This is a genomic window from Micromonospora sp. CNZ297 (genome assembly GCF_007827625.1).
Window position 1 is genome coordinate 1 of sequence record NZ_VISU01000033.1, and the last position, 49,093, is coordinate 49,093.

Sequence of the window (49,093 nt, forward strand, 5' to 3'; positions counted from 1 at the left end):
GCCCCCTTCACCTCGCGAGGCGTTAACAGGGGGCCCTTCCTTCCACTCGGGGAGGATGGGGGCGTGGGCAGGGGTGAACTGCGGATCTATCTCGGTGCCGCTCCGGGCGTCGGGAAGACGTACGCCGTGCTCGAAGAGGCCCAGCGCCGGGCCGAGCGCGGCACCGACGTGGTGATCGGCCTGGTCGAGACGCACGGCCGCCGGCACACCGCCGAGATGATCAGCGACCTGGAGGTGGTGCCGCGCCGGTCGATGACGTACCGGGGTGTCGAGTTCACCGAGATGGACCTGGACGCGGTGCTGGCCCGGCGGCCCGAGGTCGTCGTGGTGGACGAGCTGGCTCACACGAACGTGCCCGGCTCCCGCCACGAGAAGCGCTGGCAGGACGTGCAGGAGCTGCTCGACGCCGGGATCAGCGTGCTCTCCACTGTCAACGTGCAGCACCTGGAGTCACTGAACGACGTGGTCGCGCAGATCACCGGCACCACCCAGCGGGAGACCGTGCCGGACCAGGTGGTCCGGGCCGCCGAGCAGGTCGAGCTGGTGGACATGACGCCGGAGGCGCTGCGCCGCCGGATGGCGCACGGCAACATCTACCGGCCCGACAAGATCGACGCCGCGCTCGGCAACTACTTCCGGGTCGGCAACCTCACCGCGCTGCGCGAACTGGCGCTGCTCTGGCTGGCCGACAAGGTCGACGAGCAGCTCGACGCGTACCGCGCCCAGCAGGGCATCTCCGACACCTGGGAGGCGCGGGAACGGGTGGTGGTCGCGCTGACCGGCGGCCCCGAGGGCGAGACGCTGATCCGCCGGGCAGCCCGGATCGCCGCCCGCAGCAAGGGCGCCGACCTGCTCGCCGTGCACGTGGCCCGCAGCGACGGGCTCGCCGGCGCCGACCCGGCCCAGCTCGCCCGGCAGCGAGTGCTGGTGGAGAGCCTCGGCGGCACGTACCACCAGGTGCTCGGCACCGACATCCCGGCGGCGCTGCTGGACTTCGCCCGGGGCGTCAACGCCACCCAGCTCGTGCTCGGCGCGAGCCGCCGGGGCCGGTTCGCGCAGGTGTTCTCCCGGGGCGTCGGGGTGACCACCACCGCGCTGTCCGGCCCGATCGACGTGCACCTGGTCACCCACCCGGAGGCGGGGCGCGGGCGCCGGGGCACGTCGGTGCCCGCCGCGCTGTCCCGACGCCGGCGACTGATCGGGTACGCGCTCGCGGTGCTCGGCATGCCGATGCTCACGCTCGTGCTGCGGACGCTGCCCGACCTCACCCTGACGAACGACATCCTGCTGTTCCTCGCCGGTGTGGTGGGCGTGGCGCTGGTCGGCGGGCTGTGGCCCGCGCTGGTCGCCGCGCTCGGCGGTTCGCTGCTGCTCAACTGGTTCTTCACCCCGCCGTACCGGACGCTCACCATCGCCGAGGCGGACAACCTGCTCGCCCTGGGCGTGTTCGTCGGCGTCGCCATCGCGGTGAGCTGGGTGGTCGACGTGGCGGCCCGGCGTACCCGGGAGGCGGCCCGGGCCTCCGCCGACGCGCAGACCCTGGCCACCGTGGCGGGCAGCGTGCTGCGCGGTGAGCGGCCGCTGCCCGCGCTGCTGGACCGGCTGCGGGAGACGTTCGGGCTGCGCGCGGTGAGCGTGCTGGAGCTGACCGACGAGGCCGGCGGACGCCCGGCGCGCGCCCGGGGGGCGGACGCCTGGCGGGTGGTGGCGAGCGTCGGCGAGCGGCCGCCCGGTAGCCCGGGCGCGGGCGAGACCGTGGTGCCGGTCGACGACCGGCTCAGCGTGGTGCTCGCCGGCCGGCGGCTGGAGGCGGCCGACCGGCGGGTGGTCGAGGCGTTCGCCGCGCAGGCCGCCGTCGCGCTGCGCCAGGAACGGCTGGCCGAGGAGGCCGCCACCGCCCGTCCGCTCGCCGCCGCCGACCGGATGCGGACCGCGCTGCTCGCGGCGGTCAGCCACGATCTGCGTACGCCGCTGGCGTCGGCCAAGGCGGCGGTGAGCAGCCTGCGCAGCCACGACGTCGAGTTCGACGCGGACGACCGGGAGGAACTGCTCGCCACCGCCGACGAGTCGCTGGACCGGCTGGGCCGGCTGGTGGCGAACCTGCTCGACATGAGCCGGTTGCAGGCCGGCGCGCTGGGCGTGAGCGCCACAGCGATCGGGCTGGAGGACGCCGTACCCCTGGCGCTTGACGAGCTGGGCCCGGCGGCGGCCGAGGTGACCACCGACATCCCGGCCGACCTGCCGGCGGCGCTGGCCGACCCGGGCCTGCTGGAGCGGGTGCTGGTCAACATCGTGGCGAACGCGCTGCGGCACAGCCCGCCCGGCCGGCCGCCGGCGATCACCGGCAGCGCGCACGCCGGGCAGGTCGAGCTGCGGGTGATCGACACCGGCCCGGGCATCCCGGAGGACCAGTGGGAGCACGTCTTCCTGCCGTTCCAGCGCCTCGGCGACCGGGACAACCAGACCGGGGTGGGCCTGGGGCTGGCGCTGTCCCGGGGACTGGCCGAGGCGATGGGTGGCAGCATCACCCCGGAGACCACGCCCGGTGGCGGTCTCACCATGGTGCTGCGGCTGCCGGCCGCCACCCAGCCGGAGGGGCCGCAGGAATGACCCGGATCCTGGTCGTCGACGACGAGCCGCAGATCCTGCGCGCGCTGCGGATCAACCTGCGCGCCCGGGGCTACGACGTCGAGGTCGCAGGCAGCGGCGCCGCCGCGCTCAAGGCCGCCGCCGGGCACCCGCCGGACCTGGTGGTGCTCGACCTCGGCCTGCCCGACCTGGACGGCACCGACGTCATCCGGGGTCTGCGCGGCTGGACCGCCGTGCCGATCATCGTGCTGTCCGGACGGGCCGGCAGCGAGGACAAGGTGGCCGCGCTCGACGCGGGCGCCGACGACTACGTGACCAAGCCGTTCGGGGTGGACGAGCTGCTGGCCCGCATCCGCGCGGTGACCCGGCGGCTCGCCCCGGCCACGCCCGCCGTGCCCGCGCTGCGGATCGGCCACAACACCGTCGACCTGGCCGACCGGACGGTCACACGGGACGACGGCGTCGAGGTCAAGCTCACCCCCACCCAGTGGGCCATGCTGGAGAAGCTGCTGCGCAACCCGGGCAAGCTGGTCAGCCAGCGCCAGTTGCTGCACGACGTGTGGGGGCCGGAGTACCACCACGAGACGAACTACCTGCGGCAGTACATGGCCCAGTTGCGCCGCAAGCTGGAGGACGACCCGGCCCGGCCCCGCCACCTGATCACCGAACCGGGCATGGGCTACCGCTACCGCCCCTGACGTTTGCGCGAGCGCGGGCGGGGGACTCGGCGACCCGGCCGAGCAGCGGGGGAGGGGCATGGCGGACAACCGGTCCTCGGAGGGGTTCGGCCGCCGCCTCGACGAGCACGCCATCGACGCGGGCGCGGCCGAGCCGGAGCGACCCGACGGGCTGGTCGACAGCGGCGTCTACGTCGGCGGCGTACGCCGGGCGTCGCCTGTCACCCTCGCCGACACGTTCCGCTGCCTGCAACACCTCGACGACGCGATGGCCTGGATCGGGCTGCGCCGGCCGGGCCGGGAGGAGGTCGCCTCGCTCGCGGCCGAGTTCCAGCTCCCCGACCTGGCCGTCGAGGACGCGATCAACGCCCACCAGCGCCCCAAGCTGGAACGCTACGGCGACACCCTGTTCGTGGTGCTGCGCGCCGCCCGCTACCTGGACGCCCGGGAGGCGGTCGAGTTCGCCGAGCTGCACCTGTTCCTCGGCCCCGGTTTCGTGATCACCGTGCGGCACGGCGGCACGCCGGACCTGGCCGGGGTACGGCGGCGGCTGGAGGCCGAACCCGAGGTGCTCGCGCTCGGCCCGGAGGCGGTGCTCTACGCCGTGCTGGACCGGGTGGTGGACGGCTATGCCCCGGTGGTGGCCGGGCTGGAGAACGACATCGACGAGATCGAGACCGAGGTGTTCGGCGGCGACCCGAACGCCAGCCGCCGCATCTACGAGCTGAGCCGCGAGGTGATTCAGTTCCAGCGGGCCGCCCGGCCGCTGCTGAAGGTGGTCGACGCGCTCACGCACGGCTTCGACAGGTACGGCACGGACGAGGAGCTGCGCCGCCGGCTGCGCGACGTGGCCGACCACCTGACCCATGTGGTGGAGCGGGTGGACGGGTTCCGGCACCTGCTCCAGAACATCCTCACAGTCAACGCCACACTGGTGTCGCAGGCGCAGAACGAGGAGATGCGCAGCCTGACCGCTGCCAGCTTCGAGCAGAACGAGGAGATCAAACGGGTCTCCGCGTGGGCGGCCATCCTGTTCGCGCCCACCCTGATCGGCACCGTCTACGGGATGAACTTCACCCACATGCCGGAGCTGGACTGGCGGTTCGGCTACCTGTTCGCGGTGGCCCTGATGCTCGCCGTCTGCGGCGCGCTCTACCTGCTGTTCAAGCGGCGCGGCTGGCTGTGAGCCGGCCCGGGCGCCGGAGCAGTTCGCCGTCGGTGATCCACTAAAGTGTCCGGGTGGCTACCCCCTGTCGTCCGTGCGTCGTCCGGCTCTCGTGTGCCGGAGGGGAACGCTGATCGGGGACACGGTTCCGGCACCGCGCGGCGGGCGCCGGACCAGTGACGGAAAGCGCGGGCTGGCCGGCCACTGTGCACGGATCGTCGCGTCCCGGCCGTTCGAGGTGGCCATCGTGGTGCTCATCATGGCCAACGGCGTGGTGCTGGGCATCGAGACGTACCCGAACCTCGGGGCCGCCGGGCCGGTGCTGCGGTGGACGGAGTGGATGTTCCGGGCGGTATTCGTCGTGGAGATCACCATCCGGGTGCTCGCGTACGGCCGCCGCCCGCAGGACTTCTTCCGGCACGGCTGGAACGTCTTCGACCTGCTGGTGACAGCAGCCATATTCGTCCCGGGCCTGCACGGCGACTCGGCTGTGCTGCGGTTCATCCGGGTCGCCCGGGTGCTGCGCCTCGTGCGCTTCTCACCCGGCCTGCGGACCATCGTCGCGGCGCTGTGGCGCAGCCTCCCAGGCGTCGCGGGTTTCCTCGCGCTCGCCGCCGTCACGCTCTACGTGTACGGCATGGCGGGCTGGCTGATCTTCGGCGACCGCTATCCCGAGCAGTACGGCGACATCGGCCGCTCGCTCGTCACGCTGTTCGTGCTGCTGTCCCTGGAGACGCTGCCGGACCTGCTGGAACAGGGTCTGGAGGTGTCGCCGTGGACGCTGCTCTACTACGTCAGCTTCGTGATGATCGCGGTCAACCTCCTGCTGAACATCCTCATCGCCGTCATCGTCAACTCGATGGAGGAGGCGCGCCGGCTGGAGATGACCGAAGGGCTGGCCTCCGACTACGACTCCGACGGGGACGGGATACCGGACGAGGTGGACCGGATCGCGATCAGCCAGCGACTGGACGACCTGCGGATGGTGATCGCCGAGTTGGAGCGGGAACTGCGCATCGACCGGGAGGAGCCGCCCGGCGCGCCGCGCCGCCGCCAGCCCTCGGACCACTGATCAGGGACGGTCATGACAGTTCCGTGACGAACGCGGCTCCCGGGTTTGGCCGGCTGGTTGATCGGGGCAACCAGCCAGACGCCAACACATCTGAGGGAAGGGACGCCTCTCGTGGAGATCACGGGCTTCTTCACCGCGCTCATCATCGGTCTCGTCATCGGTGCGCTCGGGCGCCTGGTGGTGCCGGGCAAGCAGAACATCCCGATCTGGCTGACCCTGCTCATCGGTGTGGTCGCCGCGTTCGTCGGCACGCTGGTGGCCGGCGCGTTCGGCGTCGACGACACCCCCGGCATCGACTGGATCGAGCTGTTGCTCCAGGTCGGCTTCGCCGCCATCGGCGTCGCCGTCTTCGCCGGCCTCTACGGCCGCCGCCGCATCTGAGGACCGAAGGAAGGGCCCCTTCTTAACGCATCGCGCATAAGAAGGGGCCCTTCTTAACGTGTGCGCCGGCTACTCCCGCCAGCCGGTCAGCTCGACGCCCTTGGCCAGCTCCACCCGGAAGCCGAGGGCGATCTCGCCGCTCTCACCAGGTGCCAGTGACAGCCGCCAGGTCAGCTCACCCAGCTCCGTACGCTCGGCCGGTGGCGGCGTCAGCGCGGTCTCGCGTACCACCACCGCCTCGTCCCGGGACACCGGCAGCTGATCCTGGACCTCCACAGTGGCCGGCCGGGGCGTGTGGTTCGCCACAGTGATCCGGTACTCCACCTCCCGCCGCCGCGTCGACCCGAGCGTGGCCTTGCTCTCGGTGCGCCGGGACAGCTTCCGCTCCACCCGCAGCCGGTCGTCCACCCCGAGCGCCAGCTCGGTCTCCTCGCCCGGCGCCCACGTCTTCAGCCGCGTCGCCGCCACGAAATCGGCGCCGTGGAAGACCGACGCCGGGCCGGGCAGCAGCGTGTGGTCCGACGTGTTGCGGACCGTGGCCCGCAGGTGCGCCTCGGCGGCACGCACCGGCACGCTCACGTGGTCCAGCCGGGCCGGCAGCTCCAGCACCGCGATCGTCACCCGGTGCGCGCTGCCGTCCGCGGGCACCGCCACCGGCCGCGCGGGACGGTAGGTAGCCGCCGTCACGCCCTGCTCCACCTCGGCGACGCTCTCCCGCACCGCCGGCGCCGCGGCGCGTGCCGCGCGGGGACGGCCCGCGGGTGCCGCGCCGGGCGCCGGGGGCGGCACCACGCCGCCGAACGACGCGGCCGACACGGCCATCGGCGGCTCCGGCCGGAGCCGGTCGAGATACCAGGGCGACAATTCGGGTACGCCGCTCGCCGCCGCCGGCCGGGCCGTGGAGAGCTGGAGTTCGCACTCCGGCCAGTCCTCCCCGGTGCCCTGGCTGACCAGCCCGAACCAGGTGACAGTCATGGTGTCCTCGACCAGCCGCAGGTCGTAGGAGGGCGTCCAGCGGGCGCCGTCCACCAGATATGTCAGCTCCAGCTCCACCTCGGTGTCGTCGGCGTCCACCGAGACGGACACCTCGGCGGCCAGCCGGTCCGGCTCCCGTTTGCCGCGCGCCGCGTCCAGTTCCCGGTCGACGGCGGCCAGTTCCTCGGTTAGCTCGGTGCGCCGCCGGGCCAGCCCGCGCCGCCGGGCCCGCGACTCGGTGAGCTGACCGGACACCGAGTCGGTGAAGGCCGCGACGTCGGCCGGGGCCGCGTCGCCCGCGGCCAGCGCCCGGGCGTACGTGCCACCGGCCCGCTCGGCGAGCCGGGTGAGGAACTCGCCGCGCTGTTCCTCGACCGCGTCGGTGTCACCGACCTCGGCCAGCTCGTCCGCCAGTTCCCGCCGCCGCCGTTCCAGCTCGACCACCTGGGCGTCGGTGCTGCGGGGTTGCCGCCACGCGGTCACGTCCACCCCGAGTACGGTCACCGCGCCCCGGCCACCCACCCGGATCGAGTCCCGGCGCAGGCCCAGCGGGAGCGGGGCGACGCGTACCCGGTGGTCGCCCGCGGCCAGCCGGACGCCGCCGCGGCGGGTGACCCGGGCGCGGTCCGGGTAGACGGTCACGCCGACGACGGGCGCATCGATCTCCACAGTGTCCACGGCGGCGAGGGTAGTTCAGGCGCGCCCGCGGCGGGGCTGCCGTAGAGCGGATACGCGGTGGCGCGCACTGAGGTGTCCTCCACCACTTCGCGGGTAGGCCGCTGAACCGCCGCGCACCTACGGGAGGCGATCAGGGCGGATTTCTGGCACGGTGTCGGGTAGCGACGGGTGTGCGGTGGAGGGGGAGTGGTGGAGTTCTCGGTGACGACCAGACAGGGGCGTGTCGGCCCGGTGATCGAGGTCGCCGGCGACCTGGACATGGCCAGCGCACCGACGTTGCGTGACCGGTTGCTCGAGGTGGTGGAGACCGGCGCCCGGACGGTGGTCGTCGACCTGACCCAGGTCGGATTCGTGGACTCCAGCGGCCTTGGCGCGCTCGTGCTCGTCTACAAGAACCTGCGGGAGCGCGACGGCTGGCTCGGTCTGGCCGTCGTCCGCCAGTCGATCCGCAACGTCTTCTCGATCACCTCGGTGGACCGCGTCATCCCGCTCTTCGGCACGGTGCGTGACGCCGAGGACGGTTCACCGGCGGCGGTGCGCTGAGCGCTCCTCGTCCGGGCTGACGCGGGCGGTGTCGGCACCGGCGGTGCTGCGCCGCGGCCCGTGGTCGCCGTACCAGTCGACGACGAGCAGCGTGGCGTCGTCGGTCAGAGCCGGCCCGGCGATCTCCAGCACCGCGTCGGACAGCGCCCGGACCGCCTCACGGGGATGCAGGTGGGAGAGGCGGAGCAGGGCGGCGGGCAGGTCGAGGTCGGCGGCGTTGCGGTCGCGCATGCCGTCGGTGACCACCACCAGCCGGTCGCCGGGTAGCAGTGGCAGCTCCCCGCTGCGGTAGCTCTCGCCGGGGAACATCCCGAACGGGAAGTTGCCCGGCAGGTCCACCGGTACGACCCGGCCGTCCCGGACCAGCATCGGTGGGACGTGCCCGGCGTTCACCAGTTCGCAGCGTCCCGTGGTCAGGTCGATGCGGCCCAGCACGGCGGTGACGTACGCGCCGCGTACGTTCGCGTTCTCCGCGACGGCCCGGTTGGCCTCCTCGGCCTGGGCGACCAGGCCGGCGCCGCGGCGGCGGCTGTTGCGCAGGCTGCCCACGCCGAGGGTGGCGGTGAGCGCGCTCGCCACGCCGTGGCCCATCGCGTCGGTGACGCTGAGGTGCAGCAGGTCCCGGGCCAGGCTGTAGTCGAAGGTGTCGCCGCCGACGCTCGCGGCGGGTTCCAGCCAGCCGGAGAGGGCGAAGGCGCCGGCCTCGCAGGTGAACGAGGCGGGCAGCAGGCGACGCTGGATCTCGGCGGAGAGGCTGAACGGGGTGGTGCGCTGTCCCCACTCGAACAGGTCGGTGTGCCTGCGGTTGGCGATGACCACGAACGCCAGCGCGTGCGCGGTACGGGCGACCCAGTTCACCACGTCGCCGTCCGGCTCGTCGGGCAGCTCGATCTCCAGCAGGCCGATCGCCTCACCGCGGTCGGTGACCGGCGCCAGCACGGTCCACGTGCCGTCGCGGCGGATGACCTCGGGCGCCTGCTGGCGGAGTGCGCGTTCGTAGGGCCCGCCGTCGAAGGGGAGGACCTCGGCGTCCTCCTCGCCGTGACGCCGGCCGGTACCGCCGCCGGCCGGCTGGTGCGTCAGCCGGACCAGCGCACGGCCGCTGAGGTCGGCGATCAGCAGCGAGACGCCGCGCGCGTTCAGCGCCGTGGCGATGACGCCGGTGACGGCCTCGACCGCCTGCACCGGGGCGGCGTCCTCGGCCGACTGCAACATCCCGGCCAGCACCGCCTGCTCGCTGTCCTTCACCCCCCGAGCATATTCAGCGCGCCGGACGTCCGCCTGGCGAGCGACACCGGGGGGCGGCGGGTCGCCGTCATCGACCAGAGGTTATTGCATATAGTTGGCAACTACCGAATAGTGGCGGTAGCGGGCGCTCCGGCACGCGATGATCGATCCTCGCCGGAGCGCCCGCCCGCTGCCACCCGCAGACGAGTGTTCGAGGGGTTGCCGTGGCGATCAGACCCAAGCCCGTACGCGTGGCCGCGGTGCTCGCCGCCGCCCTGCTCGCCGCCGCCGGTTGCTCGTCGCCCACGGCGTCGACAGGCGGCCCGAAGGGCGCGGACACGCTCGTGGTCGCCACCGCGGGCGAGCCGGACACGCTCAACCCGGTGCTCAACTACGGCGTCGACGGCGCATCGCTGATCTTCGACGGGCTGGTCGCCCGGGACGCCCGCAACGAGCTGGTGCCCGCACTGGCCCGTGAACTGCCTGCCGTCTCGGCGGACGGGAAGACAGTCACCGCGAAGCTGCGCGAGGGTGTGCTGTTCCACGACGGCAGCCCGCTGACCGCCCAGGACGTGGTGTTCACCTACCAGGCGGTGCTCGACCCGGGAGTCGACTCCACGCTGCGGTCCGATCTGGACATGCTCGCCTCCGTCACCGCGCCCGACCCGGCGACGGTCGTGTTCACCCTGAAGTACGCGTACGCGCCGTTCCTGCAACGGCTGGCGCTGGGGATCGTCCCGGCGAAGGCGTTCGCCGGGCAGGACGTCAACAAGGCCGCGTTCAACCGCAAGCCGGTCGGCACCGGCCCGTACCGGTTCACCTCGTGGACACCCGGTGACCCGCTCGTGCTCGCGGCCAACGAGACGTACTGGGGTGGCAAGCCGGCGAACTCCGGCGTTGTGGTGGCGTTCGTCGCCGACGACAACGTCCGGGCCCAGCGGATGCGGGCCGGCGAGTTCGACGCGGCGGAGCTGGCACCGAAGCTCGCGTCCGGGTTCGAGGGCCGGGACGGCTACCGGGTGCAGAAGGTGCCGACCGCCGACTACCGGGGCGTCATGCTGCCGATGGGCAACCCGGTCACCGGCGACCTCGCGATCCGGAAGGCGCTGAACGTCGCGGTGGACCGGCAGGCCATGGTGACAGGCGTGCTCGGCGGCGCGGGCGAACCCGCGTTCGGCCCGGTGCCGCCCACGTCGGAATACGCCGAGCCGTCGATCGCCGGCAGGCCCGCCGCCGACACCGCCGCGGCGACCGCCGCGCTGGACGCCGCCGGGTGGAAGCCCGGCCCGGACGGCATCCGGGTGAAGGACGGGCGGCCGGCCGCGTTCGCGCTCATGTACCCGGCCACCGACAGCCTGCGCAAGGAACTGGCCCTGGCCGTCACCGCCGACGCGAAGAAGGTCGGCATCAAAGTCACGCCGGAGGGCCTGACCTGGGACGCGATCACCCCGCGGATGGGTGACGACGCGCTGATGATGGGCTACGGCACGCCGTACGACCCGGACTTCGTCTCGTACAAGCTGTTCAGCTCGGCCTTCGCCGGGCAGGGCTTCTTCAACCCCGGTTCGTACCGCTCGGCTGTCACCGACGCCGCGTTGCAGGAGGGCCGGGACAACGCCGACCCGGCCGCCCGTAAGGCCGCGTACGCCACGTTCCAGAAGCAGCTCGCCACCGACGTGCCGTGGGTGTTCCTCACCTATCTCCGGCACACCTACGTGCTGAAGGACGCCGTGACCGGGGTGACGCCGCGGGTCGAGCCGCACGAGCACGACGTCGCCAACAGCATCTGGTGGAACGTGCACACCTGGACGAAGAAGCCGTGACGGCAGCCGTGACCGGTCGGCGGCGGCCGGCCGGGGCCGGCACCGTGGTCCGGCGCCGGCTGCTGGTGGCGCTACCGGTGCTGGCCGCCACCAGCATGGGCATGTTCGCCCTCGGCGCCGCCTCCCCGATCGACCCGGCCCAGCAGTACGCGGGCGCGGCGGCGTTCACCACCAGCGAGGAGAACCTCGCGCAGATCCGCGCCAACTGGGGCGTCGACGATCCGCTGCCGGTGCAGTACGCCCGCTGGATCGGCAACCTGCTACGCGGCGACCTGGGCTGGTCGACGAGCCGGCACGAGCCGGTCACCTCGGTGCTCGCGGCCCGGGCCGGCTGGACGCTGCTGCTCGTCGGCACCGCGCTGGCCCTGGTGCTGGTGGCGAGCGTGCTGCTGGGCACGCTGGCCGCGTACCGGCGCGGCGGCTGGTTCGACAGGGCGCTGCGCGCCGTCGCGTACGCCGTGCAGTCCATGCCGGTGTTCTGGATCGGCCTCGCGGCGATCGCCGTGTTCGCCCTCAGCCTCGGGTGGCTGCCCGCCGGCGGGCTCACCGACATCACCGCCACCGGCACCGACCCGGCCGACGTGGCCCGGCACCTGGTGCTCCCGGTGACGGTGCTGGCGATCTCCCAGGCGCCGTGGTTCGTGCTGTTCGTCCGCGACGCGGTCGCCGAGAGCCTGCGCGACGACCACGTCCTGGCCGCCCGCGCCCGAGGGCTCCCCGGCCGGGTCGTCCTGTTCGGACACGCGCTGCGGACCGCGCTGCTGCCGTTCCTCACCCTGGTCGGCACGCACCTGCCCGAACTCGTCGGCGGCGCGGTCCTGGTGGAGACCGTGTTCTCCCTGCCCGGCCTCGGCGCGGTCACCGTCGAGGCCGCGCTGGGCGCCGACTTCCCGCTGCTCGCGGCCACGACGCTGGCCACCACCGTCGTGGTGCTGACCGCGAACCTGGTCACCGACCTCGCCTACGCCGCCGCCGACCCCCGGGTACGCCTCGATGACTGACCTCGCCCTCCCTGCGCGCGTCCGGCGCCTGCGCCTCCCCGGCGGCGTCGGCACGACTGTCGCCGTCGTCGTGCTCGCCGGTGTCGTCGCCGCCGCGCTTCTCGCCCCGGTCCTGTGGCCGCTCGACCAGAGCGCCGTCGACCTCTCCCGTACCCGGCTCGCGCCCTCGCCGGAGAACCTGGCCGGCACCGACGACCTCGGCCGCGACGTGGCTCTGCGCAGCCTCTACGGCCTGCGCGTCTCGCTGCTCGTCGGCGCGGTCGCCGCGCTCGTCGCGGCGGTCATCGGCGGCCTGGTCGGCGCCGTCGCCGGCAGCGTCGGCGGCTGGGTCGACCGGGCGCTCATGCGCGTCGTGGACACCGTCGCCGCGCTGCCGCACCTGCTGCTGGGCATCTTCATCGTGGCGATGCTGCGCCCCAGCCTGGGCGCGGTGATCGCGTCCATCGCGCTGACGCACTGGCTGTCCACCGCCCGGATCGTCCGCTCCGAGCTGCTCAGCCTGCGCAACCGGCCGTTCGTGGACGCCGCGATCTCCGGCGGCGCGGGGCGCGTCCGGGTGCTCACCCGGCACCTGCTGCCGCACGTGCTGCCGCGCCTGGCGCTGGCGACCACGCTCATGGTGCCGCACGCCGTCTGGCACGAGACCGCGCTGTCGTTCCTCGGCCTCGGCCTGCCGCCGCACCTGGCCTCGATCGGCAACATGATCAACGACGGGCAGCGGTCACTGCTCACCGGCGCCTGGTGGGCCAGCATCGTCCCCGGCCTCCTGCTGGTGGCGGCCACGCTGGCGCTCGCCGTGCTCACCGGCCGCTGGCGCGACCGTCTCGACCCGCGCGTACGAGCGGAGCTGCACCTGTGACCGCCCCGGCGCTGCTGACCGTCGACGGGCTGACCGTCCGTTTCCGGCTGCGCGACGCGGTCGTGCACGCCGTCACCGACCTGAGCCTCACGCTGCGGCCCGGCGAGCTGCTCGCAGTGGTCGGTGAGTCCGGGTGCGGCAAGTCCGTCCTCGCGCACGCCCTGCTCGGCCTGCTGCCGCGCAACGCCACCGTCACCGGGCAGGCCCGCCTGCACGCGCCGGGACGCGAGGAGGCCGACCTGATCGGCGCGGGGGAGCGGCACCTCGCCCGGCACGTACGCGGCCGGGGCGTGGGCCTCGTCCCGCAGAGCCCCGCCACCGCGCTCACCCCGGTGCGTACCGGGCGGAAGCTGCTGGAGGAGACGCTGCGCGCCCACGGACACAGCCGCCGCGACGCGCCGGCCGCCGCCGCCCGGATCGCCGCCGACGTGGGTCTCGACCCGGCTGACCTGAACCGGTACCCGCACGAGCTGTCCGGCGGCATGGCCCAGCGGCTCGCCACCGCGCTCGCCCTCGCGCCCGACCCGCCGGTGCTGCTCGCCGACGAACCCACCACCGGCCTGGACCGGCCGCTCGTCGACCACACGCTGGATCTGCTGCGCCGCCGCTGCGACACCGGCGCCGCCGTCCTGCTCATCACGCACGACCTGACCGCCGCGCGCCGCGTCGCGGACACCGTCGCCGTGATGTACGCCAGCCGCATCGTCGAACACCACCCCACCGAGGCGCTGTTCGACGGCCCGGCCCACCCGTACACCGCCGGTCTGCTCGATGCGCTGCCCGACCGCGCCTTCGTTCCGGTACCCGGCCACCCGCCTGCGCTCACCGACCTGCCCGGCGGCTGCGCCTTCGCCCCGCGCTGCGCCCGCGCCACCGGCACCTGCGACGCCCTGCCCCGCCTCGCCGCCGACGGCGAGGGCCGGGTCGCCTGCCACCACCCGCTGCGCGAGGAGGTACCGGCATGACGCTCACGGTTCCCGGCGCCACCGACGCCGCCGCCCCGGGCGCCGCGCCGGCCGCCGGGCTCGCCGCGCACCAGGTCTCCGTCGCGTACGGGGGGCAGCGCGTCCTCGACCGGGTCGACCTGCACGTCGCCCCGGGCGAGACGGTCGGACTGCGCGGCCCCTCGGGCAGCGGCAAGTCCACTCTGGCCCGCGTCCTCGCCCTGCTGCACGCCCCGGACGGCGGTCACGTCACGATCGACGGTCAACCGCTCGGCGGCGTCCGCCACCGCCTGCCGGCGCACCTGCGCACCCGCGTCGCGATCCTGTTCCAGAGCCCGCGCGCCGCCACCGACCCGCGGCTCAGCCTCGCCGACATCATCGCCGAGCCGCTACGCGCCACCGGCACATCACGCGAGCAGGCGGCCGCCCGTACGGCGGAACTGGCCGACCTGGTCGGCCTCACCGCCGACCTGCTGACCCGCCGGCCGCACGCGGTGAGCGACGGGCAACTGCAACGCGCCTGCCTGGCCCGCGCCCTGGTGCATCGGCCGGACTACCTGCTCTGCGACGAGGCCACCGCGATGCTCGACGCCTCCACCCAGGCGCACGTCGCCGCCGTCATCACCGACTACCAGCGCGGGCAGGGAGCCGGGGTCCTGGTCATCACCCACGACCCGGCGCTGATGGCCCGCTGGGCCACCCGGGTGGTGGACCTGCCGGCGGCGTGACGTCGCGTCACTCCTGCACCGGGCGGCGTACGACGCCCAGCGCCCCGGCGACGACGGCCCCGAATCCGACGGCCATGAGCGGCATTCCCATCCCGAAGGGCAGCTCACCGACCCAGTTGATGCTGTCGCGCTCCGGCAGCGCGCCCAGGCTCACCGCGACCACCGCACCGGCGAGGAACATCCCGGCCACCGCTGCGCCGACCGCGAGCTTGGCGCACGCCACGCTCCGCCCGGCCCAGAGACCGGCGAGGAGGGCGACCACCAGGGACACCACGACCAGCCAGGTCCAACCGCCCTCGGCCTCCAGGTAGGCCCAGCCCGAGTACGACCACTGATGGAGGCGGCTGGCGCGGAACCACGGGATCAGGTAGCCGAACAGCGCGGCGGCGCTGCCGGCTAGGAGCAGCGCGTCGGGGGCGGGGCGGTACCAGCGAGGGGAGTCGTCCATGCGTCCGGAAGGTAGCAGTCACCCTCATCCACGTGCACAGGCGACGGTGCCGCGGACCGGCCGTACGGACGTGGCGGTGACCCGGCCGCTGCGCCGCGACCGGGCCACCGCGCCCCGCGCTGTCAGCCGCCCAGACTCGCGGCGGCGGACTGGATCGCCGAGGCGAACGTGCTGACCTGGGTGTAGACGCCGGGGTAGTTGGGGCGGGCGCAGCCGTTGCCCCAGCTCACGATGCCCACCTGAATCCAGGCGTTGGCGGCGTCCCGGCGGAACATCGGGCCACCCGAGTCACCCTGGCAGGTGTCGACACCGCCGCTGGCGTACCCGGCGCAGATCTCCTCGCCCGGAATGACGTCACCGCCGTAGTAGCGGTTGCAGGTGGTGTCGTCGACGAACGGCACGCTGGCCTTGAGCAGGTAGCGCTGCTGTGCGCCGCCCTCCCGCGCGGCGCCCCAGCCGGCCACCGTGAAGGTGCCGTTGTCGTACGCCGTGCTGGTCGCGATCTTGAGCGTGGCGAGCGAGGTGACCGGGGAGGCGAGCCGGATCAGCGCCCAGTCGTCGCCGTTGCCGTTGTAACCGGGGGCGCGGTAGACGTAGTTGGAGCGGACCTGGATCCGGCTGGAGGACTGGAGGTCCACCACGCCCAGGGTGGCGGTGATGCTGGTGTTGGCGCCGGTGCGGCCGACGCAGTGCGCGGCGGTGAGGACCAGTCGCGGGCTGTAGAGCGCACCGCCGCAGCCCATCGAGAGCCGGACCATGAACGGGAACTCGCCCTGCGCGGCCCGGGTGCCGCCGACGACGTACGGCGTCATGTCCCCGGCCGGGGCCGCCGTGGCCGGCGCGGTCACGGCGACCGCTCCCGCGGTGACCACTGCCAACACGGCCGCCATCCGGCCGAGGAATCTACGCCAACGGACCATGGTCCCTCCCGACATCGACTGTGTGCCGCCCGGCCAGGCCGCACTCGAGGTGGCAGGAGCTTATGGACGTTCATCGATGAACTGCAATGGATGTGGGCATCCCGTCTGTGTCATACGCCGCGCGCGCCGGCGCCGTGCTCGGCACCGGCGCGCGCCGGACGACGGGAGTCCGGGGTCAGCACCAGCCGTTGATCGGCCCGTTGACACCGGTGGACAGGTAGGCGTCGGACACCCAGCTGCCGTCGCTGAGCCGGTCCCACAACGCGGTGGTGCCGTACCGGCCGGTGTGCGAGGTGCCGTTGGCGGAGCAGGAGACGGTGACCGTGGCGCCGTCCGCGAGCGATCCGAGGACGCCGTACCCCGTTCCGGGACCGGAGCGCCGGGTCAGCGTGCCGCCGCCGTTCGCGTCGACGACTCCCTGGTTGAAGCCGAGCGCGCCGTAGTTGTAGACGGCGCCGCCCACGCCCGCGAAGGCGGATCCGTGCCGGGCGCCACCCTGGTACTCGCCGGCGCCGTTGACGAAGTCCCACTTGCCGATGCCGTGCCCGGCGATCGGGACGTAGACCGAGTTCTGCCGCAGCCCGAAGTGCACGTGCCGGCCGGTGGCGGAGCCGCCGCAGGTGACGTCGGTGCCGGTGTAGCCGAGGTACGCGCCCTGCCCGACGGCGGCGCCGTTCACCGAGATGCTGCTCCACAGGTGGTAGTAGTCGGTCGAGTAGCCCCGGTCGTGGATGACCCGGATCCACCCGGTGCACATCGTGTACGCGGTTCCGGCCCGCGCGGCCCGGACCACCTGGTCGCCACCGGCGAGGTCGACGGAACTCCACGGCGCGCCGCCGCCCCAGCCGTGCGGCCCGCCGGTGAGCGTCCACGTCTGCCCGACCGCGAACGGCAGCGCCATGCCGGTCCGGAAGTCGCTCCCCGCGTACATCGGTGCGACTGGCGTGGTGAACACCGCCTTCTCGTCCGTGTTCACCAGCGGTGACGCGGCGGCCAGGTCACCGAACGACGCCTCGCCGTCGAAGGCGACGGTCCAGCCCTTGCCGTCGGTCCGCGCGAGGAAGACCGACCCGGTGGGGTGCGCGTCCCGGGACCGGTCCGCCAGCAGCACCGCGGTGCCGAAGGCCCATCCGCCGCTCGCCCGGGTGACGGTGACCCGGGTCCGCTGCGGCCCGGCGGTCCGGGTCGCGGCGTCGGCCTGGCCGAGGAGTTTCGCGGTCACCGCGTCGGTGACGGGCGCGGGTGCCGGGCGGGGCGCGGCCGAGGCTGGGGCCGGCACCACGGCCCAGGCGCCGATCGCCGCCAGCGTGAAGGAGAGCACGAGCCGTCGCATGGGGCCTCCTATCGACAAGCATCACTGAATGGCGAGGCTATCGAAGGGCATGAAAGTTGTCTACGAGTTCCGCATGCTCCGGTGAAGGATCTGTGCGTCGGGTTGATTCGCGGCTGGCCGGGTAGCTGAGCGGTATGCGAGTACCGACCCTGGTCAAGACCGCGGCAGCAGTCACCGCGACCGCCGCCGCGGGCGCCGCCGCCACCTCCACCGGCACCTCGTCGCGCTGGTACCGCCGTCTGCGAAAGCCCGCCTGGCAGCCGCCGTCGGCCGCGTTCCCCCTCGTCTGGACCCCGCTGTACGGGCTGATCGCGGTCGCCGGTGCGCGGGCGCTGGACCGCTCCGAGGGGCCCGAGCGCGCCGCGTTCGCCCGCGGCTACGCGCTCAACCTGGCGCTCAACGCCGGCTGGACCGCCCTGTTCTTCGGCGCCCGCAGGCCCGGCGCCGCGCTGGCCGAGATCGCCGCGCTCAACGCGTCCAACCTGGTGCTGCTGCGCCGCGCGGCGCGCACCGACCGTCCCGCCGGGGCGGCGCTCGCCCCGTACGTCGCGTGGACCCTCTTCGCCACCGCGCTCAACGGCGCGATCGTCGGCCTCAACCGGGGACGGTGACCGGCGTTCCGCTGATCAAGGTCGGCCGTCGGCGGACGCCGGGCGGGTCGCGCGCCACGACGCCAGGAGCCGCAGCCGATCCGCGTCCGGGCTGCCCGGCTCGGCGGTGAAGACGAGCATGACCGGGCCGGGACTGCCCGGCAGCGGATAGGTGTCCCAGTCCAGGACGATGTCGCCCAGTCCTGGTACCCGGAACGTCTTCGTGCCGCTCACCGAGGCGCGGACGTCGTGCCGTGCCCACAGCCGCCGGAACTCCGCGCTGCGGATGCTCAGCTCGCCGACGATCGCGGTGGCGCGGGGATGGGTCGGGTCGTCGGCGACGGCGGCGCGGAGCATGCCGATGTAGTCGAGCGCCTGCCGCTCCCAGTCCGGGCAGCTCCGTCCCCCGGTCAGCGCGTCGTCGAACAGCAGCAGGAGCATGTTGAGCCGGCCGGGCGGGTGGTTCGCCGGGTCGCCGAGCAGCGCCTGCGCCATCGGGTTCCAGTCGAGCAGGTCCAGATGCCGGCCGAGGACGACAGCCGGCGTGTCCATCACCCGCAGCAGCCGCCGGGTGCCGTCCGGCACCCGCTCCGGCTCCCGGTCGACGCGGGCGGGCACCGGCCGCCGGGCGGCCCGGGCCAGCGTGAACAGGTGCCGGCGTTCGGTGTCGTCCAAGCCGAGGGCGCCTGCGAGCGCGTCCAGGACGTCGTCCGAGGGGCGTACCTCCCGGCCCTGCTCCATCCGCTGGTAGTAGTCGGTGCTCAGCCCGGCCAGCAGGGCCAGTTCCTCCCGCCGCAGGCCGGTCACCTTGCGCCGGCCGCCCGGCTCCAGGCCGACGTCGCGCGGGCGCAGCCGGCCGCGCCGGGCGCGCAGGAAGGCGCCCAGCTCGCGTGCGTACGGATGCGGGCTGCTCATGCCGCCAGTCTGCCGCGACGCCGCCCGCCCAGGGTAGGTCCCGCGGACCTAGGCAACCGCGAACGACCGAGCCGGGCCGGAACGCTCCTAGCGTCATCGCTCGACACGAACCGCCGTACCCGAGGAGCAGCAGATGACCGGATGGACCGCCGACCGCATCCCCGACCAGCGCGGCCGGGTCGCCGTCGTGACCGGAGCGAACTCGGGCCTCGGCCTGGTCACCGCCACCGAACTGGCCCGCCGTGGCGCCCACGTCGTGCTGGCCGTGCGGAACACCGCCGCCGGCCGGCAGGCCGCCGGCCGCATCGGCGGCGACACCGAGGTACGCGAGCTGGACCTGGCCCGCCTCGAATCGGTACGCGCGTTCGCCGCGAAGCTGACCGCCGACCACCCGACGATCGACCTGCTGGTGAACAACGCCGGTGTGGTGCTGCTCGGCCCGCGCCGTACCTCCGCCGACGGCTTCGAGCTCCAGTTCGCCACCAACATGCTGGGCCCGTATGCGCTGACCGGCCTGCTGCTGGACGCCCTCGCCGGGGCGCGGGCGGCGCGGGTGGTGAGCCTCAGCTCGCTCACCCACCGCAACGCGCGGCTCGACTTCGGCGACCTGATGTCCGAGCGCGACTACCGGGCCTCCGCCGCGTACGGCCGCTCGAAGCTCGCCACCACCGTCTTCGGCGTCGAGCTGGACCGTCGCGTGCGCGCGGCCGGATTGCCGATCGTCAGCGCGCTGGCGCATCCCGGTCTCACCCGCAGCAACCTCACGCCGCGGGCCTGGGAACACCGGGGCCGGCTGGGACGAATGATCGGGCGGCTGGGCCTGCTCGCCACCCAGCCGGTCGAGCAGGGCGCCCTGCCGCAGTTGCGGGCGGCGACCGACCCGGAGGTACGCGGCGGCCAGTTCTTCGGCCCGTCCCGGCTCTTCGAGACCTGGGGTCCGGTGGCCGAGGCGCGGCTGAACCGGCAGGCCGCCGACCCGGCCGTCGGTCAGCGCCTCTGGGCTGCGGCGGCGGAGCTGACGGGTGTTCGTTACCTCTGAACCGGCGGTGCGCAACGATGCGTCGAGTGGGATTTTGCACTCCCAGTGCACTTGTCTCCGGTTTCGCGGCTGCCTAGCGTCAGGCCATGGCTGACTCGTGGACGTTCGCTGTGGCCCGTGACGACCTCGCTCGCACCACACTCGTCGACGGCGCTGTGTCCGACCCCGCCGACGGGGAGGCGCTGCTGCGCGTGGACCGCGTCGGCCTGACCGCCAACAACGTGACGTATGCGGTGCTCGGTGAGGCGATGCGCTACTGGGAGTTCTTCCCGCCGCAGCCCCGAGGACTCGACGACCGGTGGGGCCTCCCGCCGCTGTGGGGCTTCGCCGAGGTGGTCGCGTCCACAGTGTCCGGCGTCGAGCCGGGACACCGGGTCTACGGCTACCTGCCGCCCGCGGGCCACCTGGTGGTACGCCCGGACCGGGTGGACGGGCCCGGGTTTCGCGACGCGAGCGCGCACCGGGCCGAACTGCCCTCGCCGTACAACTCCTACCGGTCGACCACTGGCGACCCCGCCTATCGGGCGGAGCAGGAGGACCTGCTGATCCTGTTCCGGCCGCTGTTCTTCACCTCGTTCATGCTCGCCGACCAGGTGATCGACGAGGACGCCTACGGCGCGCGGTCGCTGGTGCTGTCGTCCGCGTCGAGCAAGACGGCGTACGCGACCGCGTTCGACCTGCACGGCCGCGGCCCGCGCCTGATCGGGCTCACCTCGCGGGGCAACCTCGCCTTCACCAGGTCGCTGGGCTGCTACGACGATGTCCTCTCCTACGACGAGATCGGCGCGCTCGACGCCGTACCGACCGTCTATCTCGACCTGTCCGGTTCACCCGCCACCCGCGCCGCCCTGCGCGCGCACCTCGGCGACCTGCTGGTCCGGGACATCGCCGTCGGACTCACCCAGCAGACGCCCAACGCGGGTGCCGCCGGGGAGGTCTTCTTCGCGCCGGTGCGCATCCGCAAGCGGAGCCAGGACTGGGGTCGCGACGGGCTCGACGAGCGGTTCGCCGACGCCTGGCAGCGGTTCTCCCGGGTGGTGAGCGGATGGCTCGACGTGCGGGTCGGCGCCGGCCCGGAGGCGCTGCGGGACGCGTGGCTCGACGTCCTCGCGGGCCGCACACCGCCCCGGGTGGGGCACGTCGTCCAGCTCTGAGCCCGTCGCCGATTCCGGCCGTGGCGCGCCCGCCCGGCCGATGCGCGCTAGGCTGACGACGCGGGGTACCGATGACTGATCGCCACCCCCTGCTTCTCCCACGGTTTCCCAGCCGCGACGACTGAGTCGAGCGCTGCCGTGCAGATTCCCTTGGAGCACTTCGTGCCCGACAACACGTTCGCCCTGAACCCCTTCCGTGTGGAGGGGGTCGGAGCCACCGACGACGAGCGCAGTCCGATCGCGGACGTCAGCGCCGAATCCATGACCCGTCTGCGGAGCCCGTTCGCCGCGGCGCAACCCGCTCGCGAGCCGGCCGGCGCGCCCGACGGGCGCTAGGCCGTCAGCCGGGCGTGACGGCCCCGGCCGTGCGCACCGGTCCCCTTGATGGTGTCGCCGGGCGCGGTCGAGTGGTCAGCGGTTCAGGTAGGCGGCCAGGCCGCCGAGTTCCTCGTTGGCGATGAAGGCCGAACGCACGTTGATGATTGCCTCCTCGACGTGGAGCGGGCAGCCCCACGCCGAGTCACCCCACGAGTCAGCAATCTTGATCTCGGCGGGTGCCGTGCAGCCGTCGCCGCCGCCGAGCTGACACCGTTCGGGGCGGGGAGTGGCGGCCTGCGCGGCTGCGGCGGCGCGCAGCCGGGCGGTGAGTTCCGCCGCCGCGGCGGCACGCTGTTCCGCCTCGGCCCGTAGTTCCCGTTCCGCCCGCACCACCCGGGCCAGCTCGTCGTGCGCGGCCCGGGCGCGGGCGTCCGCTTCGGCCTTCGCCTGTTCGATGTGGTGGCGTTCGATGGCCAGGGCGGCGGTGCCGGTGAAGACCCGGGCGAGCGCCAGGTCGGCGTCGCGCGGGACGCGCGGGGTGCGGTGGTACATGGCGAAGGTGCCGAGCAGGCTGCCGTCGCGGGCGAGGATCGGCGTGGACCAGCAGGCGGCGAGCCCGGCCCGCTCGGCCAGGTCGCGGAAGTCGGCCCAGAACGGGTCGGTGGCGATGTCGGTTACGATGACCGGCTCGCGCCGGTGCGCGGCGGTGCCGCACGAGCCGACACCCTCGCCGGTGGCGATCCCGTCGATGGCCTGGTTGTAGAAGTCGGGCAGGCTGGGCGCGGCGCCGTGGCGCAGGTGCCGGCCGTCGGCGTCGGCGAGCAGGACGGAGACGAGCACCTCCTGCGGCGCGAGGTTCTCGATGCAGCGGGCCATCCCGTCGAGCACCTCGGCCAGCGGCGCCTGCCGGGCGATCTGCTCCAGCATCGCGCGGTGTTCGGCCATCAGCCGTTGCGCGTGCTTGACCTGCGTGGTCTCCACCCCGATCACGCGGATCCCGGTCACCGTGCCGTCGGCGTCGCGGCGTGCCTCGTAGGTGAAGTCGAAGAACGCCTCCCGCGCCTGCGACCCGGTGCCGAGCATGATCCGGGCGTCGTGGCCGGTGTAGGACTCGCCCGTGCGGTAGACCTCGTCCAGCAGGGCGATGAAGCCCTGGTCGTCCAGTTCCGGCATCAGCTCGGCGAGCGCGACCCCGGTGCGTGCGCGTTCCTCGCCGATGGCGGTGAAGAACGCCGGGTTCGCCGCCTCCACCACGTGCGTCGGCCCGGCGAGCGCCGCGAAGACGGCGATGGACTTGCCGAACAGCGTCCGCAGATCCTCGTCCGCGGGCCGCCCGGTGACCGACGGACCCGCCGTGGGCAGATGCTGGCCTGGTAGTGCCGTCATGCCTGGTCTTCCTCCCACGCCGGCTTCGTCGACCGTCGCCAGATTACGGGGCAGTGGCCGACGTTCACATCTTGGCATCGACGCCCGCCTCCGTTACCGTCGTGGGAACGCTCCCATGAACTTAGATACGTCTATGTGATCAGGAGGAAACACGACGTGGCTATCCTCTCGTCCCGCCGCAGATCAGCGGCCATCAGCGTGGCCGCCGTCGCGGGCCTCGCCGCGGCCGGCGTCGGTTTCGCCGTCGGTGGCGCATCCGCCGGCACGGTGTCCGGATCGCTCTACCGCGACCCGTCCTCGGCGGTCGTCCGCTGGGTCGCCGCCAACCCCGGCGACTCGCGCGCCGCCGTCATCCGCGACAAGATCGCCAGCCAGCCGCAGGCGCGCTGGTACGCCAACTTCAACCCGTCGACCATCCAGTCCGAGGTCTCCAGCTTCATCGGCGCCGCCAACGCGGCACAGCAGATCCCGGTGCTGTCGGTGTACGAGATCACCAACCGGGACTGCGGCGGCGCCAGCGCCGGCGGGGCGCCGGACCTCAACCAGTACCAGACCTGGGTGTCCAACTTCGCTCGCGGACTCGGCAACCAGACCGTCCTGATCATCCTGGAGACCGACTCGCTCGCGCTCCAGACCTGCCTGAGCACCGGCGAGCTGAACGCCCGCAACCAGGCGCTCACCACGGCGACCCAGACCATCAAGTCGGCCAACCCCAACGCCAAGGTGTACCTCGACGGCGGCCACTCGACCTGGAACAGCGCCAACGACACTGCCAACCGGCTCCGCGCGGCCGGCGTGCAGTACGCCGACGGCTTCTTCACCAACGTGTCGAACTTCAACCCCACCTCCAGTGAGGCGAACTTCGGCCGGGCCGTCATCTCCGCGCTCAACGGCATGGGCATCTCCGGCAAGCGGCAGGTCATCGACACCAGCCGCAACGGGGGAGCCGCCGGGGACTGGTGCGCCGACGACAACACCGACCGGCGCATCGGGCAGTACCCGACGACGAACACCGGCGACGCCAACATCGACGCGTACCTCTGGGTGAAGCCGCCGGGTGAGGCGGACGGCTGCCGCTACACGGCCGGTTCGTTCCAGCCGGACCTGGCCTTCAGCCTGGCCAACGGCGCGCCCAACCCGCCCACCACCGCGCCGCCGACGACCAACCCGCCGACGACCGCGCCGCCGACCACGGCTCCGCCGACGACCGCGCCGCCCACCACGGCGCCGCCGACCACCCCGCCGCCGGCCGGTAACGGCTGCTCCGCGGCGGTCGCGATCAACCAGTGGAACGGCGGCTTCACCGCGAGCGTGAACGTCACTGCGGGCTCCGCGGCCATCAACGGCTGGACCGTGACCGTCGCGCTGCCCGGCGGCGCCGCGATCACCGGCACCTGGAACGCCCAGGCCAGCGGCACCAGCGGTACCGTCCGGTTCACGAACGTGGGCTACAACGGGCAGGTCGGCGCCGGCCAGACCACCAACTTCGGCTTCCAGGGCACCGGCACCGGCCAGGGCGCCACCGCCACCTGCGCCGCCTGACCGGAACCGACCCGGGGCCCGGCGCGGAGGATCGTTCTCCGCGCCGGGCCTCTCACTTCGCCGCTGCTGTCCGCAACGGATTCACGAACCGCCGTGCCCGCCTCAGGTTGCGGGCCAGCTCCTCGCGGTTCTGGTACGCGTGGCGGATCCACGCCGGCTGACCCGGGCCGGTACGCCAGGACTCGCTCAGCGGGCTGTTGTCCACCATGTCGAAGCCGAGCCGGTCGTACAGCCGCGTCACCAGTCCGACCGCTTCCGGGTGGTCGCTGGAGACGGACAGCGCCAACCGGTCCGGCGCACCGGTGCTGGGTCACGTTCTGTACCGAGCGGTATGGTCAAGCCATGGGCACTGAGACTCCGACCCCGGGACGGCCGCGCGCCTTCGACGAGCAGACGGTCCTCGACCGGGCCGCCGAGGTCTTCTGGCAGCAGGGCTACGAGGGCGCGTCGCTCAGCTCACTCACCAAGGCGATGGGCATCAACCGGCCCAGCCTCTACGCCGCGTTCGGCAGCAAGGAGGAGCTGTTCAAGCGGGCCTTCGACCGCTACCACGAGACCAACCTCGCGAACGCGCGCGGCGCCCTCGACCAGCCGACCGCGTACGCGGCGATCGAAGCCTTCCTGCGCGCCGGCGCCGACAACCTGACCGCCGGCGGCCACCCCGCCGGCTGCCTCTCCATCCAGGGCGGCCTGGCCTGCTCCCCGGAGAACGCCCGCATCTCCGAGATCCTCGCCGCCGGCCGGGCGGCCACCGAGGCCGCGCTCGAAGAACGGCTGTCCCGCGCGGCGAAGGAGGGGGATCTCCCGGACGGCCTGGACAGCCGGGCGCTCGCCCGTTTCGTGATGGCGCTCAGCGAGGGCCACGCCGTCCACGCCGCGGCCGGCGCGAGCCGCGAGGACCTTCAGGCCTCCGTCGACGTCGCCATGCGAGCCGTCGCGGCACTCCACCCCAGTGTCGGAGGGTAACCGCCTGGATTCACTCAGCTACTTCTCAGGTGGCGTTGGTAGCTTCCCCGCTCGACGGCTTCCATTATGGACGCCGTTGATCTCGTTGTGGCACAAGGGTTTCACGTGAAAGTTTCACGGTCCTCGTGTCGCGCGTACGGCGGTCGTCGAGGGAGAGGTTCGTGGTGTTCAAGAAGATGCTGGGCGCGTTCGGGGTGGGCGGCCCCAGCGTCGATACGGTCCTGTCCAATCCGAGCACCCGCCCGGGACTGATGCTGGGCGGGCAGGTGAACCTGACCGGCGGAAGTCACGACGTGGAGATCGACCACATCACCGTCGGGCTGGTCACCCGGGTGGAGATCGACGGCGCGGAGGAGGAGTACGACGCCCTCGTCGAGTTCCACCGCGTACAGGTCGCGGGTGGTCTGCACCTGCGCGAGGGTCAGCAGTTGTCGCTGCCGTTCCAGGTGGCGATGCCGTGGGAGACCCCGGTGACCGACCTGTACGGGCAGCATCTGCACGGTATGACCATGGGCCTGCGCACCGAGGTGGCGATCCGCGGCGCGATCGACAAGGGCGACCTGGACCCGGTGTACGTGCACCCGCTGCCGGTGCAGGAACGCATCCTCGAGGCGTTCGGCCGGCTCGGCTTCGGGTTCAAGGGCGCCGACCTGGAACGCGGGCACATCTCCGGGCTGCACCAGAGCCTGCCGTTCTACCAGGAGATCGAGTACTACGCCGCCGCGCAGTACGCCCACGGCGTCAACGAGGTTGAGCTGACCTTCGTCGCGAACGAGCACGGCGTCGACGTGGTGCTGGAGTTCGACAAGCGCGGTGGCCTGTTCACCGGCGGCCACGACTCGTACGGCCGCTACCACGCCGCGCACGCCGACGCCGACCGCGTCGACTGGGCCGCGCAGGTCGACACCTGGGTCCGCCAGGCCCTCGACGGCTACCAGAGCCTGCACACCGGCCACGGCCACGGCTACGCCCCGCCCGCCCAGGGCTACGGCGCGCCCGGCTACGGGCACGCCGCGTACGGCCACCCCGGCGGGCACTACAAGGAGGAGGACCACCAGGAGCGTCACGGTGGTCCCGGCATGGGCGCGGTCGCCGCGGGCGTGGTCGGCGGCGCCGCTCTCGGCTTCGCCGGCGGCATGGTCGCCGACGAGGTCTTCGACTCCTTCGGCGACGACGAGGGCGGCGACGAGGAGGCGTGAACCACGCCTCCTCACGGATGCCTTCCACCATCACCGCCGTCGGCGACCTGGGCCGTAACCCGTACTTCCGGACCGCCAACGCCCTGGCCGCCCTGACCGGCACCAAGTAGCCCACCGTCCGGCGGCCCGGAGACCTCTCCGGGCCGCCGGACGTCGGCTCCGGCCGGTGTGGTGTCACCGCGATCCACACCGAGCTGGTCTCCACCGGCGAGCGCCTGGGTGCCGACGACAGTGAGCAGGGCCAGGCGGTCGGCATCCTCGGTGCCCGGCTCGGCCGTGTAGATCATGATGCGCAGGTCGCTGCCCGCCACGGTGAGCACGTCGCAGTCCAGGGTCAGCGGACCCACGTACGGATGATCGATTGTCTTGCGGGCGGACCTCGTGCCGGCCGACGGCGCCGGACTCCTACAGCTCGGCGAAGCGGTCACTGGTCGCCCGCAGTTCCGCGACCAGCCGCGGAGCCGTTCGTCGGCCGCCTGCCGCGCGCAGGTCCGCGACGAGCGCGTACCCGCCGGCAAGGGCCTCCGGAGGGCTGCGTCGTGAGCGGTGAACGCGACCAACGCGGCCGGCCCTGGTACGTCGTCGACCGCGCGGCGGTCTTCATCGGCCGGTAGGTGGCATCGGCGTCGGGTCGTTGTCGCCATGGCGCGCGCCCTGCTTGCTCAGCGGGCCAGTCATCCTGATGACCGTCGACCAGGAAATCTGGGTTGGAAAGACTAGACATCTTCTGCGGTACGGCATACTCTTCTTCAAGTCGAGAGGAAAGATCCGTCAAGACGCAGACGGGCCGTCCGGCCGTGAGGACACGACGGGCGGATAGAAGAGGAACATGCTTCACCGTTCCTCTTGAGAGGCAGTAAGAGCACGTCAGTTCCGGCGTGACACACGCCGGGGTGCAGGTGGGGCCAAGGTTCTTTCAGGGCTCCGGCTGATGTTCGCTGCACGTGTCGGGGCTGTGAAGTCGCGTGGGCTCCGGCGCCGGCGGACCGTACGACAGCAAGGGAAACGTGTACGCAGAGGAAAGGGAGGGCCTTACACCGTTGGATCGCCCGCCGTCGGCCGTCATGTCAGGCCGGGCGGACACCGCAGTTTCCATCGAACGAGAGGTGGTCTCCGGTCACGCATATGCGATCCTCGCACCCGAAGCCGTCGATGACGGCTGGTGCGGATACGACAAGCCGACGTTCCGGTCGGTAGATGGTGTTCTGACCCGTAACCCTGGGCCCCGGCGCTTGTGCGCCGGGGCCCTCGACGTGGAGGTGACATGGGGCAAAACCCCGAAGACATGTTCGGCGATGAGAACTACCCGGCCTACACCATCGGGCAGGCCGCGGAGATGCTCGGCACCACGCAGGACTTCCTGCGTCGCCTGGACGAGACAAAATTGATCAATCCGCAGCGCTCCAGCGGCGGGCACCGCCGCTACTCCCGCTACCAACTGCGCCTGGCCGCCCGGGCCCGCGAAATGGTCGACGACGGCACCGCCCTGGAGGCCGCCTGCCGGATCATCATTCTGGAAGACCAACTCGAGGAAGCCCTCCGGCAGAACGAGAAGCAGTAGCGGGGGCCGCGGCGACAGGACTGACCAGCCCACCCTTCGTGCGAGGTCGTCGGCGGGCGATGAGCCGGCCGGCCCACCAGGCGAACGCCTGGGTTCCCGCCTCGGACCGGGCAGCCCCGCTCGTCGCACCTCTTCACATCCGGCCGGCGACCGGGATGCTGTGCGTGACCGGCGGTCCGAGGGGTCGCCGTCCTACGCCTGGCCGGCGTGCCCGGGCGCGGCGGATCAGCTGCGTGTAGCGTCCGATCATGGGCAGCGGCGGAACGGACGACGTGGGTGCCGGGTGGAGCACCGCTCGCGGCGCCGGCGACGTGGCGTTGTTGTCGGAAGAGATCACCGCTGCGCGGGTTACGGCGCTGCGTCACGCGGTCGCCGCGGCAGCCCGTTCGGCGGGTCTGGTCGGCGACGGGCTGGAGGACTTCGTATTGGCGGTGCACGAGTTGGTCACCAACGTGGTGCGCCACGGCGGGGGCAGCGGCGAGGTGCGTCTGTGGCAGCACCACGACCTGCTGACCTGCCAGGTCAGCGACAACGGGCCCGGGCTGGGTGAGATTGCCGTCGCCCTGCCGTCGCCCGGGGAGGTCGGCCACCGGGGACTGTGGCTGGCACAGCAGCTCACCGAAGGGCTGATGATCGACAACTCCGGACAGGGAACGACCGCCTCGGTGACAGCGCAGCTGCGCCCCCGATCGACCGTGTACGAGGAAGGGTGACAGTGGCCACGGAGCAGACCTGGCACTGGCATGTCGACGTCGGTGCTGATCGTCGTGTCCTGGCGCTGTCCGGTGAGATCGACATGTCGGGCGCCGATCGGCTCGATGACCTGCTGCACGAGACGGTCGCCCAGGCCGGGACGGTGGAGATCGACCTGGCAGGGTTGACCTTCATCGATTCGACCGTACTCAGCATCCTGGTCGGAGCGCACCACCACGCGGTCGACCGGGGAGTGGATCTCACCCTGCTCAACGCCACCGGGCAGGTCCGCCGGATCCTCGACCTGACCGGCATCATGCAGCTGTTCGGCCGGGTGGCAGATCCGCCACCCACCGCGGTCTGAGTGCGCGAGGCGGGGAATCTCGTCGCGGCGGGCGGCGGAACAGCCGTTGCGACGCTGGGACTGCGGGGCGGTCAGGCCCTGCCTGTCGTGGGCTCACGGAAGCGGACCATGAGTACGGTGGCGTCGTCCTGCAGCCGGTCATCCTGGTAGGCGAGGATCGCGTGAACGAGACGCCGCGCGGTCTCTGGTAGCGGCAGCCCGTCGGCCAGTGCCCGGACGGTGAAGTCGACCAGCCGCTCGGTGCCGAACCGTTCCCCGTCGGCCGAGCGGGCCTCGATGATGCCGTCGGTGTAGAAGAGCACGTCGTCGCCGGGTTCGAGGGCTTCCTCGACCACCATCGGAGGACGCCGGTCGCCCAGGGCCACCGGCAGGGCGGTGGGCGTGGGCAGGACGGCGGCGACCCTGCCGCGACGGAGCACCAGCCCGCCCGGGTGTCCGGCGGAGATGACCCGCAGCCGGCCGGTGCGCTGGTCGAGTTCGGCCAGCACCCCCGTGATCAGTCCGCGCCGGTCGTGGTCACGCGCCGCAGTGTCGATGTGATGGTAGGTCTCGACCAGGTCGAACCCGCCCCGACGGGCATTGCGGTACGCGGCCAGGGCCAGGCTGGCGAGCATCACGGCGCGCATCCCGCCACCGGAGCCGTGCCCGACGGCGTCGAACAGGGCGAGGTGGGCGATGTCGCCGTTGACCGCATAGTCGAAGGCGTCGCCACCCACGTCGTAGCAGGGCTCCAGGATCCCACTGATGATCACGCCGCCGGTGGAGAAGGTGAGCGGCGGAAGTTGGGCGCGCAGCATCTCGGCGGGCAGGCGCATCGGCTCGCGGCGGCGGACCGACTCGATCGTGTCGCTGTGCTGCGATCGGGTGATCACCAGCTCGGCGAGCAGGGAGGCCACCGCCTCGAACGCGGCCACCGCGGAGTCAGGCACGGCAGCCGCGGCGACCACCTCCGCGACGCCCACGCGCTCCAGACCGTTGAGCAGCGGCAACCACAACCGCGCACCGTCGTCCACCGGGCCGCCGAACGGGCGCAACATGCTGAACGCCCGGCCGGCCAGGGTTCCCTCGATGGCCAGCGAGACTCGACGCGGTGCGTCCGGACCGGGCAGCGCGAGCAGCTGACGCTGCTCGTGGTCGACCACATAGAGGATCATGTCGTCGGCGCCGAGCTGCCGGGCGGCCCGCCGTGCCATCCCCGGCAGGTCCTCGGGCCGGGCGTGGTGCGACTGCCGCAGCAGACCTCGCAGTGCGTCCCGCTCGCTCATGCCCACCGACCTTCGCCCCCGCCCACACGGGGCTGCCCGAGCGATCAGAGTACGCGGGCGCTCCACCCATCACGCGCTGGTGCGCGACGGTGGAATCGCCCGATAGGGCAGTGGCGGCGGGTGTGGAACGTGGCAAGCCTGTCAGCAGGTCGGCGCGGTCGGTGCCGGTTGCGGTGGCCTGGATCCGGGCGCGCCTCCGCAGGGGAGCAAGGCCGGCGGCCAGGTCCACTCACCGCCATCGGATCGACGACGGATCATGTGCTACGGTAGCCGAGTTGCAGTTTTGATTTCCGTAGACGTTTTCCGGCGCCTGATGGGGCATCTGAAACCCATCCAGGCGCTTTTCGTTTTTCGTGTCGTTTCGACGCGGGTGATCAACGCGGCGGCGTAAGGGTCCGCACAGTGCGGTCTCTAACAGCCTGCGAAGGAGCAGACATGACTACAGGTACCGTGAAGTGGTTCAACGCCGACAAGGGCTTCGGCTTCATCAGCCCGGACGACGGCGGCGCCGACGTCTTCGCCCACTTCTCCGCGATCTCGGCGAGCGGCTTCCGCAGCCTCGACGAGAATCAGAAGGTGGAGTTCGACATCACCCAGGGCCAGAAGGGCCCGCAGGCGGAGAACATCCGCCCGCTCTGATCCACATTCTCTGAACGGCGGCCCGACTGGTTCAGCGGGCCGCCGTTCGGCGTTTCATGCGTTCATCACGCCATCGCGAAAATCATCTGATCGGCAGAAGGCCGGCCATCTCGGTCCGGAGCCAGCATTGCCCCCGTTCTTCTGCAGCAAGGACGACGCTTGACTGTCAGCCCGAGACACACCGTCCCGGTCGATGGGCAATCGGCAGCGGCGGCGCCTCAGGCGGTTGGGCCGCCGCGGTGGTCGAGTTCGTCGCGGAGCGCGCGAGCGAAGCCTTCGGCCATGGCGAGTTGGTCGCGCAGTGCGATGACCCGCGTCGTAGCGGCGGTGTGGAACATGTCGAGCCGGTCGAGCAGAGCGGCGCGGTCGACGCCGGTGGCGGTGTCGAGGGCGTCGAGGACGGCGAGGAGGTCGCGCATCTCGTCGAGTGTGAACCCGAGCGGTTTCATGCGTTTGACGACGGCGAGGCGGTCGAGGTCGGGTTCTGTGTAGAGGCGGAAGCCGCCGTCACTGCGGGCGGAGGGGACGATCAGGCCGGCTTCCTCGTAGTGGCGGATGGTGCGGATGCTGAGCCCGACCCGTTCGGCGGCTTCGCCGATCTGCATGAGGCGACCGGTGGCCGGGCCGGAGGCGCGCTGCTCCGGCCCGGTGTCGCGGCTGGTGGAGGCCATCAGTGGCCGACACCGAGTCGGCCGGCGAGGGTGTCGTGGATGCGGGCGCTGGGCTGGTTCAGCTCGATGATCTCGACGGTCTTGCCGCGTGCGGCGTACTTGGTGGTGACGGCGTCGAGGGCGGCGACGGAGGAGGCGTCCCAGACGTGGGCGTGGGTCATGTCGATGACCACGGTGTCGGGGTCGTTCGTGTAGTCGAACTGGCCGACGAGGTCGTTGCTGGAGGCGAAGAACAGCTCACCGTGCACCGAGTAGATGCGGGTGCCGCCGTCGGGGTCGAGGACGCTGGTGACCTCGACCAGGTGGGCGACCCGGCGGGCGAAGATCACCATGGCGGTGAGCACGCCGACCACCACACCGATGGCCAGGTTGTGGGTGGCCAGGGTGGTGACCACGGTGGCGAGCATGACGATCGTCTCCCCGTACGGCATCCGCTTGAGGGTGGCCGGGGCGACGGAGTGCCAGTCGAACGTCGACACCGCCACGATGATCATCACGGCGACCAGGGCGGCCATCGGAATGACCGCGACCACGTCGCCGAGCGCGACGACCAGGATCAGCAGGAAGACGCCGGCCAGGAACGTCGACAGCCGGGTGCGGGCGCCGGACGCCTTCACGTTGATCATCGTCTGGCCGATCATGGCGCAGCCGCCCATGCCGCCGAAGAAGCCGGTGACGATGTTGGCGACCCCCTGGCCCCAGGACTCGCGAGTCTTGCTGGACGGGGTGTCGGTGATGTCATCGACGAGCTTGGCGGTCATCAGCGACTCCATCAGCCCGACCAACGCGATCCCCAGAGCATAGGGGGCGATCAGGGTGAGGGTGTCCATGGTCCAGGGGATCTGCGGCAGGCCGAGGGTGGGCAGGCTGTCCGGCAGGGCACCTTCGTCACCGACGGTCGGCACCGCCACGCTGGCGACGACGGTGACCAGGGTCAGCACCACGATCGCGACCAGTGGCGCCGGAACCGCGCGGGTGAGGCGGGGCAGTCCAACCATGATCGCGAGGGCGACGGCGACCAGCGGGTAGACCAGCCACGGCACCCCGAGCAGGTGCGGAACCTGCGCGGCGAAGATCAGGATCGCGAGGGCGTTGACGAAACCGACCATCACGCTGCGCGGGATGAACCGCATCAACTTCGCCACCCCGAGCACCGCCAGCAGGACCTGGATCGCCCCGCCGAGAATCACCGCCGCGATCAGATAGTCCAGTCCGTGCTCCTTGGCCAGCGGCGCCACCACCAGCGCGATCGCGCCGGTCGCGGCGGAGATCATCGCTGGCCGCCCACCGCAGATCGCGATCGTGACGGCCATCGTGAACGAGGCGAACAGCCCCACCCGCGGGTCGACCCCCGCCAGGATCGAGAAGGAGATCGCCTCTGGGATCAACGCCAGGGCGACGACCAGACCGGCGAGGACCTCGGTGCGGAACACCTTCGGCGACAGCCAGGACGGACGGGACAGACGCGGTCGGGAGCCCGCGGACAGCACAGAAGACATAAAGCCATTTCCACTCGGGCGCCTGACGGACGCGCACAGCTCCCGCCCCGAACCACGGGACGCAGCTACTCACAGATCAGCAACAGTCGGTCTGGACGGTCTGCGGGCCTCATCGCCCGGACTCGTCAGGACCGCCACAGGAGTCACCCGGCCACACCCGGGTTCACCGGTACCGAACCTACCCTTACGTAAGAGAAGAGTCGGCCGGACGTGTTGATCATCACGACGTCGCAGCCGCCAGGCCCTTGATCCAGTTTCTCGCACATCCTGTCCGGGGTGCCGGCCGGCGACGGCGGCAGGCTCGGGCTTGCCGTGCCCGCGGGGCCGGGAGCGGGGATGGCTGACGTGTGTTCGCCGGGGGATCGGGGCGGAGCTTCGAGGCGGACCTCGCCGGGCAGCGCGTCGCGACCCTGTTCCGGCTGCAGGAACTACTCACCGGCATCAGTCCGGCGTTTGATCGGGCTGTGGAACTCAACCGGAAGGGACCGATGATGGTCCTGGCGTGCTGACAGGCGCCGGTGGCGATCCGGCACGCCGGCGTCGACCGGATCACCGCCTTGCTCCGACGCGGCCACGTCAAGAACGCCGTCCACGTCGCCGAGGCGATGGTGGCAGCCGCGCGGCAGCAGACCGTAAACCTGCCCGGGCAACGCGCCGCCGCCGTGGTCGTCGGGCAGATGGCTACCGAGATCCCCGCCCTGGAACAGCGCATCGCCGCTGTCGACGACCTCATCGCCGAGCAACTCGACCAGCACCCGCTGGCGCCGATCATCGAGAGACTCCACCCTACCCGCCAAGATCAACCGGAGTCGTATGGAGACTCCTAAGACGACGCTCTATCTGTACCGGAGGCTGACTACCTGCGGGTTCCTATTTTGTTTTCGTGTTAGTGGGTCGCACGCGCGCGTTACTGTGCTCGCTTGCCGAAGATCAGCAGAACGGGCGTAAGTCCTGCTCAGGCCGTGCTTCGGTCGGTTCGACGCGTCCTTATCAGATCCGGCGAAGTTGCCGCGCCGCATCAGTCTCCGGTGCTGCGACAGCGTGGGCCAGCAGCGTGGCGAGTTCGGCTGCGCGTGCCGGGTGGTGATGACCGACCCAGGGAACTCCGCCGACGAGGTATTGAGCGAAGCCGGGGTGGTCGGTCCGGTACTGCGCGGCGAGGCCGGTGCGGGTGGCGTTGTGGAGGATGACGCGGAGCAGGTCGTACTCGTCGCGGGGTGCGGCGGGGTGGTGGTTGACGACGAGTCGGGCGAGGAGTTGCCGGTCGGCTCGGCCGCGGCCCTTGGCCACAGTGGACTTGACACCGTCCACCGAGGGTTCGAGCTGCCCGCCGAGCCGCAGCGGCGTCGGGGAGCGCAGCACGGCCATTGCCTCGCCGAGGTCACGATCGGGTGTGACGTGATGTTTGATGACGGCCCGTGGTAAGTGCTGGGCCTGTCTTTCGGGTGCGCCACCAGATGATTGCGGTGATGACGACGACCGCAAAGGCGGGGACGAGCTGGTACGGCGTGCCGACTCCGGCTGAGCGGTCCTGCAGTGCACTACCGAGGTCCACCCGCAGGGACGTGGCCAGGATGAAGGAGAACGTGTTGAGGACGGCGTGCAGCGTAACCGCGATCTCCAGCCCGCCGGTGCGCCAGGTGATGATGGCCAGTCCGGTCCAGAGCACGAAGTACCAGACGATGATGTACGGATCCGTCGCTCCGTGTGCGGCCGTGAACAGCACGCTCGAAACCAGCACCCCGGCGACCAGTCCCGCCCGTCGGCTGCGGGTCCAGCTTCCGATCACGCGGAAGATCAACCCACGTACGCCGTATTCCTCGCCCGCCGACTGGAGCGGGGTGAGGAGCATCGTGGCGATGAAGATGGCGACGAGGTCGGTCTGCGACCATGGGGCCTCGTCGACGGGCGCGAGAGATCCGAGGGCGACGACCACCAGCCAGGCGGGACCGAAGACGAGCAGCGATCTGCCGAGCAGGTCGAAGCGGAACCGTGACGTCACGGAGTGCAGGGACGCACCGGGTACGCCGTAGAGCCACCGCTGGATGAGCATGCTCCACGGAATGAGCAGGCCGAGGGAGAGCATCGTGCTGGCGTGGTAAAGCGGCGTGTAGTCGGTGCCGCCCAGGATCGGCGGGGTGTTGCCCTGCTGTACGTCGATGGCCGCAGCCGCCCTGCCGAGGACCGTCGGGAAGATGACGAACCCGGCCAGCAGGAGGATGATCGCAAGAATGCCGCGGCCGATCCGGCGTTCGTCGCTAGCGAGTACCCGGTGGTATTCGACCCCGGCGGGAGCTGACGGCCCGTTGCGGGGCTCGCCCGGAGTGAGTAGTGAGTTCGGCTTGGTTGCCGCGGTCATGCTGTCCTCCTGTGGATGGGGTTACTTCCCTGCGTGGTCGAGCACGCTGTAACGCAGGCGGAGTGCCCGCTCGGCGCTCCCCAGTGCGGCCCCGACGGCGAGGGCGAAGTTGAGCCAGATCGGTAGGCGGACGGGCGATTCGAACGTTCCGACGTTCTCCGCGATCGGGGGGATCTGCGAAACCGGTCCGGCGAGTTGCAGCAGGTTCAGGCCCACGCCGATGACGAGCATCAGCACCGAGAGGAGGCTGATCGAGCGGCTCAGCGTCGGGTGCTCGCGTTCGACGCGGGCACGGCGTCCTTCGGCGGACCTCGGATCGGGAAAGAGGGGGTACTCGGCGCCCGCAGTGATGACGTAGTGGCAGCGTTTGAGCCCGAATGCGCTGTTCGCCACCTCGATGGTGCCGCCCTCCACGGGGAAGGCCGCCGGGAGCTTGGACTCGGCGTGGTGTCTGCCGTCGAGATACAGGTGCGCTCTCGCCTTGCCGCCCTCCGGGTCGGTCCGGCGTGGGATGTCGACGGCGTACACCGTCTGCCGGCCGTTCCCGTTGGGCAGCGCGAGGTAGAACAGTGTGCGGAAGGGTAGCTGCCACCAGCGGAGGCGTTTCAACGCCCGGCCGTCTCCGCTTTTGATGCGCTTGGCCGCCCGCTGTTGCCGCCAGTCCTCGATCACGTTTCCTCACTTACCGTCGATCGCCCGGGTCCTACTAACACGCCGTACTAGTGGCAACGCTAGCACGGCGTGCTAGTACGATGTGCCAGGAGGTGGCAGGTGACACGGGGCGACGGGAGCACCAGCTCACGGGAACGGATCCTCGCGGCTGCGGCGGCGATGCTCGCCGAGGACCTGGCTGCGCGGTTGAGCGTGCGTGCGGTCGCGGCACGGGCCGGGGTGAGCACAGGCTCGCTCAGGTTCCACTTTCCGACCCAGCGGGCGCTGCAGGACGCGGTGCTCGCCAGGATCTATGACCACGTCTTCCCTGATGACCCGATCCACGACCGATCACTGTCCGCCCGGGATCGACTGGTCAACTGTCTCCGGCAGGTGCTCTCCCCCACCGGTGTCGGGGAGCAGGCACGTGAGGCGTGGAGCAGGGCGTACCAGATGTTCATCGCACCCGAACCGACCGAGGAGGTGCGCGCGGCCTATCTCGCCCTGGAGCGGGAAGGGTGGCGCCGTGTCGAGTACTGGCTGACGGTTCTCGCTGACGAAGGCGCGCTCCCCAGGGAGGACCACGCACGCCGAGTGAGATTCCTGCTCACCGTGCTCCAAGGGCTCTCCATCGAACGAGCCCTGCCCGCCGAGGACTCGATCCTGAAGTCCGAAACCGAAACCCTCTACACGGCCGTGGACTGCGTCCTCAACGCCCCGAACACATGAGGCATCCCGTGCCGATCCTCCGCATCCCGACAGCGCCCCCGGCAACGCCCCTGAACTGGTCAGCTACGACGGCCACGGGACAGAGATCGACAGGCGCCCGCTGTTCCAGGCCGAAGACCAACTCGAGCACTGCTACACGGGCCCCGACGGGAAGCGGATCTACGGCAAACCGACCAGCGACTGCCGTCCTGCCGAGAGAAGTGGGGGCGATAGCCACGATCGGAGGCTGACCGCCGACCCGGGACGTGGGTCGTCACTCGCGGACCAGCCCCGGTGGCAGCGCGTCCTCGCCGAGTTGGACCTGGCGGGCGTTGGCCACGGGGTCGCGCTCCAGGGTGTGGATCAGTGGTGCGGGGCCGCCGACGCAGGTCCAGGTGTCGTCCCAGAGCGCGGAGACCAGCCATGACCGGTCGGCGGGGAAGAACAGGTCGGGTAGCGCGCCGTGCGGGTGGCGAATGTGACCACCGGTGCGCCAGGCGAGGGCCTGTTCGGGGCCGGCCTGGACCAGCACATAGGGCTAGTTCCAGTAGAGCGACACCCTCGGGGCGTCCCGACGACGCGTCGACGTCCTCTGGGCACTCATCCGCGACCGCAAGACCTTCACCCGACCGGCACCGGCAATCCGCGCCGCGGCCTGAACCAGCACGCTCCTCGCCGACGCGACCCCGGTCCTGCCGGCCGCCCCGCCCTGCCCGTCAAGATCAACCGGCGTCACATGGAGATTCCGGGTGTGCTCCTGGGCTGCGACAACAGCGGTCCGGGGATCATGGGTGAACGCGGGCCACTCCCTGCCAGCCCAGGTGAACCCCAGGTCGCTAGACTAGGCGCTCGCGCCCTCGTAGCTCAGGGGATAGAGCATCGGTTTCCTAAGACGACGGTCTGCCGGTGTCCACAGGCCGACGACCTGCTTTCTCCTGCTGTCCCTCGTGGCGTGCCGGTCGCTTCGCGGGCTCGCTGCGATCGCTTGCCGAAGACCAGCTGGACGTTCTGGGCCCTGCGTGTGCAGGCTTACGCTGCCGGGAGTCGGGACCGAGTCACCCTTCCTCGCCGTCGAGCAGGTCGCGGCGCCACTCCGCGAATCGGCTACGGAGATCGTCCAGCGCTGGGCCGGTGATGCCGTACTGGGTGAAGTCGTCGGAGTCGAGCTGGGCGGCTTGTCCGAGGGCGTCGGCGAAGATGCGCGGGTCGAAGCCGCGGTCGGCGCGCTGCGCGAGGGTGAGGAGGGCTTCGCGGGTGTAGCGGCCTGACCGCAGGGTGGCGTCGATGTCGATGAAGTCCCGGGCGAACGCTCGCCCGTAGAGGGCGCTCATCTTGTTCGCTACCGCGTCGTCAGGGTGGAGGACGGGTCCGATCGCCATGAGGATTGGTTCGTTGGCGCGCCAGTCCACGCCGAGTTCGACCTTGGAAACCCGGGTGCCGTCGGTGACGGCCAGCCGGGCGAACGTGTCGTATTGCCGCTCGGTCTCGACGGTGAGGCCGTCGTTCCGGTAGGCGTGCACGACGGCGGTGACCGCGGCGGTGAACTCGTCGCGGCGGTCCCAAGCGGTGAACAGGTCGACGTCCTCACTGGGCCGCTCCAGCAGCCCGGCCGCCTGCACCGCGTAACCGCCGGCCAGTGCGAAGCCGTATCGATTGGCAGCCGCGAGCCCGGTACGGGCGAGGCGTTCGTGGAACGGGTCCACCGCTATGCCGCGTTGCTGCGGGTCGCGGCGAGTTCGGGGAAGGCGTCCTCCCAGCGCTGGCGAAGCTGGGGCGGCAGCCAGAGGGTGGGCCAGAGCTGCCGGAGGAGGTCGGCGTCGAGCCAGGTGTTCAGATCCTCGACGGTACTGGCTTCGGTGAGGACCACCTTGTACATGCTGGCCAGGCGTGCGGGCCGGTTGAGGTCGTACTCGGCGTGCCCGGACCAGTCGAGATGACGCGGAAGCGTCACCGTGCCCGCGGTCGGGCCATGCAGATCGGCGAGAGTCGCGGCCACCACGTAGGGCTTCCGGTCGCCGTAGGGCCGGTAGTCCGCCGGCGGCTGGGGTGACGTCCTGCGTCGGCTGAGATTGGTCGCCCGCCGGACTTCCGGTCGTAGCGCCTGGCGGATCGTCTCCCGGCTGTACCCGGTGACCCGTTGCAGATCCACCGGCCGCCAGCCGGCGGCGTGGAACGCCCGCAGCTGCTCGTCCCGCTCGGTCAGCGCGGCGGCCCGCGTCGCCTCATACCGGGAGACGACCGCCTGCAGCTCATCCTCGGAGAACCGGCCCATGGCCCGTAAGCCTACCAGGCTAGGCCCAGCGCGCTTGGCTTACGTCGTAGCTCTGTAGCCGGCGGACCAGTCATGATGATCGCGATTGATGCGCTCATGTTCTGGTGAAGCCGAGGGCCCGGTATCCGGGCATGCGGCGTGGGAGTGAGGCGGCGAGGATTGGTGTGGCCGGGTCGTGGTAGTCGTGGACCTCGGCGAGGTCCTTGCCGGGCGCGGCGCGGATAACGCGGCCGGCGCATTGGACGAGTAGGCCGTCGTAGGAGATCGGGCCGGCGAGGAAGAGGGTGTCGAGGGCGGGGGCGTCGAAGCCTTCACCGATGAACGGTGTGGTGCCGACGACAAGGAGGCCGTCGCCGGCCTTGGCGCCGTCGAGCCGGTCAACGATGGCCCGCCGTTCGCGGGTGCTCATCGCGCCTTGGAGCACAAGCGCCTGATGTCCGCGTGCGGCGAGTAGGGCGGTGAGTGCCTCGACCTGGGCGACCCGGCGGGTCAGCACGAGACAGTTGCGACCGCGGGTCAGGGCCGCGGCGACATCGTCGGCGATCTGGGTGTTGCGGGGCTCGTCGAGGGCCAGCCTTCGGTGCACCTCGGCGAGCGCGCCGGGCGCGTCCAGGTCGACGTCGCCGGGTTGGAATGTGGTCTCGTGGATGAACAGCGCTCGACGGGGTCCGGCGTCGGTGTGCATCGCGGCCGCGAGGGTGCCTTGTTCCTCGTCGGTCAGGGTGTGGCGGACGGGTCCGAGTTGCCAGGTGACGAGTTGGCCGAGGCCGTCGCGTCGGGTGGGGGTGGCGGTGAGGCCGAGCCAGAACTGCGCAGCGACTCGTTTGACCGAGTGCTCGTAGGCTGCGGCGCCGAGGTGGTGGCATTCGTCGACGATGACGTGCCCGTACCCCTGGGTCAGGGTGGCGACGTCGTCGCGCCGGGCGAGGGAGGGCAGCAGCGCGATGTCCACGGTGCCGGTGAGCTTGCGTCGGCCGCCACCGAGTTGACCGGGCTTGATGCTGAGGAACTGCTCGACGCGGGTGCGCCACTGGTCGGCTAGGGCTTTGCGGTCGACGAGAACCAGGGTGGAGGTGCTGCGTTCGGCGATCACGGCGCAGGCCATGACGGTCTTGCCGGAGCCGGGTGGAGCGACCAGGATCCCGTCGTCGTGGGCGAGCAGAGCGCCGACCGCGTTGGCTTGCCTGCTGGTGAGTTCGGCGGTGAACGCGGCGTCGATCTCGGTCCCGGAGTTTCGTACGTCCGTGACGGCCAGCCGTGACCCGGCGCGCTCGACGATCGTGGCGATGGTGTGCCGCAGGCCCCTGGGGAGGACCAGGCGGTCATCGAGGGTGAGGTCGTAGCCCTGGATGAAGCGTGGGGTGTCCCAGGTGGACTTACGTAGCCGCTGCAGCTCGTAGAACTTCGGGTTGGTCATGGCGGCGGCGTGCTTGAACGTCGCCAGCGCGGCGGGCGTGAGCTGCCTGGCGTCGATGCTCAGCCCGGCACCGGCCTCCGCGTGGACCACCGCAGGGAGCGGAGGGTGGACCTGGGTCGCGGTGGACCGGCTCATCGTCGCGACGTCCGCGCCGGTGAGGGCGTGCTTGGCCTGCCGGGCGACGTGTTCGGCGTCGCCAGGGCTGAGCCGATCCAGCGTCGACAGGAACGCCCACTGGTCGGCGTACGGCTCGAGGGTGCCGAGGTCGAGGAAGGTGGTCAGTCCGTCCTTGCGGCGGCGACCCTGAAGCGGCGCGGCGATGAGGTTGCCGAAGCCACCCTCGGGCAGCACGTCCTGGTTGGGGAACAGCCGGTCGTACGAGCGGAGGTCCATCGACCCGCGCAGCACCATCGCCTCACGGAGAAGGACGGTGCCGAGGGACCGCGCGGTGGCCGCGGGAACAGCGCCGGTGAAGAAGACCCACACGTGGGCGCCGCGGCCCGACTGGGAGATCTCCAACGCGGCGGGCACCGCGCTGGCCCGTGCCGCCTTCACGTACGCGAGGGCGTCGAGCATCGCCGTCGGCCCGTCGAAGTCGGCCACGACGAAGTGGCAGGTGTTGCCGGGCATCAGCGGGTACAGGCCCATGAACACGTCGCCGACCAGATGCGCCGCGACGACCTCCGTCGTGCGGGGCAGGTAGGTGGCACCCCGCCGGTCCATACCCTTACGCCAACCGCCCGCGACCGCGGGCATCCACCCGGCAGCGCCGGTACGGGCGTTGTCCCACCGCACGGCGTACACGTCGGCCCGGGCCCGGAACCGGTCGGCGAACAGCGCCAGCTTGTCCCGAGTCGGCGAAGCCATGGTGACCAGCCCTGGCGGCTCAACCGGAGCGGACAACTGCTCCGGCGCCGCAGTCGTGTCCTGGCCGCGCAGCTCCAGCAGACGCGCCAGCCGGGCGTTCTCCGCCCGTAACCGCTCCACCTCCCGCCGAAGATCGACGGACTCGGCCACCGAACCCATGCCGACCATCCTCGCGTATCAGGCTCCGAACACCTCGACACCGGTCCGCTATCCTCCGCCGATGGCATCGAAGGGGACCGCCGCGTTGGAGGCGATGATCGAGGAAGCCACCGTCGACACGGACGGTCACGAGGACGAGCGTGCCGGCCTGTTCGCCATGATCGAGGAGCATCTGGCGGTGCCGTTCACCACCACCGTCCTCGGCGTCGAGGTCACCATAGGCAAGATCGAGCTGGCCGCGGACAGCATCGTCGCGGTCTGCGCCCGAGGCCGCCACCGGCAACGTGTCGGTCTTCTCGACCTTCCGCTACTCACCCCTATGCCGGACGGTGCCGCGTGGATCGATGCCTACCGGCACTGGGCCGGGAGGTAGGCCACGGTGAGCGAGTACCAGTACTACGAGTTCACCGCCGTCGACCGTCCCCTCACCGGCCGGGAGCGGGCCGAGTTGCGGTCGCTGTCGACACGGGCCGACATCACTGCCACCAGCTTCGTCAACACCTACGAGTGGGGCGACTTCAAGGGCGACCCTCGCAAGCTGATGGAACGGTACTTCGACGCGCACCTGTACCTGGCGAACTGGGGCACCCGCCAGCTCATGCTCCGGCTACCGAAACAAGTGCTCGACCCCGCCACCGTCGCCCGGTACTGCCAGGGCGACAGCGCATCCGCGTGGACTGCCGGCAAGCATGTCATCATCGACCTCCACGACGAGGACGAGGACGGCGCGGACGAGTGGGACCTCGACGGCCACGGCCTGCTCACCTCGATCATCCCGGTCCGGGCCAGCCTCGCCGCCGGCGACCTGCGCCTGCTCTACCTCGCCTGGCTGCGCTGCGTACAGTCCGAGGAGATCACCGACGACGAGCCCGAACCGCCCGTCCCCGCCGGGCTGGACACCCTCGACGCGCCCCTCACCGCCGTCGCCGAGTTCCTGCGCATCGACCCCGACCTGATCGCGGCCGCAGCGGCCGGATCGCCGCCGGACGCCTGCGGTGAACCGACCGCCGCGCAACTACGCACCTGGGTCGTCGGGCTGCCCGCCCAGGACAAGGACGCCATCCTGGCCGAGCTGATCACCGGCGGCGACAGCCATCTACGAAACCGACTACTGCGCAGCTACGGCGACGCGCATCCCATCGACGCGTCCACCCCGACGGCCACCCGTACTGCCGGTCAACTGCTCGCCACCGCCGCGGAGCTGCGCGCCGTGCGGGAACGACGGGACGCCGAGCAGCGGGAACGCGACCGGATCCGCCGCGAACGGTCCGCAGCAGCCGCCCGGCAACGGCACCTCGACACCCTCGCAGTCGACCAACCCGCCGCCTGGCAGCGAGTCGACGAACTCATCGCCACGAAGAAGGCCCGCGAGTACGACACCGCTGTTCAACTCCTCGTCGACCTGCGCGACCTCGGCGAACGCGACGAGGACAGTTCGTCGTTCCAGCACCGGCTGGCCGAGCTGCGGGTGGCGCACGCCCGCAAGCCCAGCCTGCTCGAACGCCTCAACCTCGCAGGCTTCGACACCTGACGGCGTGGTTCGCCGCCGGGTGAGCTGACCATCATTGCCTGCACGCGCTGCGGTTCTCGCGCCGGCGCCACGGCCTCAGACGTCGACCGTCGGCCTGCAACAAGGACGGCGTGGGCGGCCATAGTGTGGTGTGAGGCATCAAGTATGGCCGTCGGACGAGGAACTGTGGTCCTCGATCACCGCCGGTGACGAGGCGGCGTTCGGTCGGCCCTTTGACCGATACTCCCGCCCGGTCTACAACCACGCGTTCCGGCTGACCGGGTCGTGGCCGACGGCTGAGGACGTCACTCAGGCGACGTTCCTCGTCGCGTGGCGCCGCCGGCACGACGCCCGACTCGTGGACGGATCGGCGCTGCCGTGGCTGCTGGTCGTCGCCACGAACGCGGTCCGCTCCGAGTGGCGATCGGGGCGCCGATGGCGTGCGCTGCTACGGCGTCTACCAGCGGAGCGGTACGCCGATGGTGACCTCGCGGACGAGGTTTCCGCGCGGCTGGACGACGAGCGGCGGATGGCTGAGGTCCTCTCGGTGGTCCGCGGATTGCCGCCGGCCGAGCGGGAGGCGGTGGCGTTGTGCCTGTGGTCCGGCGTGTCGTACCCGGACGCGGCGGCCGTGTTGGGCATCAGCGAGGTGGCGGTGCGGTCGAGGGTGAGTCGTGCACGCAGCCGCCTGGCCCGCTTGATGCCGCAGGAGATCCAGGAGGGGAAACGGTGAACGACATTCTCGACCTGCCCGCGGAGCGGGACCTGCCGCCGGAGGCGGCGCTCGCGATGCGGGCCCGGATTCTCGGCTTCGTGAGCCCGCCTCCGGCGCGTACGCCACGACTGCGGATCGCCGTGGCTGTGGCGGCGCTGCTGGCCGTGGCGTCCGGGGCCGCGGCGGTGGCGTGGGACCGGCCGGACCGCTCGACCGTACAGGTGCTGGCCATGGGGCCCGGGGAGCTGTCGCCGACGCTGCAGGAAGCGGCGGAGCGGTGCCTGCAGTGGGACTCCCCGCAACGACAGACCCGGCAGAATCCGGGTGAGCGACCCGTCCCGGTGTCCCTGGCCGACCTGGCGGTGGCTACCGAGCGAGGTGACCGCGCGCTGGTGTTGTTCATGAACGACGTCGGCTACGCCACCTGCGACGTGGAAGGGGCGGGAACACCCCGGGAGTCCGGCGGGGGCGCCACTGAGCCGTGGCCGCACGGTGACCTGCTGCCCGGGCCGGTGCAGCGGCTGCTGCTGACCTCCACCGAAGCCGACGGCGGGGACGTCAGCGTCAGCGGCCGGGTCAGCAGCCGCGTCCACCGGCTCGTGCTCGACCACGGTGACGGCCACACCACCACAGCACGACTTTCCGAAGGCGCGTTCGGCCTGATGACCAGCGATGCCCGACTCAAGGCCGGCAACGACCCTGAACTGGTCAGCTACGACGCCCACGGGACGGAGATCGACAGGCGCCCGCTGTTCCAGGCCGAAGACGAACTGGCGCACTGCTATGCGGGTCCGGACGGGAAGCCGATCTACGGCAAACCGACCAGCGGTTGCCGACCCGCCGAGAAGTGGCGAGGGTAGCCGCCGTCGGAGGCTGACCGCTGCCCCGGGGCGTGGGTCGTCACTCACGGGTCAGCCCCGGCGGCAGCGCGTCCTCGCCGGGTCGGACCTGGCGGGCGTTGGCCACCGGGTCACGTTCCAGGGTGTGAATCAGTGGTGCCGGGCCGCCGACGCAGGTCCAGGTGTCGTCCCAGAGCGCGGAGACCAGCCACGACCGGTCCGCGGGAAAGAACAGGTCGGGTAGCGCTCCGCGGCCGTGGCGCATGTGACCACCGGTCCGCCAGGTGAGAGCTTGCTCGGGACCGGCCTGGACCAGCACGTACGGCCAGTTCCAGTAGAGGAACACCCTCGGGGCGTGGGGGAAGACGACGTCGTGGGCGCCGGTGTCGAGGTAGGCCAGCCACCACGGCTGGTCGGGCGTGTGCGTGGTGAGGTGCGCGATGAGGGCGTGCTCGTAGGCGGTGGCGGTGACGTCGTCGGTCTGGTACGTGGTGGCGTAGGCGTCGAAGACCGGCGGGATGGCGGTGGTGATCGAGACGCCGGCAGTGGTGTGACCCGCGATCCAGGCCACGTCGGCGGTGGCGCCGACGCACCAGTCCCACCCGTCCTTGCTGACCTGCACACCGCTATTCAAGCCGCTGGGGCGGCGGTTGGCGTGGGAATCAGGCCGGTCTCGGAGCGGCGGCCGGCAACCAGCCGTCGTGGGCCACGATGCCGTACGCCTGCCCTGCGCGCGGTGGAGCGCTGATGCTGCGCAGGTCCCGCACATCGTGTCCGGGATGCCGGCCGGCGACGGCGGCAGGCTCAGGGTTGCCGCGCCCGCGGCGCCGGGGGTGGGTATGGCTGAAGTGTGTTCCGCCGTGATCGTGGCTGAGCCTCGAGGTGCCACCCACTTCTCGCTCCGCGGGCGGGCCGGGTTGAACGAGCGCGGCACCGACAGCCGTAGACCCTGATGCCCGGGAGCGGTGGGTATGGCTGCGTGTGTTTCGTCGAGATCGCTTGGCTCACGGTAGGAGATGCCACCCGCCGCTTCGTCGTCTGCGAGATTCGGTAGACCGCTGATGGAGATCCGCGACCTGCGTTCGCCTCGTGAGAAGGTGTCGGCAATTCCGAATCCACAGACGACGGGCCGACCGAGAAACCCGACCAAGCGAAGGAGCGCAAGGGTGGCGAAGCTGTGGATCGGCGTGGACATCGGCAAAACGCACCACCATGTCGCCGCCGTCGACGGTGACGGCCGGCTGGTCTACTCCCGCCGGGTCGCCAACGACGAGACCGCGCTCCTGACGGTCATGGCCGAGGTGTCGACGCACGGCCGTCCGGTCTGCTGGGCGGTCGACGTCACCACTGGCCTGTCGGCGCTGCTGCTGACCCTGCTGTGGCGCCGGCAGGTCCAGGTCCGCTACGTCTCTGGCACGGTCGCGTTCCATATGGCCGCGGCGTTCGCCGGGGAGAACAAGACCGACGCCCGCGACGCGGTGGTCGTCGCTCAGACCATCCGCATGCGCCCCGACATCCCCGTCCTGGAACCGTCTGACCGGCTCCTGGCCGAGCTGACCGTGCTGACCGGTTACCGCTCGGACCTCGTCGGGCAGCGCGTTGCCACCCTGTTCCGCCTGCAGGAACTCCTCACCGGCATCAGCCCCGCCCTCGAACGGGCCGTGGACCTGAACCGGAAGGCCCCGATGATGGTCCTCGCCTGTTGGCAGACCCCGGCCGCGATCCGCCACGCCGGCGTCGACCGCATCACTGCCCTGCTCCGACGCGGGCACGTCAAGAACGCCACCCAGGTCGCCGAGGCGATGGTCACCGCCGCCCGCCAGCAAACCGTCACCCTGCCAGGGCAACGCGCCGCCGCCGTGGTCGTCGGGCAGATGGCCACCGAGATCCTCGCCCTCGAACAACGCATCGCCGCCGTCGACGCCCTCATCGCCGAACACCTCGACCAGCACCCCCTCACGCCGATCATCGGGAGCCTGCCCGGCATGGGAAACCTGCTCACCGCCGAACTGCTCGTCCACACCGCTGGCATGACCGAGTACGACAGCCCCGCAAAACTGGCCGCCCACGCCGGCCTGGCACCTGTCTCCCGCGACTCCGGAACAATTTCCGGCAACCATCGGCAGCCCCGCCGATACCACCGCAGGCTGCGGCACATTCTCTGGATGGCCGCCTTCACCGCCGCCCGCGAATGCCCCACCTCACGCGCCTACTACGAGAAGAAACGCGCCGAAGGAAAGAACCACCGCCAAGCCATACTCGCCCTCGCCCGACGACGCGTTGACGTTCTCTGGGCACTCATCCGCGACCGTAAGACATTCGCTCGACCGGCACCGGTGATCCGCGCGGCAGCTTGAAACAGACGGCTCCCCGCCGGCGCGAGCCCATCGCGCCGGCCGATCCACCCTGCCCACCAAGATCAACCGGAGTCACATGGAGACTCCGGGTGTGGTCCTGGGCTGGGCGAACAGGGGGCCGGGTGACGTGGGTGAACGTGGGCCACTCCCTGCCACCCCAGGTGAACCCCCAGGTCGCTAGACTAGGCCCTCGCGCCCTCGTAGCTCAGGGGATAGAGCATCGGTTTCCCAAAACGACGCTCCGCTTGTGGCCGCAGGCCGATGATCTGCGGCTCTTCGTTTTCTTTCTTGGTGTGCTGGTCGCAGCGCGGCGTAGCTGTGGTCGCTTGCTGAAGATCAGCAGAAGCGCTGTGGCCCCTGTGTGCGTGCTTTCGCTTCTGGCGACCCCTTCCGTAGGGCCGCCTCGGCTTCGTGCCGTCGATGGATGGCGGCGTCGTTGCGTTGGGAAACGTCAGCGGCGTGGTTATCCGCCGACGTGGCTGCCGGGTCGGCGGGTGGGGTCCGACGGGGTGTCGACGCACTCGGGCACCTCGGGACGCGCCGCACCGGGCAGACGCCCGCCGCGATGCGTGCTTGCGGTGTTACGCCCCCGAGCGCGAGTCATCTGCCTGCACCCAACTGATCGCCGCTGCCGGTCCTGATCATCGAGCCGCCCGGTGCCAGCGCCCTCGCGGCAGCGGACAGAGTACCCAGCAACGCCCAAAGGCGCCGAACCGCGTTCGCGGTGACCAGCCGCGGGTCGGGCACCACGTGCGGAGTCGCCGCCGGCAACCCCGACAACAACGCCTTCTCCGCTTTTTGCCATTGTCGCAGGTCGTCACCGCTGGGCTTCTCCGACGTTGCGCCCGACTGCTGGCGGAAAACGGGGACCCGGCGCAGTTCGTGGGCCGCACCTGTCTCCGCATCCGACGTGATCTCCAGCGAGTCGTCGCCTTACGCGCCCCGGCGGAGCCCGTGGGGATCCGGGTCGACGGTTGGGCCGGGCGTGAACCACAATCGGCTGTGCTCGCGAAGATCCTGCCGGAGGGCGTAGCTGTCGCGGAGTTCCTGTGCGACCCGCCCGAAGCGCGTCCGTACCCGCAGGAGGCGGCAGCCGTCGCAGGGGCGGTGCCGGAGCGTCGCCTGGAGTACGCCACCGTCCGGCACTGTGCCCGGCTTGCGCTCACCCAACTGGGACTGCCGCCGGTGGCCGTGCCGAGCGGCCCCGACCGGGCCCCGATCTGGCCGGCCGACATCGCGGGCAGCATGACGCATTGCACAGGGTACCGGGGCGCGGCGCTGGCTCCGGTCACGCTGCTGGACTCGATCGGCATCGACGCCGAGCCGCACGAGCCACTTCCCGACGGACTCCTGCGCCTGATCGCCCGTCCCGACGAGCTGCCCGGTCTCGCCGCCCTGCGCTCGGCCCGACCCGACGTGCATTGGGACCGGCTGACCTTCAGTGCCAAGGAGTCCGTCTACAAGGCATGGTATCCGCTGGTGCGGCGCTGGATCGGCTTCGAGGACGCCAGTTTGCGCTTCGACCCGGTCGCCGAGACCTTCACCGCGACCGTGCACCAAGCGGGGGAGAGCGTCGCCGTCGGCCCGCTGTCCGTGTTGACCGGCCGTTGGCGGATCGTCCGAGGGCTGCTACTCACCGCAGTGGTCGTGACCGGTCAAGACCGTCGGTGTACCGGCGATGCATGACAAGCAAAGTGGTATTGCCCGACACCGGTGCCACTGCCAGTATCATCCGCGTGGAGTTCCCCTCCGGCGACGCTGGTCGGGCTGGAGAAGACGTTCGCGTTCAACCTGTCCGGGTCGAACTCACCGAAGCCGAACGTCCACCGGTTCAGATCGGGCGGGGCCCAGGTCGGTAGCCGGATGCAGGCTGAAGGAGCGGAAGTTGCCGGCCCGCGACATCGCGTGCACCTCGGTCATTCCGGAAGCACCACAGGTATCCACGGCGAACACATCCCCAGCACCGGCGGAGACGGGCGCATGGGCGGTCGCCGGTGCGACCGCGAGGGCACCACCGATCATGAGGGCGATCGCCACTGAGGTTCTCAGACCCTGGTCACGCCACACGCCAGCCT

Annotated in this window: 50 protein-coding genes and 1 pseudogene; 29 read left to right on the forward strand and 22 right to left on the reverse strand. The window is 71.4% G+C overall.

Translation table 11 applies throughout. The features are described from left to right. Positions 1-63: 63 nt before the first annotated feature. The 5 genes from FB454_RS31830 (at position 64) to FB454_RS31850 (ending at position 5,884) form a co-directional block, all read left to right on the forward strand. Positions 64-2,610 (forward strand): DUF4118 domain-containing protein, encoded by a 2,547-nt coding sequence (locus FB454_RS31830; RefSeq protein ID WP_145824112.1) that lies wholly within the window; start codon positions 64-66, stop codon positions 2,608-2,610. Next, positions 2,607-3,287, forward strand: coding sequence for a response regulator (locus FB454_RS31835; RefSeq protein WP_013283805.1), 681 nt, complete (start codon positions 2,607-2,609; stop codon positions 3,285-3,287). Before FB454_RS31830 ends, FB454_RS31835 begins: the two co-directional genes overlap by 4 nt. Positions 3,288-3,345: 58 nt before the next feature. Beyond that, positions 3,346-4,452 (forward strand): magnesium and cobalt transport protein CorA, encoded by a 1,107-nt coding sequence (locus tag FB454_RS31840; RefSeq protein ID WP_071096967.1) that lies wholly within the window; start codon positions 3,346-3,348, stop codon positions 4,450-4,452. A gap of 91 nt (positions 4,453-4,543) precedes the next feature. Continuing rightward, positions 4,544-5,503, forward strand: a complete 960-nt coding sequence (locus FB454_RS31845; protein ID WP_013283807.1) for an ion transporter — start codon at positions 4,544-4,546, stop codon at positions 5,501-5,503. 111 nt (positions 5,504-5,614) lie between these two features. After that, positions 5,615-5,884 (forward strand): GlsB/YeaQ/YmgE family stress response membrane protein, encoded by a 270-nt coding sequence (locus FB454_RS31850; protein WP_013283808.1) that lies wholly within the window; start codon positions 5,615-5,617, stop codon positions 5,882-5,884. Between the two features lie 69 nt (positions 5,885-5,953). Here the strand turns inward: FB454_RS31850 and FB454_RS31855 are convergent, their stop codons facing one another. Further along, a complete protein-coding gene (locus FB454_RS31855; protein WP_145824113.1) occupies positions 5,954-7,537 on the reverse strand; it encodes a mucoidy inhibitor MuiA family protein in 1,584 nt (527 codons plus the stop codon). Between the two features lie 201 nt (positions 7,538-7,738). Between FB454_RS31855 and FB454_RS31860 the strand changes: the two genes are divergently transcribed. Beyond that, positions 7,739-8,080, forward strand: coding sequence for an STAS domain-containing protein (locus FB454_RS31860; protein WP_230651205.1), 342 nt, complete (start codon positions 7,739-7,741; stop codon positions 8,078-8,080). On the opposite strand, the gene FB454_RS31865 is transcribed toward FB454_RS31860, so the two are convergent. After that, positions 8,060-9,328, reverse strand: coding sequence for a PP2C family protein-serine/threonine phosphatase (locus FB454_RS31865; RefSeq protein WP_145824114.1), 1,269 nt, complete (start codon positions 9,326-9,328; stop codon positions 8,060-8,062). The two genes, FB454_RS31860 and FB454_RS31865, sit on opposite strands and share 21 nt — an antisense overlap. A 203-nt stretch (positions 9,329-9,531) precedes the next feature. Between FB454_RS31865 and FB454_RS31870 the strand changes: the two genes are divergently transcribed. From FB454_RS31870 to FB454_RS31890, 5 genes are read left to right on the forward strand one after another with little or no spacing between them, the layout of a single operon-like run. Further along, positions 9,532-11,130: an ABC transporter substrate-binding protein gene (locus tag FB454_RS31870; protein ID WP_145824115.1), complete on the forward strand. Its 1,599-nt coding sequence runs from the start codon at positions 9,532-9,534 to the stop codon at positions 11,128-11,130. Then, positions 11,127-12,131 carry an ABC transporter permease gene (locus FB454_RS31875; protein WP_047891468.1) on the forward strand — a complete coding sequence of 335 codons (1,005 nt, stop codon included), beginning with the start codon at positions 11,127-11,129 and terminating at the stop codon, positions 12,129-12,131. The genes FB454_RS31870 and FB454_RS31875 overlap by 4 nt, the downstream gene beginning before the upstream one ends. Further along, positions 12,124-12,990: an ABC transporter permease gene (locus FB454_RS31880; protein ID WP_013283814.1), complete on the forward strand. Its 867-nt coding sequence runs from the start codon at positions 12,124-12,126 to the stop codon at positions 12,988-12,990. Before FB454_RS31875 ends, FB454_RS31880 begins: the two co-directional genes overlap by 8 nt. Beyond that, the gene (locus FB454_RS31885; protein ID WP_145824116.1) at positions 12,987-13,955 is read left to right on the forward strand and encodes an ABC transporter ATP-binding protein; all 969 of its coding nucleotides are present in this window, start codon (positions 12,987-12,989) and stop codon (positions 13,953-13,955) included. Before FB454_RS31880 ends, FB454_RS31885 begins: the two co-directional genes overlap by 4 nt. After that, positions 13,952-14,662, forward strand: a complete 711-nt coding sequence (locus FB454_RS31890) for an ABC transporter ATP-binding protein (RefSeq protein ID WP_145824117.1) — start codon at positions 13,952-13,954, stop codon at positions 14,660-14,662. The genes FB454_RS31885 and FB454_RS31890 overlap by 4 nt, the downstream gene beginning before the upstream one ends. Positions 14,663-14,669: 7 nt before the next feature. On the opposite strand, the gene FB454_RS31895 is transcribed toward FB454_RS31890, so the two are convergent. The 3 genes from FB454_RS31895 to FB454_RS31905 form a co-directional block, all read right to left on the reverse strand. Further along, the gene (locus FB454_RS31895; protein ID WP_013283817.1) at positions 14,670-15,110 is read right to left on the reverse strand and encodes a hypothetical protein; all 441 of its coding nucleotides are present in this window, start codon (positions 15,108-15,110) and stop codon (positions 14,670-14,672) included. 122 nt (positions 15,111-15,232) lie between these two features. Then, entirely contained in the window at positions 15,233-16,030 is a 798-nt protein-coding gene (locus FB454_RS31900; protein WP_013283818.1) for a S1 family peptidase, read from the reverse strand. Between the two features lie 175 nt (positions 16,031-16,205). Then, a complete protein-coding gene (locus tag FB454_RS31905; RefSeq protein ID WP_071096956.1) occupies positions 16,206-17,363 on the reverse strand; it encodes a peptidoglycan DD-metalloendopeptidase family protein in 1,158 nt (385 codons plus the stop codon). Between the two features lie 134 nt (positions 17,364-17,497). Here FB454_RS31905 and FB454_RS31910 point away from each other — a divergent pair, with 134 nt between their 5' ends. Further along, positions 17,498-17,974 (forward strand): TspO/MBR family protein, encoded by a 477-nt coding sequence (locus FB454_RS31910; RefSeq protein ID WP_013283820.1) that lies wholly within the window; start codon positions 17,498-17,500, stop codon positions 17,972-17,974. A 15-nt stretch (positions 17,975-17,989) separates the two neighbouring features. On the opposite strand, the gene FB454_RS31915 is transcribed toward FB454_RS31910, so the two are convergent. Continuing rightward, positions 17,990-18,868, reverse strand: coding sequence for an MmyB family transcriptional regulator (locus FB454_RS31915; RefSeq protein ID WP_145824118.1), 879 nt, complete (start codon positions 18,866-18,868; stop codon positions 17,990-17,992). Between the two features lie 133 nt (positions 18,869-19,001). Here FB454_RS31915 and FB454_RS31920 point away from each other — a divergent pair, with 133 nt between their 5' ends. The 3 genes from FB454_RS31920 to FB454_RS31930 all read left to right on the forward strand — a co-directional run bounded on the left by FB454_RS31920 (position 19,002) and on the right by FB454_RS31930 (position 21,397). Then, positions 19,002-19,907, forward strand: coding sequence for an oxidoreductase (locus tag FB454_RS31920; RefSeq protein WP_013283822.1), 906 nt, complete (start codon positions 19,002-19,004; stop codon positions 19,905-19,907). A gap of 86 nt (positions 19,908-19,993) precedes the next feature. Next, positions 19,994-21,061 carry a DUF2855 family protein gene (locus FB454_RS31925; RefSeq protein WP_145824119.1) on the forward strand — a complete coding sequence of 356 codons (1,068 nt, stop codon included), beginning with the start codon at positions 19,994-19,996 and terminating at the stop codon, positions 21,059-21,061. 162 nt (positions 21,062-21,223) lie between these two features. Beyond that, a complete protein-coding gene (locus FB454_RS31930; RefSeq protein ID WP_356956967.1) occupies positions 21,224-21,397 on the forward strand; it encodes a hypothetical protein in 174 nt (57 codons plus the stop codon). 75 nt (positions 21,398-21,472) lie between these two features. Here the strand turns inward: FB454_RS31930 and FB454_RS31935 are convergent, their stop codons facing one another. Further along, positions 21,473-22,765 (reverse strand): GAF domain-containing protein, encoded by a 1,293-nt coding sequence (locus tag FB454_RS31935; RefSeq protein WP_145824120.1) that lies wholly within the window; start codon positions 22,763-22,765, stop codon positions 21,473-21,475. Positions 22,766-22,921: 156 nt separating this feature from the next. Here FB454_RS31935 and FB454_RS31940 point away from each other — a divergent pair, with 156 nt between their 5' ends. Next, the gene (locus tag FB454_RS31940) at positions 22,922-24,307 is read left to right on the forward strand and encodes a glycoside hydrolase family 6 protein (protein WP_013283826.1); all 1,386 of its coding nucleotides are present in this window, start codon (positions 22,922-22,924) and stop codon (positions 24,305-24,307) included. Between the two features lie 52 nt (positions 24,308-24,359). Here FB454_RS31940 and FB454_RS31945 read toward each other — a convergent pair whose 3' ends face one another. Continuing rightward, positions 24,360-24,548, reverse strand: a complete 189-nt coding sequence (locus tag FB454_RS31945; protein WP_222433954.1) for an NAD(P)-binding domain-containing protein — start codon at positions 24,546-24,548, stop codon at positions 24,360-24,362. 101 nt (positions 24,549-24,649) lie between these two features. Here FB454_RS31945 and FB454_RS31950 point away from each other — a divergent pair, with 101 nt between their 5' ends. Beyond that, positions 24,650-25,273 carry a TetR/AcrR family transcriptional regulator gene (locus FB454_RS31950; protein WP_145824121.1) on the forward strand — a complete coding sequence of 208 codons (624 nt, stop codon included), beginning with the start codon at positions 24,650-24,652 and terminating at the stop codon, positions 25,271-25,273. A 161-nt stretch (positions 25,274-25,434) separates the two neighbouring features. Beyond that, entirely contained in the window at positions 25,435-26,472 is a 1,038-nt protein-coding gene (locus FB454_RS31955) for a sporulation protein (RefSeq protein WP_145755383.1), read from the forward strand. Positions 26,473-26,717: 245 nt separating this feature from the next. Here the strand turns inward: FB454_RS31955 and FB454_RS31960 are convergent. After that, positions 26,718-27,116: pseudogene (locus tag FB454_RS31960) on the reverse strand (MmyB family transcriptional regulator); the annotation flags it as partial. A 620-nt stretch (positions 27,117-27,736) separates the two neighbouring features. Here FB454_RS31960 and FB454_RS31965 point away from each other — a divergent pair. The 3 genes from FB454_RS31965 to FB454_RS31975 all read left to right on the forward strand — a co-directional run bounded on the left by FB454_RS31965 (position 27,737) and on the right by FB454_RS31975 (position 29,090). Further along, entirely contained in the window at positions 27,737-28,033 is a 297-nt protein-coding gene (locus FB454_RS31965; RefSeq protein WP_013283829.1) for a helix-turn-helix domain-containing protein, read from the forward strand. 248 nt (positions 28,034-28,281) lie between these two features. Next, a complete protein-coding gene (locus FB454_RS31970; protein ID WP_013283830.1) occupies positions 28,282-28,746 on the forward strand; it encodes an ATP-binding protein in 465 nt (154 codons plus the stop codon). Then, on the forward strand, positions 28,743-29,090 hold the full coding sequence (locus FB454_RS31975; protein ID WP_235437409.1) for an STAS domain-containing protein: 348 nt from the start codon (positions 28,743-28,745) through the stop codon (positions 29,088-29,090). Before FB454_RS31970 ends, FB454_RS31975 begins: the two co-directional genes overlap by 4 nt. A gap of 71 nt (positions 29,091-29,161) precedes the next feature. Here FB454_RS31975 and FB454_RS31980 read toward each other — a convergent pair whose 3' ends face one another. After that, the gene (locus tag FB454_RS31980; protein ID WP_145824122.1) at positions 29,162-30,355 is read right to left on the reverse strand and encodes a PP2C family protein-serine/threonine phosphatase; all 1,194 of its coding nucleotides are present in this window, start codon (positions 30,353-30,355) and stop codon (positions 29,162-29,164) included. Positions 30,356-30,790: 435 nt separating this feature from the next. Here FB454_RS31980 and cspE point away from each other — a divergent pair, with 435 nt between their 5' ends. After that, a complete protein-coding gene (gene cspE, locus FB454_RS31985) occupies positions 30,791-30,994 on the forward strand; it encodes a transcription antiterminator/RNA stability regulator CspE (protein ID WP_013283833.1) in 204 nt (67 codons plus the stop codon). Between the two features lie 218 nt (positions 30,995-31,212). Here cspE and FB454_RS31990 read toward each other — a convergent pair whose 3' ends face one another. The 6 genes from FB454_RS31990 to FB454_RS32015 all read right to left on the reverse strand — a co-directional run bounded on the left by FB454_RS31990 (position 31,213) and on the right by FB454_RS32015 (position 36,195). Further along, entirely contained in the window at positions 31,213-31,665 is a 453-nt protein-coding gene (locus FB454_RS31990) for a MerR family transcriptional regulator (protein WP_030272817.1), read from the reverse strand. Continuing rightward, positions 31,665-33,164, reverse strand: a complete 1,500-nt coding sequence (locus FB454_RS31995) for a SulP family inorganic anion transporter (protein ID WP_145824123.1) — start codon at positions 33,162-33,164, stop codon at positions 31,665-31,667. Before FB454_RS31995 ends, FB454_RS31990 begins: the two co-directional genes overlap by 1 nt. A gap of 428 nt (positions 33,165-33,592) precedes the next feature. Then, a complete protein-coding gene (locus FB454_RS35120; protein WP_157551508.1) occupies positions 33,593-33,949 on the reverse strand; it encodes a hypothetical protein in 357 nt (118 codons plus the stop codon). 205 nt (positions 33,950-34,154) lie between these two features. Beyond that, the gene (locus tag FB454_RS32005) at positions 34,155-34,526 is read right to left on the reverse strand and encodes a hypothetical protein (RefSeq protein WP_145824124.1); all 372 of its coding nucleotides are present in this window, start codon (positions 34,524-34,526) and stop codon (positions 34,155-34,157) included. Positions 34,527-34,545: 19 nt separating this feature from the next. Next, positions 34,546-35,523, reverse strand: a complete 978-nt coding sequence (locus tag FB454_RS32010; RefSeq protein WP_145824125.1) for a CPBP family intramembrane glutamic endopeptidase — start codon at positions 35,521-35,523, stop codon at positions 34,546-34,548. 21 nt (positions 35,524-35,544) lie between these two features. Then, entirely contained in the window at positions 35,545-36,195 is a 651-nt protein-coding gene (locus tag FB454_RS32015; RefSeq protein WP_013473824.1) for a hypothetical protein, read from the reverse strand. A gap of 99 nt (positions 36,196-36,294) precedes the next feature. On the opposite strand from FB454_RS32015, the gene FB454_RS32020 reads away from it, so the two are divergent. Further along, on the forward strand, positions 36,295-36,903 hold the full coding sequence (locus tag FB454_RS32020; RefSeq protein ID WP_145824126.1) for a TetR/AcrR family transcriptional regulator: 609 nt from the start codon (positions 36,295-36,297) through the stop codon (positions 36,901-36,903). A gap of 253 nt (positions 36,904-37,156) precedes the next feature. Here FB454_RS32020 and FB454_RS32025 read toward each other — a convergent pair whose 3' ends face one another. The 4 genes from FB454_RS32025 to FB454_RS32040 all read right to left on the reverse strand — a co-directional run bounded on the left by FB454_RS32025 (position 37,157) and on the right by FB454_RS32040 (position 41,597). Next, positions 37,157-37,414 (reverse strand): hypothetical protein, encoded by a 258-nt coding sequence (locus FB454_RS32025; protein ID WP_357000127.1) that lies wholly within the window; start codon positions 37,412-37,414, stop codon positions 37,157-37,159. A gap of 523 nt (positions 37,415-37,937) precedes the next feature. Then, positions 37,938-38,585, reverse strand: a complete 648-nt coding sequence (locus tag FB454_RS32030; protein WP_047891456.1) for a nucleotidyl transferase AbiEii/AbiGii toxin family protein — start codon at positions 38,583-38,585, stop codon at positions 37,938-37,940. 2 nt (positions 38,586-38,587) lie between these two features. After that, entirely contained in the window at positions 38,588-39,154 is a 567-nt protein-coding gene (locus FB454_RS32035; RefSeq protein WP_091044878.1) for a hypothetical protein, read from the reverse strand. Positions 39,155-39,248: 94 nt separating this feature from the next. Beyond that, complete coding sequence (locus tag FB454_RS32040; RefSeq protein WP_128136117.1) at positions 39,249-41,597, reverse strand: DEAD/DEAH box helicase; 2,349 nt, start codon at positions 41,595-41,597, stop codon at positions 39,249-39,251. Positions 41,598-41,658: 61 nt separating this feature from the next. On the opposite strand from FB454_RS32040, the gene FB454_RS32045 reads away from it, so the two are divergent. The 4 genes from FB454_RS32045 to FB454_RS32060 all read left to right on the forward strand — a co-directional run bounded on the left by FB454_RS32045 (position 41,659) and on the right by FB454_RS32060 (position 44,682). Then, positions 41,659-41,970, forward strand: a complete 312-nt coding sequence (locus FB454_RS32045) for a hypothetical protein (protein WP_334459781.1) — start codon at positions 41,659-41,661, stop codon at positions 41,968-41,970. Positions 41,971-41,976: 6 nt separating this feature from the next. Further along, complete coding sequence (locus FB454_RS32050) at positions 41,977-43,128, forward strand: hypothetical protein (protein WP_145755792.1); 1,152 nt, start codon at positions 41,977-41,979, stop codon at positions 43,126-43,128. 130 nt (positions 43,129-43,258) lie between these two features. Continuing rightward, entirely contained in the window at positions 43,259-43,840 is a 582-nt protein-coding gene (locus tag FB454_RS32055; RefSeq protein ID WP_145755791.1) for an RNA polymerase sigma factor, read from the forward strand. Continuing rightward, positions 43,837-44,682, forward strand: coding sequence for a hypothetical protein (locus FB454_RS32060; protein WP_145755790.1), 846 nt, complete (start codon positions 43,837-43,839; stop codon positions 44,680-44,682). The genes FB454_RS32055 and FB454_RS32060 overlap by 4 nt, the downstream gene beginning before the upstream one ends. 40 nt (positions 44,683-44,722) lie before the next feature. Here the strand turns inward: FB454_RS32060 and FB454_RS35125 are convergent, their stop codons facing one another. After that, positions 44,723-45,283 carry a hypothetical protein gene (locus FB454_RS35125; protein WP_186461704.1) on the reverse strand — a complete coding sequence of 187 codons (561 nt, stop codon included), beginning with the start codon at positions 45,281-45,283 and terminating at the stop codon, positions 44,723-44,725. 544 nt (positions 45,284-45,827) lie between these two features. On the opposite strand from FB454_RS35125, the gene FB454_RS32075 reads away from it, so the two are divergent. Further along, the gene (locus FB454_RS32075; RefSeq protein ID WP_145824127.1) at positions 45,828-47,018 is read left to right on the forward strand and encodes an IS110 family RNA-guided transposase; all 1,191 of its coding nucleotides are present in this window, start codon (positions 45,828-45,830) and stop codon (positions 47,016-47,018) included. 1,002 nt (positions 47,019-48,020) lie between these two features. Then, positions 48,021-48,704, forward strand: a complete 684-nt coding sequence (locus FB454_RS32080) for a 4'-phosphopantetheinyl transferase family protein (protein ID WP_186461705.1) — start codon at positions 48,021-48,023, stop codon at positions 48,702-48,704. A 120-nt stretch (positions 48,705-48,824) separates the two neighbouring features. Here the strand turns inward: FB454_RS32080 and FB454_RS32085 are convergent. Then, positions 48,825-49,093 (reverse strand): hypothetical protein (locus FB454_RS32085; protein ID WP_222433955.1); only part of this gene is annotated, 269 nt, incomplete at its 5' end.

What these genes read in the sequence shown, in the direction of transcription:
- FB454_RS31835 (WP_013283805.1), top strand. Translation starts at nt 2,607, where the DNA reads ATGACCCGGATCCTGGTCGTCGACGACGAGCCGCAGATCCTGCGCGCG.
- FB454_RS31840 (WP_071096967.1), top strand. Translation starts at nt 3,346, where the DNA reads ATGGCGGACAACCGGTCCTCGGAGGGGTTCGGCCGCCGCCTCGACGAG.
- FB454_RS31880 (WP_013283814.1), top strand. Translation starts at nt 12,124, where the DNA reads ATGACTGACCTCGCCCTCCCTGCGCGCGTCCGGCGCCTGCGCCTCCCC.
- FB454_RS31890 (WP_145824117.1), top strand. Translation starts at nt 13,952, where the DNA reads ATGACGCTCACGGTTCCCGGCGCCACCGACGCCGCCGCCCCGGGCGCC.
- FB454_RS31895 (WP_013283817.1), bottom strand. Translation starts at nt 15,110, where the DNA reads ATGGACGACTCCCCTCGCTGGTACCGCCCCGCCCCCGACGCGCTGCTC.
- FB454_RS31900 (WP_013283818.1), bottom strand. Translation starts at nt 16,030, where the DNA reads ATGGTCCGTTGGCGTAGATTCCTCGGCCGGATGGCGGCCGTGTTGGCA.
- FB454_RS31905 (WP_071096956.1), bottom strand. Translation starts at nt 17,363, where the DNA reads ATGCGACGGCTCGTGCTCTCCTTCACGCTGGCGGCGATCGGCGCCTGG.
- FB454_RS31910 (WP_013283820.1), top strand. Translation starts at nt 17,498, where the DNA reads ATGCGAGTACCGACCCTGGTCAAGACCGCGGCAGCAGTCACCGCGACC.
- FB454_RS31915 (WP_145824118.1), bottom strand. Translation starts at nt 18,868, where the DNA reads ATGAGCAGCCCGCATCCGTACGCACGCGAGCTGGGCGCCTTCCTGCGC.
- FB454_RS31920 (WP_013283822.1), top strand. Translation starts at nt 19,002, where the DNA reads ATGACCGGATGGACCGCCGACCGCATCCCCGACCAGCGCGGCCGGGTC.
- FB454_RS31925 (WP_145824119.1), top strand. Translation starts at nt 19,994, where the DNA reads ATGGCTGACTCGTGGACGTTCGCTGTGGCCCGTGACGACCTCGCTCGC.
- FB454_RS31935 (WP_145824120.1), bottom strand. Translation starts at nt 22,765, where the DNA reads ATGACGGCACTACCAGGCCAGCATCTGCCCACGGCGGGTCCGTCGGTC.
- FB454_RS31950 (WP_145824121.1), top strand. Translation starts at nt 24,650, where the DNA reads ATGGGCACTGAGACTCCGACCCCGGGACGGCCGCGCGCCTTCGACGAG.
- FB454_RS31965 (WP_013283829.1), top strand. Translation starts at nt 27,737, where the DNA reads ATGGGGCAAAACCCCGAAGACATGTTCGGCGATGAGAACTACCCGGCC.
- FB454_RS31970 (WP_013283830.1), top strand. Translation starts at nt 28,282, where the DNA reads ATGGGCAGCGGCGGAACGGACGACGTGGGTGCCGGGTGGAGCACCGCT.
- FB454_RS31980 (WP_145824122.1), bottom strand. Translation starts at nt 30,355, where the DNA reads ATGAGCGAGCGGGACGCACTGCGAGGTCTGCTGCGGCAGTCGCACCAC.
- cspE (WP_013283833.1), top strand. Translation starts at nt 30,791, where the DNA reads ATGACTACAGGTACCGTGAAGTGGTTCAACGCCGACAAGGGCTTCGGC.
- FB454_RS31990 (WP_030272817.1), bottom strand. Translation starts at nt 31,665, where the DNA reads ATGGCCTCCACCAGCCGCGACACCGGGCCGGAGCAGCGCGCCTCCGGC.
- FB454_RS31995 (WP_145824123.1), bottom strand. Translation starts at nt 33,164, where the DNA reads ATGTCTTCTGTGCTGTCCGCGGGCTCCCGACCGCGTCTGTCCCGTCCG.
- FB454_RS32010 (WP_145824125.1), bottom strand. Translation starts at nt 35,523, where the DNA reads ATGACCGCGGCAACCAAGCCGAACTCACTACTCACTCCGGGCGAGCCC.
- FB454_RS32035 (WP_091044878.1), bottom strand. Translation starts at nt 39,154, where the DNA reads ATGGGCCGGTTCTCCGAGGATGAGCTGCAGGCGGTCGTCTCCCGGTAT.
- FB454_RS32040 (WP_128136117.1), bottom strand. Translation starts at nt 41,597, where the DNA reads ATGGGTTCGGTGGCCGAGTCCGTCGATCTTCGGCGGGAGGTGGAGCGG.
- FB454_RS32045 (WP_334459781.1), top strand. Translation starts at nt 41,659, where the DNA reads ATGGCATCGAAGGGGACCGCCGCGTTGGAGGCGATGATCGAGGAAGCC.